Here is a 45901-nt window from a genome sequence, read left to right on the forward strand (position 1 = left end):
TTGGAAAGATGGCGGGCGGCCGATTCGGAATCGGCTGCCACGACCTGCGACAGTATGCCGAGATTTGCTTGCGGTGGCAAGCCGGACAGATCGACTTTCATTTGCTATCTTTTCGGGCTTGGCGAAGAGATCGTTGTCGCGATTTTCTGGCCAGCAATCTTGATTCCAGATGCGATCGCTCGCATTGGTTTTTGGACGTTTTGTAACGGGCGCTTAGTTTTGTTCTGGGGATGGATGTGAGTCGATTGAATCGCAGGTGCCTGCGTTGGTGCGTTCTGACTTTCGTATTGGTCGCGGCATTCGGATGGAATGCGCCTCGCGTCGTTGCGGCAGGGTCGAGCAAGTACGCTCACAGCGACAGTGACAAACGTTTCTTGCATCACATTGATCTCTACGATCGCAACAATCGCAAGATCTCGCCCGATTCGACGGAACCCTACTCCGTTGAAAAGACCTGCGGACGATGCCACGACTTCGAAACGATCTCGCACGGCTGGCACTTCAATGCTTTCGCCAGTGAAGTCGAACGCCAACGATCGAACGCTGTGGCTCAAGCGGCATCGCAAGCCGAGACCGATGAAACGGCCACTCAACCAGAATCGCCCGAACATTCCGAGGCAGATGCCGAGCACACCGAAGACGAAGACGTTCGATCCGACGGTCGTCCGGGTGAGCCGTGGATTTGGACGGACGCACGCACGGGGACTCAATTGCCACTTGCTTACCGCGATTGGGAAGGACGATTCAGTCCCAGCGAAATCGGAATCACAACTCACGAGATGACGCAGAAATTCGGTGCTCGGATCCCCGGCGGCGGAGCTGCAGCGAATTGGGATCCGAAATCCGCGGAACTCGCCGATGAATCATCCGAGCCGACCCGGTGGCCGCTGACTGGGTCGCTGGAGATTGACTGCATGGCCTGTCATGCAAAGTCGGGAGCCTACGATTTCGAGCGTCGACGAGAAACGATCGAGGATGAAAACTTCGCTTGGGCCCCCACCGCGGCGATTCGAATCGGCGAGGTGTCTGGTTCCGTTTCGCGAATGAAAGCGGGTGTCGATCTGGAGGACGAAAAAGTCCAGGCCAAACTGCCAAAGGTCCAGTATGACGATCGCCGGTTTGGGATCGATGGAACGGTCTTCTTTGACTTGGTACGCGTCCCTGAAAACAATTCGTGCTACCAGTGCCACAGCCAGCGGACGGTGTCCGACTCAGGCATCGATGCTCGCTGGAACCACGACCAAGACGTTCACCTCCGGGCTGGTATGAAGTGCGTCGATTGCCATCGAAACGGCATCGATCATCAAACCGTTCGCGGCTTCGAAGGCGAACAGCATCCAGCTGGTGTTTCGGCGACTACATTGAGCTGCCGCGGATGCCACATGGGTGTATCAGAACTGACCGGTGATGCACACGCCCACGGCCAGGATGATCCACTGTCGTTGACCCAAATCGCGTTTCGGGCGGGCCGTCTCGGATCCCCGTTTCCCAAACACGAAGGATTGCCGCCGGTCCACTTTGAAAAGCTGAGCTGCACGGCGTGTCACAGCGGCCCCATTCCAGGCGAAAAGGCGATTGGAATGATGACGTCGCTGGCCCATGGGTTGGGCGAGAAAGGTCATCGCAGCGGATTGGAACTCCCGTCGATTCAAGGCCCCGTCTTCGCAAAGGCTGACAGCAATGGATTGGTGACGCCGCACCGAGCGATGTGGCCGGCTTACTGGGGCAAATTGGTTGACGGAAAAGTCGTGCCGCTTCCGCCCGAGGAGGTCTACACAAACACCCGTCGTGCTCTTCGAGTTCGCAAAGACTTCATCGAGGAATTGTCAGAAAAGGGCCGGGAGGAGTTCGACGAGAAAGTCGCGGGTGCGTTGGCGGCGATTGAAAAAACGATGGAAGTCGAACAAGCGGTGTACGTTTCGACCGGACTCGTTTTCGCTCGCGGCGACGAGGATGATTCATTGATCGAGGTGGAAGTCGAAAACCGTGACGCGATTGAAATGGTTCGCTGGCCGATGGCACACAACGTTCGACCGGCAGGTTGGGCTCTCGGAGCCACCGGATGTCTGGAATGCCATTCCGACGATGGCTTGGTGTTCACATCGACGGTCACACCCAAAGGCCCCGCACCAGTGACTGCTGAACCAATCAACATGGCCAGCATTCAAGGACTAGATGAGGCCACGCGATTGGAATGGAACCAGTTGTTTGGTGGCCGCAAGATGTTCAAAGTCTTGACCGCGACCTCGTTGATTTTGTTGTTGCTGGCCGTCGCGGGAAGCTGCCTGCCAACAGTTCGATCTCGAATCGAATAGACGGCGCCGAAAGCTTGCTTGAGTTATTGTTTCGTTGTTGTTGATTGGTCTTCGGAGTCGTCTGTCTTGTTGTCTCTTATTCGAAACGTGTCGCTGCTGGTGTTGGTGATTGCCACGGGTGCTCTGGTCGCCACGGCCTTGCCGACTTTGTGGGGCAGCCACTTGGGCGGTGCGACGTTGCGTTTTCACATGATGGCCAGTGGTGCCGTCGTGGTGTTGCTTCCCGTTTATGCCATCGCGAGATTGCTGATGCGGCGTCAGCCAGCCACGGAATCAGCCATGGAGATGGGGGCGTTTCGAACGTTGCTGATCTTTGGAATTGCAACCATCGCGACCATGTTTGTGTGCATGTTGCCGGTTGCTTCGACCGACACCATGCATGAACTGGTGGAGCTGCATGGCTGGGCCGGGTTCGCCATGGCGGCCGCAATCGCGGCAGTCGTTTACACCTCGTTCACGCGTGAGAAAACGGCTTAGCGTTTAATTCTTCGACCAACGCAGTGCCAGGCGGTGAGTCGCTGCGGCATCGCGAATCAATTTACACGCACGAGCACGCTCGCGAGCGGGACTAACGTTGCTTGGCCTTGCCGAGCGGATGCCACTTTTCGACCGGTTTTGTATTGTCACCCTCGTATTCTTTTCCAGCGTGACTGGCTTTTGCTGACTCCAAGAATCCCAGCAATTCTCTTCTCATGGATGCGGTCAACTCGGGCTTTTGATCCGCAAGGTTGTTTGTTTCGGAGACGTCGTTGCTGAGATCAAACAATCGGTCCTTGGAGTCATCGGTTGGTGACTCGATGATTAGCTTGTGCTGGCCTCGTACCAAGCAAGCGAATTGTCCGTATCGAAACGGAATCGCCTTTTCTCGTTGCGTCTGGTCACCCTTCCAAATCGGCAGAACGTTTTCACCATCCAGCAAACGATTCGGCATCGGTTCCGTTCCCGTGATCGCGGCCACGGTGGGAAGCAAGTCCATCACCGACAACGGAGTGCCAAGACGAACGCCCGCCGGGATTTGCCCGGGCCAATGAACAAACGCGGGAACTCGTACGCCGCCATCCAACACGCTGCGTTTGCGTCCGGAAAACTCGCCAGCACTTCCGGCCCGACGCGTCTTCGACCGGTCATTGGGCTCGCCTCCCTCCGGACCATTGTCGCTGCAGAAAAATAGCAACGTGTTGTCGGCCACGCCCAGCGAAGCGAGCTTTTTGCGTAGACGTCCGACTTGGTCGTCCACCGCAGTGATGCATCCATAGTAGTGAGCGGCCTCGCCGTGCCCTTCATACTTCGCCAAGTATTCCGGTCCGGCTTGGATGTCTTCGTGCGGAGCATGAAACCAAATTACACTGAGAAAGGGCTGTTCGCGTTTCGCGGCGGCCTCGATGAATGGCAACGCTCGATCCATCAGGACTCGCGAATCACAGCCCAAAACGTTCTCGTCTGTCGCAACGCCATTCTCGTAGTACGGGTTGTTGCGAGACCGTTTGCCAATGCCGGGATCCCACGTGCACACGGCGGACTCCGTCACAAACGACGCGTCGTAGTCTCGTTCCCACGGCGGGGCGTAGTGCAGATCCGGTCGTCGCCCCTTTCCCTTTGCCGAAACAGTTCGGCTGAGTGTGCCGAGGTGCCACTTCCCAAAGTGCCCGGTCGCATAGCCCTCCGCTTTCAGCATCCGAGCCAGAGTGAATTCCTGGGAGGGTAAGTGTCCTTTGTTGGCCGACCAAACTCCCATTCGAAAGTAGTGCCGCCCGGTCAAAAACGAAGCTCGGGTTGGCGAGCAAACGGGACCGACCGAGTAGAAGTGATCAAACACCGTTCCTTCGTTTGCCAACGCATCCAGTTCGGGCGTTTGGATAATCGTGTTGCCATTGAAACCCGTGTCGCCCCACCCCAAATCATCGCACATCATCAAGACGATGTTTGGACGATCGCTAGCCGAAGCGAACTGACCAACAAACAAAACTGCGACAACTGCGATCACACAAAAGCGGATCGGAAACGGGGTGGATGATGGCATAGCAAGATCACGATCGAGGGGATATTCACAGACGACGGGCAAGCGTTCGGAATGCAGCCGAGCTCACGCGTCGAAAAGTTCCTCAATGATACCTGTCGAGTCGCCGAAGGTGGCCGCTTGAATGCCGGCACCGCGCAAGGTGCTGAGCCACAAATTGCACAAAGGCGTTTTCGGATCGTCCATCACCAAGTGACGACCATGGCGGAACCCTGCACCGCCACCCGCAATCAAAGTGGGGCAGTTCTTGAGAGTGTGCACCGAACTGAGGTTCGTCCCCAGTGTGATCGCGACATTGTCAAAGAGACTGGAACCATCCGGCTCCGTGCTCGCTTTCAGTTTATCCATGAACTCCGACAACAACCGAGCATGAGTCGTGTCACGATTCTGCGAGACGGTGCGGCGTTCGCCCTCGGAGTAGTGGCTCATGCTATGGGCACTCATCGTCGCACCGAGACTGGTGATCATCGAATTAACCGGCATGCGGTAGGTGAAGACTCGCGTGGCATCGACCTGCATCGCCGCGACCATGATGTCGTACATCATGCGAATTTCTTCGACGCCTTCGAGCGATTCACCTGGTTCACGAATCGCGTCCTGAGGCCGTTTCTTTTCAACGCCCAACCATTTTTCCTCCTTGGACAAACGCACCTCGATTTCGCGAATCGATTGGAAGTATTCGTCCAACTTGGCGTTGTCCGAAGCGTTGAGTTTCCGATTGATTGACCTGGCATCCGACAGCACCGTGTCGAGAACGCTGCGTTGTTCCGTCAAACGTTGCTTCTGAACTTCGAGCGGCGTTTTGTCGACGGAAAACAACCGATGGAACGCGGCCACCGGTGTATCCAATCCAGCGATTGGTTTTCCCGAGCGGTTCCAGGCGAGCGATCCGCCAGGACCGTGACCATCGTTGGCGGCACCTTGAGCGGCGAGCTGAATCGAAGTGAAACGCGTTTGTTGTCCGAGAACTTCGGCGGCGACCTGATCAACCGAAACCGTGTTGTGAAAACTCTGGCCGGGAATCGCATAGCGGTTGGCCCCGGTCAACCAAAACGTGCTGCCGGAGTGACCGTCCGCGGAGTATTGGTGCATCAGGTTTTGAACGATCGTGATGTCCTTCTGGTGCTTAGCCAGCGGTCGAAGGATCTTGGGCAGCTCATAGTTTTCGCCCACGGTGTTGGTGTCAGGGTACCAGCGGTCGGCGGTGACGCCAAATCCCATCCCCAAGAACACCATGCGTTTTGGTGGAGCGGCAACCGTCGCCGCACTTGCAAATCGCTTGAACCCAAACGACTCCAACAGAGGCAACGCGACCAAGGCACTGCTGCTGCGAAGAAAGCCACGACGGGATGGACGAATGGATCTCATGAGTGGTGCTTTGTTGGGGAACGAAAAGCGGGAACGGCATCTTGTCTGCGCGTGAGACGCTAAGCGGTTGACTTTGCTCAACGTGTTTGAAACTTCGAGGACTGAACGAGAGCGTGAATGAACTGGCGGATCGAATGGTCGTGCAGTTTCGCTTGAGAGCAAATTTGGTTCGCGAGTTCCTGATCGGTGAATCCATACGGACGACCGAGAGCGTATGCGATCAAGGCTTCCGTGAACCCGCGAGCAAACTCGTCACCGTGTTCCGCAACCGCGTCTCGCAATTCGAAAAAGTTTGAAAATAGTTCTCCGCTAGGGAGCATTCCGGACGGTTCAATGTCGAAGCGGACTTCGTCATCCCAACGGCCATAGCGACGTTTTCCCAATCCAATGACCTCTTGATCTCGCCACCGTCCGGCAGCGTCAAAATTCTCCAGCCCAAACCCGATCGGGTCGATTTTCTGATGGCAATTGGCACACTGAGGTTGTTCCTGGTGGGCACGAGCGAGTTCACGGGCAGGCAATATTTTTCCGGCCAGCCGGCTGAGCTGAGGAACGTTCGGTGGGGCTGGCGGAGGCGGATCGTTGAGCAAGTGACGCAGCACCCAAGCACCGCGTTCAACCGGTGATGATCGCTGACCATCCGATCCCATCGCCAACACGGCCGCCGTACCGAGCAGGCCGCCACGGAGTGAGTTCTGCGGAACCGACACTTTGCGAAACTCGTGTCCCGCAACACCTTCGATCTCGTAGTATCCCGCCAATAAATCGTTGATGACAACAAAGTCCGACTTCAACAGTTTGTCGAGCGGCAATTCATTCTTGAGCAAGTACGCAAAGGTTTGGAAAAGCTCCTGCCTCGCATTTTCGCGAACCGCGTTGTCAAAGTTTGGAAAGTCGACGCCGTTGAATTGGAACATGTCCAATCGTTCCATTTGCAACCATTGATGAACGAAACCTTCGATGAAGGCACTGGACCGTGGGTCCTGAAGAAGCCGTTCGGTTTGAGAAGCCAAAATCGCGGGATCTGAAAGGCGGCCAGATTCCGCCAACCGCAACAGCTCCTCATCCGGAGGTGCTGACCACAAGAAATACGACAGCCTCACCGCCAATTCGTCGGGTGACAGATCGCGGCCATTCTCTGAATTCGATTGTTCGACCTGATACAGAAAACTCGGCGAGGCCATCACGATCGACAGCGGCGAGACCAATGCTTCGGTCAGTGATTGGCCTTGATCCCGAGCCGTTTGAAAGTGCCGGCCCAAACGTTTTAAGTATTCGTCACTTGGCTGCGATCCGCGAAACGCTCGGTTTGCAAAACGCCGGATGATTTCGCGAACGTATTCCGATTCATCCATGTCGCTTGATTGCTCAAACAGGATGGAATCGCGAGCAGTCTGGATGGCCATGGTTTGATCGGAAGGCAATGGACCATTCAGTTCCACCCAATCAATCCAAATCCCGGGAGGTGTGCCGATTCCATTGTCCCACATGTCCAATGTCGCCAGGTTCTTGTCTCCGCGATCTTGATGAGATCGTTGATGAATCCAAACCTGTTGCTTCGCACCTGGTTCATGCGTGAACTCAAACTCGATCGTTTGGGGATCTTCCATCGGCGCGGTTACCTTTCGCCACCCCAGCAGTTTCCTTCCGGTCCCAAATCCCGAACTGAATTCTAAGTAGTGGTGCCGCTCGTCAGCATCCGGATACATCGCCGCTCGAACCTTCACGCGATACTTGCCGTCTGCATCGGGATGCTGGGTCGGCATTTTGACTTTCGTGTACCCGCCTTGCTTGATCGTCATGATCAACGTGATCCCGGTTTGCGTCTCCGGCCGCGACAAGTAGTCCTCCATCAACGGCAGCCACTTTTGAACCTTCTGTTTCTTGGCCTGGTATTCGTCCAACAACCCGAACTCCGAGGCAGGCTTTTCTGATTGCGACAAAAAGGCGTTCGCACGTTTGCCAATGTCTCGCATTTGTTCCGCCGCGTCGGCGTAGTGCGGCGTGTAGTACTCCTCGGGTTCGATACGAACGGTCTTGGCCGCGGGACGCTTTCGAGGCAACAAAATCAGCTTCAAATTATCAATCGCCGTCGCGTGATACTGTTCGATTTGGTCGCTAGACAAAAACAGCGACGCTCCTGCCGTGTCGAACCCCGATGTGGCTTGATCGTCCGGCAATGTGGTGACGTCCGGCCGAACGCCCAACAACGCCTCCACTGTATTGGCATACTCCCGTCGATTCAGACGCCGCATCACAATGTCACCGCCCGAGTCGCTCAAGATTTGCCTCGCGGTGACCATCTTTTGCGACAAGTCTTCCAAGAACGCCAATTTGTCCGCGTCGAGAAGAGGTTCCGAATCTTCCGGGGGCATCTCGCCGGAGTTCAACGCTCCCAAAACCTTCGACCACAACTCCGCAGTCGCCATGTCTTCGGCCACGTTCATCGACAGGCTTTCCAAGTCAATGTTGGCTTCCTTCGTCGTGCTGTCGTGACAATCGAAGCAATGATTTTCGAGAAGCTCAGCGTGACGAACGGGCATCTCGGTGCTGGGACGCTCTTCCGCAGCCGCGGTGCAACTAAAGACCGCGAAGAGCACAGCGATTGAGGTTCGTTGGATGAGCATGGAGATGTCAGTCAGGCGGGTAGGGTGGTGGGAATACCAGCGAAGCGGCGTAGACACGGCGAAGTCAACTCAAGCGGTCAGTCCAATGTGAACTCCAACAGCGGTCCGGAAACTTCGGGGTGTGCATCATTGGCAAACGCGTGGACCAAGCCGCGGTCGGTACCTTCGATCAGCCCTGATTCGCGAATCAGAACAAACGTCACGCGTCCATCCGCGTCGCTTCGTAGGAATTCCAACAACGCAACGGATTGAATGCCAAACGTTCCTGTTTGTTGACTGCGAGGAACATCAAACTTGCCCAGCAAGATTCCGTCGGTGATGTCGGGAGCGTCTTCCCAGGTCGGGTCGACTTCCCAAACTTCTTTCGATGGGTTGGTCACACCATAAATCGCGAATGTGTTGAGTTTCGGCAATCGCGAGGCGAAGCCTTTACCGCTGGGAACCTGGTTCAACCGCAAGCGTGCGGTGCTGACCGAGTCCAGATCGACGCCGTTGATGTCCATCGAAAAGAACGCACGCATGTCCCACTTGCGACTGTCTGCTCGTTTCACCATCAGCATCTCGGGATGAATCCACTTGCCTCGGCGATTGTTCCGAATGACATAATCGGTTCGTCCGTCGGTACCAACGCGAATCAACCGTGGGGCAGCCGCATTGGATTGTTCGTATTCCTGCTCGGACGACAGTTCAAGATGTGTCGATAAAACATCGTCGGAAAGAGAAGCAAACTCTTCGTCAAACAATCGGACTTCCTTGCCACTGGCCGGATGGTGAACTGAAATCTCACCTTGCAGCACTTCGAAATCAGATGTTTGCGTCGACTCTTTGACCGAGACCGCGAATTGGGTTCCGTGATCGACCGCGTATCCACCGGGTGTTTCCACCACGAAGCCCTGAGCAGATTCGGGAACGTCAATAACTGCCGCACCGTCGACCATGCGAACCCGCATCGCATCGACCAACTCAAACTGGGCCGGTGCTTCGAAAGTCATCCTGGCCCCCGATCCAAATTCCACGGTTGCGATCCCGGTCATCAACTTCATTCCGCCGGCGACCAATTTGGATCCAACCGTCGTTGGCAGAACGCTTTCCCACGCCGCGTTTTCGCTGGTACTGAGTGTCGCGATTGGTTTTGGTTCATTCGTACCCACCGTGAAAACAATCGCGAGAAACAACGACGCTGCCATCGCACTCCAACCCATCAACCATATGTTTCGATTGGTTGTGGACGCAGCAACGACCGGAGGTTCCATTGAGTTTTGAATGGCCAATTCTCGCAACCCGGCGTCGGTGGCTGCCGCGATCGCGAATTGTTTCCTGAGGTTCGCATCGCTTGCGAGTTGGCTTTCCAGGTCGATGACTTCGGATCCGGAAAGCATTCCCAACAGGTATCGCTGAATCAATTCAGATGGTTCCATCTCAAGACGCCTCCATTTGCAAACGTTGCTGAACGCACGCGGTGAGTTTCGTGCGAAGTCGCCCAAGCAGTTTGTAAAACGCGTTGACGGACTTTCCGCAACCATCGGCAAGCTTGGTGATTTGCACGTCGGCTTGGTACGGTGCCATCAACAATTCCTGATGTGGCTGAGTGAACTGGTTCATGCAATCTTGCAGAGCGGAACGAATCTCAGCGACACGTTCCGCCTCGATCGCTTCCGCTTCATCTGCGATTTGTTTCAGCACTTCGTCGCTGAGTAGCCGCCCATCGCGTCTCAATCCAGTGACCGCGTTCAAACACTTGAACCGCAGAATGACTTTGGCCCACGGAAGGAAGCCGTCTTCGCCATCTAACTGCGAAAACTTTTGCCACATCGTCACACTGGCTTCTTGGATCGCGTCATCAACCGCATTCCAGTTGGGCAGAATCGACCTCGCGAACGCACGAAGTGCGGTTTCATGCTTGACGAAGAGACGCATGAAATCGCTCTCGTTCAACGTTCGCTGCGGTTCATTGGGCGACGGGGCTTGGAATGGGGACATGACTACCTATTTGAGTCCCCAAGACAACCTGCCGCAATTTCCAGCGACATTTCGCGAAAAAGAGCTTCGCGGAAGAGATCGGTCCGAGATACACACCGCAGTCGCATCAACCGGGTGGATGAAAACGGACAATCAATCCGTTCGCATACCCTTGCAATCTCGCACCACAATCGGAGATTCGCCGCCGCGAGTGATGTTGTTTTGAATCAGGCAGTCCGAACACTCCACCGCAAGAATTGCTGGCACGGTGTCGTCTGAAAACAATCCGCCATGGACCAGGATGCCGTGACATCGGGTCATTTCCAGCACCGCGGGACGGTCGCCGACACCTCGAATCACGTTGGCGGATAAAACGCAATCGCGGCAGTCGATCAGTTGAACGCCGTGTTTGGCGACCGAGTTACGCCCCAAGTGATAGCGAGGATTCCGGTCCATCGCGTTGGATGCAAGCGTCACCGCTTCGCAGTGTTCCATCACGATGTTGCTGTGGAAACCTTGCCAAAGGGTATTGCCCGTGACGGTTGCGCTTCGCAGATGTCGCAGGTGGATATTCACCTGCGCGTCGGACAGGATGTTGCCACTGATCGTGACATTGCCGTGCCGACGTTCTTCCGTGCCTTTGACTGGCTCGCTATGCAAATCAATTCGGATGTTGGCAGAGTCTTTGCCCTGGTGAGTGTGCTGGATCGTGCAACCAGTGATGGCAATTTCGCCGATCGATCCCGATCCGCTGACCAGCCAAACATTCGCGGAAGATGCGGCATCGGCGGTCCCCATGTTGCCTTCGATGTCGCAGCCCGTGATGTGCAAGTTGCGAACGTTGCCATCACGCGAAACGATGCCGCCTTCTGCGTTGTAACTGATGTGGCTTCCCGTGACGTTGATCTGGTGCAGGTTGACAGCGTCCAAAAACAGTCCGGCGCCGGAATTCTCATAGAGATGGCAATCACTGACGATCACGTTGCGATTGCGATCGACCAAATGAATCGCGTGTCTTGACTTTCGGATGGTCAGGTTGTGAAGCGTGGGCTGCATCGTTCCCGATAGTTCAATTCCATCGGCATCAGGATGTTCGCCGACAATTTCCAAGTCGGAAACGATCAAAGCATTCTGCCGATTCCAGACTTCGTCGGTTACCGTCTTTGGGTCGGCAGTTCCAGCGTGCGTGCCCACGACTTGAATTGCAGGACCGGCTCCGGCCATCACGATTCGAACTCGCCCCATTCCTTTGAACGCGATCGAACCGGTGCTCTTCAGGTCAACTCGAAGCGGACGAGTGATGCGGTAGGTTCCCGCGGGAAGATTCACATCTTGCTCGTCATCAATCCATTGCTGAATCGCGGTCGTGTCGTCGGCAATACCATCGCCGACCGGATCAGCCGCATAGGAGACCGGCAGAATCGCAAACGAGCAAACAGAAAACGCGGCGAGCGACGTGAGGAAGAGGGTGCGGGAGACGCGGCGGGCAGGGAGACGATTCATGGTGGTCCGTTCTTGGTCGTGGGAGGTAGGACCGGCCAGTCTAGCATTCCCCGAAAGCTGATTGCCGCCGGTCGGCTCTGTCCCAGGGCGAACCTCAGTGATACGGGGATTGAGCCGATCATCGCTTGCCACCATCTAGACGACGTCCGCCTGAATCATTCCAGCGACAGGGGGTCTTTCACAGCTAAAAGATGAGGGTTGATCGTAGTGGACGACGCCAGGAGTCCTTGGATTTGACGCCAAATCAGGACTCGTGGCCTCGTCCACTACCCTAGAAATAAGTCGTGACAGCCGAACTAGGCCGACAGGTTGGTACCAACATCGGTTCGATAGGCGGATGCGGCGGGAACGATTCCGGCCAGCAAACTCAATCCGATCACCAACGGCAGCAGATAAAGCTCATAGGTACTCATCGAAAAGAACCCAACCTGCACGCCAGTCCGAGCCTCAATCAAAGGACTGGCGGCGAGGATTCCGAGGTGAGCCAGCACCCAACCAGCGATGCCGCCAACCAAGGCGATGATCAAACTTTCGAACAAGATGATCCAGGTCACACTGCCACGCCGAGCTCCCAAGGCACGCATCACTGCGATGTCTCGCTTTCGATCGTTCATCGAGTTGTAAATTGCGACCAAAACACCGACCGCGGCAACCACGCAAGTGATCAGCGTGATGGCCAACAAGGCTTGCATGAGCGGGCCAACGATCATCGTCATCAGTTTGTTGATCTCACCGATTGGCGTAGCCGCTTCCGCACGCACGCTCTCTTTGATTCGATTCTGAAGCAAGGGCGCCATCATCAAATTCCCGTTGCGAACCAAAATCGACGTGACTTCGCGTTCGGGAATCGTCAGCAACAATGGTTCGTCTGGACCAGCCGTTTCCGCGGACTCAGGCAGCACGATCACCGCGTCATCTGGAATCGGTTTCGCGTGCCCCTCCAGCAGATAAAAACCTTCTAGGTTCACAAACGCGGCGCGGTCGTTGGGCGTTCCGGTGGGATCCAAAACGCCGACAATCTGGAATCCTTGCCCGTGGCCCTTGCCTTCCGGATCGCCGTGGGTTGGGTTCATCACATCGCCCACACGCATTCCCATTTGAGCGGCGACGCGAGAACCAAGCACACATTCGAAGTAGCTGTTCTCTTCGTTGTTAAACTCAAAGTTCCGGCCTTCTTCAAACGTGAACGGCTGGTCGGCATCGGGACCGTGCTTGAGCAATTCGAAAAAGTCCGGTGTCGTACCAACCACACGGAACTCACCGAAATAGTCGCCCAGCGCGAGCGGGATCGCATAGCCATCGGTCATGAATCCCGCGTAAACACCATCGCGTTCACCAAGCGCGGGATCGCCTCCGAAAGTGCGTACCATCTCGGCCCGCTTTTCCTTCGGATAGAACTCCATGTATTCCGTGTAAGGAAGGTTCTCGATCGGTTGGCTGAGGTAGTAGACCGCGTTGAGAGTCAACTGCAGCGTGCTGCCTTTGGGACCGACGACCAAGTTGTATCCCACCGATGCGTTTCGCACGAATGCTTCGCTGATGATGCCATAAACCGACATCACCAAAACCACCAACCCGACGCCCAATGTCAGCGACAATGTGGTTAAGAAACTCGACAATGCTCGGTAGCGAAAGTTTCGCCATGCAATGAATAACAGGCTCATGTTCCGGCCCCCAGTGGCGAGAAGGCTCGGTTGATGTCTTCCAGTTTGTCGCAACGTTGGAATCGTTGAGCGACATCCATGCTGTGCGTGACCATCAACAACGAAATGTTCTCATCGCGACACGAATCAATGATCAGGTTCAGCACCGTGTCGGCACTGGCTGGATCCACATTGGCGGTGGGCTCGTCGGCGAGCAAAAGTTTCGGGCGTCCCGCGAGTGCTCTCGCGATGGCCACGCGTTGCTGTTGTCCGACCGACAATTGATTCGGGCGGTAGTGGGCTCGATCGGACAACCCAACTCGATCGAGCAGATCCGACGCCCGGGCCGCATCGACACTGCCGCTTCCAAACGACATGCCGAGTTTGACGTTCTCGAGTGCCGAGAACGCAGGCAACAAATTGAACGTTTGGAAGACGTAACCAATCGTTCCGGCACGAAAACGATCGCGGCCTTGTTCACTCAGCCGAGTGAGTTCCAAATTGTTGATGCGAATCGAACCGGATGTCGCCGTTAGCATCCCAGCAATCAGATGCAACAAAGTCGTCTTGCCGCCGCCGCTTTGTCCGATCAAGGCAACTTGCTCGCCCTCCGCGATGTCGAACTGTGGTACATCCAGCACCGTCAGCTCGCCTCCACCCGGTTGATCGAATCGTTTGATCAGGTTTTCAATCGCTAGCATGTCGCTGTTAACTTTCGCCGCATGGCCGTTCATTACTTCCGCCGCATGGCTCGTTGCAGCCCGCGGTCGGATTCGCGTTTCTTGATCGTCTCACGTTTGTCGTGCAGTTTTTTACCTTTGACCAAACCCATCACGCATTTGGCGAGACCTCGTTCACTGAAGTACACCCGCAGCGGGATCAGTGTCAGCCCCCGCTCGAAAGCGCGACCTGCGAATTTGTCAAACTCTTTGGCGTGCACCAGCAATTTGCGAGGCCGGCGTGGATCATGGTTCCACATTCCCGCGTTGTTGTAGTGAGCGATATCGGAACCGACCAACCACAACTCGCCGTTGGTCACCCGAATGTGAGCCTCATCGAGGGAAAGTTTGCCTTCTCGCATCGATTTGACTTCGCTGCCCATCAGCATCATGCCGCACTCGACGCTGTCGAGAATTTCGTAGCGGAACTTGGCTTTGCGGTTTTCAGCGACCGGCGTGATGTTCGGTTGATTCTTTTTCGCGTTTTTGCCTTTGCCCTTCCCAGACTTCTTACCGGCCGCTTTTTTCGCGCCAGCCTCAGTCAAGGTGGGCTGCTTTTTATTTTTGTTCTTTGACATGGTCGTGATTGTATCGGGAACCCACAAAAGCAGGATGGGGCGACCATTTTCGTTTTCCGCCCGGACCACTACAATGAATGGTCATTACACTGACCAGAGTCGGCTTGGGTTACGGACAGTTCCTCGGAACGGTTCGGTTCACTGCCGATCATTGATTTTTGATTTTTTGCCTTTCATCCGGACAGACGCCGATGGCTTTTCGATTGCCAGTTGTCGCCGAACCAGAAATGCCCGCGGGCACCGACGTCAGCTCGACGGGACGGTTGCCACGTTGGCTCAAGCGGCCCATCCCCAAATCCAACTCGAATCATTTGACCGATTCGTTGATGGAAGAGTACGGGTTGGAAACCGTTTGCGACAACGCCAAGTGCCCCAACCGGATGGAGTGCTACAGCCAGCAAACGGCGACCTTCATGGTTTTGGGCAACGTTTGCACCCGCCCATGTGGTTTCTGTGCCGTCAGCCGTGGCCGTCCACCGGCTGCTCCCGCGGTTGATGAGCCAGATCGCATCGCGAAAGCGGCTGAGCGGTTGGGCCTGAAACACGTTGTCATCACCAGCGTTACGCGAGATGACTTGCCCGACGGTGGTGCCGACCACTTCCACAACTGCGTCATCGCGGTTCGGGAACGCACCGGGGCAACAACGGAAGTCCTGACGCCTGACTTTGTGCATTGCAAAGAAGCGTTGGCTCGGGTCATCGAAGCCAAACCGACCGTGTTCAATCACAACATGGAAACCGTGCCACGTCTTTACCGCCGAGTTCGCGGGCCCAAGAGTGACTACGCCTGGACGTTGGAAATGATGCGTCAAGTCAAACGCTACGACGCCGAAGTCAAAACCAAAAGCGGTTTGATGCTGGGATTGGGCGAAGAACGAGGCGAATTGCTCGACGCTCTGTCCGATCTTCGCGAACACGATGTCGATTTCCTGACGTTGGGCCAGTACCTGCAACCGGGCGAGAAATACTTGCCTGTCGTCCGCTATGTTCCGCCAGAAGAATTCGATGAATTGGCCGACATCGCCAAATCAATGGGATTCAAAAAGGTCGCCAGCGGCCCGTTCGTGCGAAGTAGCTATCACGCACGAGACATGGCCGAGACTGAGTGAGACCAGCTTCGAACTTTTTGGTTGCTCCGCCAACGCCGCGACGGAGCAACCACGCGGCGATGAGCCTGCCGATCTACTGACGCAATCGCACCAGCCGATCGGATCAACCGATCAGCTCGACCAACCAAGGTGCGGCAACGGTGATCAAGACCAGTGCAACCGGATAGGCCGCGACGTAGCTGGTTGCCGGTTGGCTGGAATCGGTCGCTCCCGTCAGAACCGCCAATCCCGGCGTGGACGTCATCCCGCCGCAGGTCGCACCGAGCGATTGCCACAACGTTCGGCCACCGAGATACCTTGATCCGGCAAAGCCGACCAATAGTGGAATGATTGCGATTGCCGCGGCAGCTACGCACAGCATCACGCCTCTTTCCATCAGAACTTCGACAACATTGGCACCCGCGTTCAATCCCGCATCAGCGAGGAACAACGCCAAGCCGCCTTCTGTCATCAGAAGCATCGCCGCGGGTGGATACGATCCTCGAATGGGACCGAGTCGACGAAAGTGCCCCAGGATGAGTCCCACCATCAACGGGCCACCAGCGATCCCCAATGACATTGAGAACTCGCCAATTTGCAGCGACAAGTTGCCGACGAAAATGCCGAGCACAATGCCCGCGACAAGAGACAACAAATCGGTTTCATTGACTGTTCGAGGGCGATGCCCAACGGCATTTGCAATCTTTGCAAGTGCATCCGGTTCACCGACGGCAACCAAACCATCACCAAACTCGATGCGTGTGCGAGCCGACGGGACAAACTCCACGTCGTGACGCTGGACTCGGACAATCGTCACTCCATAGTTCGATCGCAAACGCAATTCTTTGAGCGTCCGGCCGTAGATCTCCGGCGATGTCACGACGACATACCGGCGTTCGCGATCCGCATCGACGACTGGTTCCGCCGTGTCTTGCAACTCACCCAAGGTTTCCGACACTCGGCGAATCTCAGACGCTCCGCCAACCAACATCACATCGTCACCGATCTCGAATTGGTAATCCGGAGGTGTGGGACGCCAGCGACCTTCTCGTTGAACTCGCGACATTTGGCATGGCGAATCCGCAAAGGCGACGATCTCGCTTGGACGCTTGCCCGAGACAACTGGATTGGCGATGCGAACGACACGTCTTCCAATGCTGTCGGACTCAGCGATTTCGGCACTCGATTGGCCCGAGGTTTCCGATGCCGAATCGGTGCCATCGCTATCGCCGGATTTGGCAAACAACTTGATCGCGATTTGAACGAACAAAACCACTGCGATGATTCCGATCGGGTAGGCCACGCCAAAGCCAACCGCGACGGCGGCGGGATCGCTGGATGATTGGGTGATCGCACCAAGTGCGGGCGTGCTGGTCATCGCCCCGGCCATCAACCCACCGGCCAATTCCGCAGGCAGCCCCAACAGCCGTGCGCATGTCCATGTCACCGCGACGCCGGTCAGGACGATGACGGATCCGGTGATCGCCATGGCTCGGCCATGTGACGCGAGCCCGCGAAAGAAAGTGGGCCCCGCCGAGATTCCGACGCAGTAGACAAACAACGCCAAACCAAGGGTTCCGAACCCCGTCGGAATGGTCCATCCGTAGTGTCCGGCAAGCAAAGCGACAAACAGGATCGCCGATGTGCCCAGCGAGATGCCGCGAAAAGAAACGCGGCCAACCAGCAGGCCCAAGGCAATCACACACAGGAGAACGAGAATTGGGTTCATGGTCTCCGAAGCCCCAAGGAAAGAAACTGGCCGGACAATACGAGCCCTGGACCAAAATCACAACCTGTCGTTCGACATCGTTTTCGTCCCGTCGGGGCTAGGTCCTCTTCACGGACGCTAGCATCAACACGCGGGCGTTCAGACCGTGACTGCGGAAGGCTCTTCTCCGCGGGGTGTTCGCAACAATCGCTGATGAAGCGTCGGAACCAGGACCAATGCCAACAAAGTTGCCCCGGCGACGCCTCCGGCAATCGAAACAGCCATAGGCGGCCAGAAGCCTCCGCCGTCCAAAATCAACGGAGTGAACCCCGCCATGGTGGTCAAGGTCGTCGCAACCACATGGCGAGACGTGTGCATGGTTTCCGCAACGGTCGCTTCGATGTCGCCAGCCGACGCTTTCGGATTGGCTCGGATGCCCGCCAACACCACGATCGAGTCGTTGATGGCGACCCCGATCAATCCCATGGTGCCGATGATCGCCATGAATCCAAATGAATAGCCGCTGATTGCGAGGGCAGCCATCGCCAATCCGATCGACAAAACGGCCACCACGGAAATGATGCCGGCCATCCGAAACGAGCTGAAAGACAACACGAGAGTTGCCAACATCAAAACAGCCAACACACCGACCGTCGAAAACAGATTGCCGACCGCGTCATCGCGTTTGGATGCTTCGCCGCCGAATTCCATCGAGTACCCGGCGGGCAAATCCAACGGATCCGATTCCAAGTCCGCTTCCAGTCGACGCTGGACAGAACTGGGAAGCACACCCGCATCCAAAAAGGCAGCGACTTCGTTCATGCGGCGTCGATTGAGCCGAGGAATGGCAGCCGATTCCGGCTGCAACTTGGTCGTCGCGAAGGCGGACACTGGAGTCAACTGAGCGGGCGAAGGGTCGCCGTCAGATGAGACCTTCGACGCGAGTACCAAGTCCATGCTTTCAAGACTGGCCAAATCACCCCGGTCATCGGCCTGAACACGAACGATGATCGGCAGTTCTTCGTTGCCTTGCAGAACACTGCCGCCACGTTGGCCTTCCAGCGCAGTCGAAAGTTGACGAGACACCTCGCTCGGCGTCACTCCGGCACGAGCACTCGCGGCATCGTTGATATCCAGTGTCAATTGAGGCAACACTTCCGCAAGATCGGTTCGAACCGCAACCACGTGATCCATGCGAGTCAAACGAGCACGCACGTCTTCGCCGATCTGACGCAGCACGTTCAAGTCCGGTCCAAACAGTCGGACTTCGATCGGGGCCGCGAACGGAGGACCTTGTTCGAGCTGACGCACCAACACGCGAGAGGAAAGAATGCGATGGTCCAGTCGCTTCTGCAATTCGCGTATGACGGGAGTGGGCGTTTGACCTTCCGGCATTCGCACCAGAGCCTGAGCGAAGTTCGCGGTGCCGCGTCGATTCGCAATCACGTTGTAGTAAAACTGCGGAGCACTTTCGCCGTAGAACCAGTCGATCCGCTCCGCGCCCATCTCGCGAGCCAACGCGTCGACAATTCCCGCCGTCTTTCGCGTTGTCGCTAAAGAAGATGTCGCGTCGCCTTCGACGGTGATGTGAAATTGATCGCGTGAGCTGGGCGGAAAGAACTGTTCTTCCAACGTTTGAGCCAAACCAAAACCCAACACCGGCAACGCGAAAGCGATGGCCAGACCAATCGCGGGACGCCGGACCGACAAGCGAACGACTGACTCAAACACTCGAGTCACACGCGGCAATCGAATCCCATTGGTCCACCATCGAAGACGAGATGAAGAAGCCGAGGTTCCGCTATCCGCCGCGTTGTAAGAGCTGGCAAGGACTCGCGATGCGATCGTTGGAATGACGGTCAATGCCAAGAACAACGATGAAGTGATCGCCATGATCACGCTGATCGCAATGGACCCCACAAACTCACCCGCCGGCCCTGGCATCAACGCGATCGGTGCGAACGCCAGTGCGGTCGTGAGCGTTGACCCGAGCAATGGAACCGCCAAGTGCGAAACGCTGCTCGTCATTGCTTCGGAAGGCGACATGCCGCTTCGCAAACGAGCCTGAACCTCATCGACCACAACGATTGCATTGTCGATCAACAACCCCAATGCAATGATCAGACCAGTGATCGACATCTGATGAATCGGGATGCCGACAACACGCAACCCGAACAAGACCATCAGGCTGGCGAGCGGCAGCGTCAGCGTCACGATCAATGCAGATCGCCATCCCATCAACAACCAAATCACGCAAGCGACAGCGATGGCCCCCATCAACAGATTGCCGGTCAACGATTGTAGACGAGCATCCACGTAATCGCCTTGCCGCAATATCGTGTCGAGACGAACACCATCGGGTAACGTCTCAGCGACTTCCGCCAAAACGGCTTCCGCATCTTTGGTCCAAGTGTCAATTCGACAGGAGGGTCGAACCATCATGCCCAACACCACCGCTTCGTGCCCCTCGATCAACGAAGCCGTCGAAGGCGGATCCGGCACGGCCAGCTGAATTTGTGCGAGTTCGCCCAGCCGAATGTCGTTTCCATCACCAGAACGAATGGGAATCGAGGCAATGTGTTCGGTCGCATCAAATTGGTTGCCGACTTCGATCAGCATTTGCATCGGAGCGTTCCGCAACTGACCGGCGGTTCCTTTTGCATCGTAGGCCGCCAACCGCGACGCCACGTCCGACGGAGTCAATCCAATCGCCGCGAGTCTTCGAGGATCCAACCGTACGTCAATTTCTTCACCGGGATCGCCAAACCGATCGATTGAATCGGTGCCATTCACATTCTGCATTCGGTCTTGCAGATTGATTGCCAAACGCCGCAGCAACCTGGTATCAGCGGGACCGTCGCCGTGCCACGTCAGCCCAACGATCAACGCATACGCGCGAACTTCCAGCTCATCAAATTCGGGCCGCGAGGCACCGGGCGGAAGAGTGGGGAGCGAGTCTTCGATTCGGCTTCGAACACGCGACCAAACCGTGTCCGTCTCGGTGACTTCATCGCGAAGTTCAATCGAAACGGTGCTGATCCCGACGCGGCTCACCGAGCGAAGCTCTTTGATCTCTTCAATGTCACGCAGCCGGTCTTCGATCTTTTCGGTGATCAACGCTTCAACGCGTTCGGCGCCCGCACCGGGCAATCGAGTGTTGACCAAAGCGACGCGACGGGCCAGAACCGGATCTTCCATTCGCGGCAGGATCGCCAGACTGCTAAGCCCTGCGACCAAGATCAAAGCAAGGATCAGAACAAGCAAACGCCGGTCATTAAAAAACCGTTCCGCAACACGTTCCAACCATGTCGGGTCGGATACCATGTTGTCTTTCACCGGAGAGACAGCGTTGCTCATCGTGCCGCCGTCTACTGCGATGACAACGAAGATGCTGGCGTGTCCCAAACCGCGACCGCACTGACTCCCGGACCAACCCGCTGAGTCCCCTCCACCACGATCGCTTCCGTTCCAGCGATCGAACCAGAAACCAATGACATTTGGCCAGCGGTTCGAATGACTTTGACATCCCGGCGACTGATCGTGACGACGTTTGTGTCGTTTCCACCCAATGCCGTGTCCGTGGATTTAGCGTTCGAATCTGAATGCAACTCGGGTTCCGCAACATAAACCGACCACAATCCTCGCACGCCGCGAACCAGGACGGATGTCGGAACCCAAATTGGAGTCCGATTGGCTCCATCGCTTTGTGCGATCCAGCCATCTTGCTGGGTTTGAGTCTGCGACCATGGCACCCAAAGAGTCGCTGTCTTGCCGATCCAGCTGATCGACTCGGTCGCGGTGTCTGAGTCGTCGGTTTCCAGCTCGACTTCGATGACGCGAGTCCGTGTGACGGGATTGATCTGTGGCTGCATTCGAATAACGCGAGCCGGCTGAGAGTTGTCAGGCCCATCTTCGCCGACCGACACTCGCAAACGATCGTTCAGCTTCAGAAAGTCGGACACATCGGCGGGAACGCCAAACGTCGCGTGAACAGGTGGCGATTCCAAGATTCGCAGCACCGGTTGATTGGGTCCGATGATCGATCCCTCATCGAACAACCGCGCTGCGATCACACCGTCAAACGGTGCCACGATTTGGCTGTCTGACAAATCCACTTCGACGCGTTGGCGAGCCGCCTTCGCCAATTGCAAGCGAGCCCTGGCGGCAGCGATTTGTTCCTGCCGTGTTCCTTCCTTCAGTTCATCGAGCTCCGCTTTCGCGGACATCTGATTCGCGGCGAGTGCGTCGCTGGCAAACTTGGCATCGTCATATTCTTGTTGCGTTCCCGCTCCGCGACTGCGAAGGGATCGCTGTCGTTCAAATCGATTTTTCGCAGCGGCCCATTGGGCTTCCAGTTGTTGAACTCTGGCTTCCGCGGCTCGAATGGTTTGGTACCGAGGTCCCGCGGTTGCCTCTTCCAATGCTGCCTCTGCCGCAGCGATCTCAGCGTCCGCAGAGGCCGCAGCCGCATTTAGATCGGAGACGTCAATCCGTGCCAAAACATCGCCGCGTTTGACCAGATCACCTTCGTGAACGGCGACTTCTTGCAATCGTCCGCCACGACGCATCGCGAGCGAACTGTCGCGACGAGCAATGACTTCACCGCGGTATCGATGGAACAGCTCAGGACCTTTGATCGATTGGGCTTGAGCCACACGGACATGCAAACGTGGTGTTTCAACTGCCGTCGATCCGTCGCCCGCCGGAGCAGGGTCCAACCCGACGACGCCCGGTCCCAACGCAGCCGATAGAACGATTCCGATCACTGCAACGAAGGCGATTGCGCCGTTGGTCCGAGCCTTCCAAAACCAGCGTCGCTTGATGGGGTGCGATGATGCGTTCATGATGCGGCCTCGGAGGCGTAGGCAAAATCTTGTTCACTGTTGAACGGCAATTGCCGAATCTTCTTTGCGTTCTCGATCAACACCGGACGCAAGCGTTTCGCCCACGCGTTGTAACGACGGGCGTTGAAGAGCGGTTGCCAACCGACGGCATCCAGCAAAAGGTTTCCGTTGCGACGGATGGTCATTCGCGCGTCGTCGATGCCGGCTGCTTTCAACGAAGGACTGGTTGCTTCCAAAACCAATCCTCCATAGCTAAGCGACCACAGACCAAATATCAGTTGCTGAGTCAGCTCCGACGCCGTTTGGCCGCGTCCCGGTTTCAAGTCACCCGCAGCAATGGCCGCTTGAACAACTTGGCCGAGCGAACCGATGCACAGTTGCTCGCAATCCGACAACACATCCCGTCTTCCTTCGGATGTCTTTTGCCACACGACGTCGTGCCGAATGATTTGTTCGATCGCGAACTCATCGGGCATGTAGTCGGCATAGACTTCGACCGCGATTCCAACCGCCGCACACCGGTCGCGAGATTCGGCTTGGCTCGCCATCGCGGACTGGAACAAAGCGATCCGGCGGCGAACAGATCGCGTCGCGAGCGCCAGCAAAATCTCTTCTTTGTTGGCGAAGTGGTTGTAGATCGTGCCGCGCGTGCACCCCATCTCTTTCGCAATGGCGTTCATGTTGATCGCCCCCACTCCGCCGCTTCGCAGCATCGGAAAGGCTTTGTCGAGAATGCGTGATTCTCGCTGCTGAATTTCGAGTTGCTTCGGCGTCATGCCCGCCGTCGCTTTTTCTATGGTCGCTTGGTTCATACCCCCATAATCGTCCGATCACTCTTTTTGACAAGATGTCATTTTTGACAATGTGTCAAAAAGACCCCGATCCATCCGCGACTACGCTTAAGAATTTGTGCGGTGCGATACAAGAATTCAGCTGTTTTCCGGTATACGGGCTGTTCTGGTGCTCGCCGTTGCTGCACCACAAATCACAGACTCCCGGGGCCAAACCCAAACATTCCAATCAACTCGAATGGTGTCAGCGCACGAAAAAAGCCGGCCTCGTGAGAGGTCAGCTTTTCGTGTTTTGGCTTCGATTCGCGGTGGATCGGACCGAGTCGGATCCAACGCCCGAGCACTAAGCTGCGACGGATTGCTTTGCGTCGCGAGCTTTCTTTTCAGCAACGGTGCGGTAGTCGACCACGTCCCAAACCAGCCCAACAGCTCGGAGCAGCTTGATGGCTTGCCAAGTGATGTCGAATTCCCACCATTTGTGACCGTGCTTGGCCATACGTGGGTACGCGTGGTGGTTGTTGTGCCAGCCTTCACCGTAAGCCACGATGGCGACCAACCAGTTGTTGCGGCTGTCGTCGGTGGTCTCGTAGTTCTGGTAGCCCCACATGTGCGATGCACTGTTGACCATCCAAGTCGCGTGCAACACGGCGACCAAGCGGACGAACATGCCCCAAACCAACATCGAGATACCGAGTTCCCAGCCACCAAAGGCGTAGCCGATTCCGAGCAAGGCAAACGATGCGACGATGTGAATCGGCAGGAACAACAGGTCAAAAGCCCGCATCGCTGGGTCTTTGTACAGGTCAGGAACCCAGCGAGTCAGGTAAGCGTCACGGTCGCCGTTGTGAGTGTGGAATGCGAGCCAGAAAATGTGACTCCAGATACCACCATCGTGAGGCGAGTGCGGGTCACCTTCGAGGTCACTGTGAGCGTGGTGTTTGCGGTGGTCAGCGACCCAATCAAGCGGCGAGCCTTCGCCAGCGAAACAGCCAATCGCGGCGAACGTGTATCGGACCCAGTTGTAGGTTTTCATGCCGGTGTGTGTCAGCAAACGGTGGTAGCCGAGGCAAATCCCAAGGCTGCCAGCGACCCAGTGCAACACCACGGCGGTGATCAAAGCGGTCCAGGTGAACGTGAACGGTGCGGCCAAGCAAACGATGTGAGCCATCGCCAACCATCCGACGGCCCACCAACTGATGTTGGACGCTCGGACTCGGTCAGCTTTGGTGGGTTTGGCCAAATCGCGTTTCTTGGCGGCCTTTTGAGCGACCAGCGACGAAAAACCGTCGGCGTCTTCGGCTTGAGGTTGATCCAAACGCAGCTTTTCGCCGGTTTGAGGCAAGTCCAACGTCGTGGATTCAGCTACGTGGGTGTTGGGTTGGTCAGCGTTGCCCTTGCTCTTGCTTGGGCCACGGTTTTTGGTGGGTTCAACAACGGTCGACATCAGAGAACGATCCTGGTCTCGTGGTGCGTTAAATAAGTCGTGGGACGCAGCCAAAAACTGACCGACGTCTCGTTTCCGCCGGAAGAATAGCAACGCGAGACGATTTCGACGTCACGTGTCGTGTAAAAGCGTGTAACGGTTATGTAATTGTTCTTTGGATGCCCATATTCTTGGGGTCTGAACCACAATTGACCGGGTGGAGAACGCTCGCATTGAGCATATCCTTGGCCGTCAGTCCGCCACTTTTGTCGCATCCCCGCCCCTGCTCGCCAGTCGTCCATGCCCGATCCACCCGCGTTCTCATCTGAAACCGATGCCGATTCGGCCCTCGAGGTGACCGCTGCCAAAGTTTTGGATGGCGATCAAACCACCGCGGACGAGATGAACGCGTCGTCCAAACCGAATTTGGCGGTTCGGCTGAAACAGCGAGCCGAAATGCTGCGCGAAGTTCGGCGATTCTTTGACGACCGAGGATTCATCGAGGTCCAACCGCCTTGCCTCAGCCGCGACTGCGTTGTCGACGCCTTTCTGGATCCAATCGAAGTCGAAGCGTCTCAGGTGGGGCTGGTCAGCGAGCCTGATTCGCCAGCAAAGTTCTATTTGCAGACGTCTCCCGAATCCGCCATGAAGCGTTTGCTCGCCGAGGGGGCTCCCTCGATCTATGCCATCACCCCGGTGTTTCGAAAAGGCGAAACCGGGACTCGGCATAACGTCGAATTTTCGATGCTGGAATGGTACGAGGTCGGCGGCGATGCAGCGTCCGCAATCAAGCTGCTGGGCGACTTGGCCGTCGAAGTGCTCCAGTCGCCTCCGTACAAAACAGTGACCTACCGCGAAGCGTTTGAGAAACATCTCGGCTTCGATCCGATTGAAACACCCATCGTTGACCTGCATGCCCTGGTCGATGAACTGGACACATCGCTCGCTGAGTCGATCGGCCTTGATCGCAACGCTCTGTTGGACGTTTTGCTGAGCGAGCGGATCGAACCGGTTTTCGCAAACGACGCCCCCACCATCCTGACTCGATACCCGCTGACCCAAGCCGCGCTTGCCAAACCTTGCCAAGATGATCCGCAGTGCGCCGAACGTTTCGAGTTGTTCTATCGTGGGGTTGAACTCGCCAACGGCTACGACGAATTGCTGGACGCAGACGAGCTAAAAAAACGCTACGAGCACAACAATCAAATTCGATTGGCCCACGGCCGCCCGGCTTTGGCCGTGGAGACAACCTTGTTGCGTGCAATGCGGCAAGGGTTGCCTGCGTGCAGCGGCGTGGCACTCGGCATCGATCGATTGCTGATGTTGCGCGTCGACGCCCATTCCATCGAAGAAGTTGTTCCCTTTCCGACCACCCGAGCTTGATTCCACACGATGCAACTCTCTTTGACTCGACGATGCGTTTGCGAAGTCATTGGCACCTATTGCTTGGTGCTGATCGGTTGCGGTGCGATGGTTGTCGACAACCAAACTGGCCTTCTGACTCACGTCGGTGTGGCAACGGTTTGGGGCCTGATCGTGATGACGATGATTTATTCCATCGGCGATCTATCGGGGGCGCACATGAACCCCGCCGTATCGATCGCATTTGCCAGCGTCGGCCGTTTTCCGATCGTTGACGCCGCTGCGTACGTCGTCGCACAGTGCGTGGGCGCGTTGCTCGCTGCCGGTTCGCTAGGAATCGTGTTCGGAGTGGATGACGTCAAGCTGGGTGCCACGATGGCATCGTTGCCAACGGGATCGGCTTGGGCGGTGGAATTCATGATGACGACGATCTTGATGTGGGTCGTGCTTGGCGTCTCCACCGGCGCAAAGGAAAAATCGATCACCGCAGGCTTGGCGGTCGGTGCCACGATCGCGATGGAAGCGTTCGTTGCCGGGCCGCTCACCAAAGCGTCCATGAATCCGGCTCGCAGCCTGGGTCCCGCCGTGATGTCGAGCCACTACAATCTGCTCTGGTTGTATTTGACCGCGCCCATTGTGGGTGCGATCGCGGGTGGATGCTTGTATCGATTCGTGCGAGGCAAAGACGAATTGGACACAGAGGAAGGTGCCATGACTAAAAAGATTTCGGCGGTCGTTTTATTCGCGTTTCTTATCGGAGCGTGTGGCAGCACTTCGATGGCCGGAGAAGGCAACTCGCTGCTTCGCCCTAACGACCGTGTGGCAATCATCGGTGGCACTTTCGTCGAACGCATGCAACCTCGCGACGAATTGGAAGCTGCCCTACAAACACAACGTCCTGATTGGAAATTGTCGATCCGAAATTTAGGTTGGTCCGGGGACACGGTATCGGCCATCGCTCGCAAACGTTTCGACAACGTCGAAGCCGGAAGAGCCCGGCGTTTAGCTGACATTGACGCAGCCAATCCTACCGTTGCTCTCATCTGGTACGGACAATCCGAAGCTGGTCAGTTCTCTGAAAACTCCGAACGAATCCAAGCCGACCTGATGGGCTTGGTGGATGACCTGAAGCAGCGACAAACACGAGTCATCTTGCTCACTCCCGTTGCAATGCCCGGTGACCGACGCCCGAATTACAAGGCCGGACTGGAAGCGTTCGAGCAAATGCTTCGAGACGTTGCACGAGCCCAATCATTGGCACTGGTCGAATTGCAATGGCAACCTTCCGATGAGCAATTGACGGAAGATCGCATGCTGCCCAACGAAGTCGGCTACCGCCAATTGGCAACACTTCTGGCGAATGCTCTGCTCGAAGAACCAACGCAAGAAGACACGACTGGACAATCGAATCAAACGACAGCGAACCATTCGACCGATAGCCCCGAACGGGAACGATTGTTAGAAGCGATCGCTCGCAAAAACGAGTTTTTCTTCCATCGCTATCGACCTCAAAACGAGACCTACTTGTTCTTGTTTCGCAAACACGAACAAGGCAACAATGCGGTCGAGATTGAGCAGTTCGAACCGATCATTCAGAAAGCAGACCAAGCGATCTGGGACGCTGCCGCGAATCAATAACGGGTGACGTTTTGGCATCCGCCCCAGCCTGCCTACTGCATTTCTGCCGATCATCGCGCGGGCTCGCATGGATCCGCAACAATTTCGCGTTGGTGCCAGCGAAGTTCGCCCCGCAATTCGACTACAATGGCGGCCTCCCCCACATCCCCGCCCCAAAGAATTGTTGAACATGCGAACTGCACTTTCACAAGTCCGCCCATTTCTCGCCGCGTTGCTATGCGTGGCCTTCAGTGGATCCGTTGGACAAGCTGCCGACGAGCTTCCTCCAACGCCCAAGCGTGATGGAATCTCGCCACGCAACGTGGTCTTCATTTTGACAGATGACCATCGTTTCGACGCGATGGGTTGCGCTGGCCACCCTTTCTTGGAAACCCCGCACCTGGATTCGATCGCGGCCAACGGCACGCACATCAAGAACGCTTTTGTCACGACCAGCCTGTGCTCGCCTAGCCGCGCGTCCATCTTGACCGGCCTGTACACGCACAAGCACCGAGTGATCGATAACAACCGCTTGGTACCCGACGGCACTTTGTTCTTCCCGCAGTATTTGCAACGAGCCGGATACGACACGGCCTTTGTCGGAAAATGGCACATGGGCGGGCATCACGATGACCCACGACCGGGCTTTGACCACTGGGTCAGTTTCCGCGGTCAAGGCAATTACTTGCCGCCCGGCCCCAAATACACGCTCAACGTCAATGGCGAACGAGTCAAGCAAAAGGGCTACATCACTGACGAGCTAACCGACTACGCAGTGGACTGGTTGAAGGAACGCGACGACGACAAGCCATTCTTCCTCTACCTGTCTCACAAAGCCGTCCACTCCAACTTCACTCCCGCCGAACGACACCAAGGTCGTTATGCGGATGAAGACCTCAGCTTTTTGCCAACCGGCAAAGAACTGTCCGCAGACAAGAACACACCTCGCTGGGTCCGCGATCAAAAGAACAGCTGGCACGGGATCGATTTCTCGTACCACAGCGACAAGGGCCTGGACTATCTGTACCGTCGTTATTGCGAATCGGTGCTGGCCGTTGACGACAGCGTTGGTCGCGTGCTGCAACAACTCAAAGACATGGGCATCCACGATGACACGCTTATCATCTACATGGGCGACAACGGATTCATGTGGGGCGAGCACGGATTGATCGACAAACGTGTTTCTTACGAAGCCTCGATTCGCGTTCCGATGCTGATGCAGTGCCCCAACCTATTCGACGGTGGCAAACCGATCGAGAACGTGGTTGGAAACATCGACGTCGGCCCAACGATCTTGCACGCTGCCGGTTTGCAAGCACCGGAATACATGGACGGCCAAAGCTTCCTCGACTTGCCCAACGATCGCGACGCCGACTGGCGCAAGTACTTCTTGTACGTGTACTACTGGGAAAAGAACTTCCCACAAACTCCGACCCAGTTTGCCTTGCGTGGTGACCGATTCAAATACATCACCTACTACGGGCTTTGGGACACCGACGAACTTTATGACTTGCAGACTGATCCTGACGAGCTGAACAATTTAATTCACGACCCGGACTACAAATCGGTTGCCAAAGAGATGGAAAACCAGCTCTACGCGATGCTCGGTGACGAGGGAGGAATGGACATCCCCATGAATCAACCTCGCGGCGGATCCAACAACAAACGTTGGTCAGAACAAGGTGGTTCCGATGCCGCCGACTTCCCAAAGGCCTTCGTCGTTGAAGAGCCAATCAACCGCAACGCGAACTAAAGCAAAGCGTTTGATTCATCAAGCAAAGTGAACACTCTAAGCGGCGGCTCTACCCAAGAGCCCGCCGCTTTTTCGTTGAAGCTGAGACCACAGTTTTCTTTTCACACTGTGTCACCCACCAAGCGATTCTCAGTGTTCGTCTCCAAACCGCCGCAATCACCCGCCAGCAAACATGTAGCCGATGGAGGCTCTCCGTCGGCTCGAGCGCAAACAATCCCAACAAGCGGTCGGACTCACCATCAAACACGAGCCCATGAATTGACTCAGTAATCTCCTGCATTGCAAAAATGGTTTTGCCGACGGAGGGCCTCCATCGGCTACGTCGTTGCACTCCCGATCCGTGCGTGGCAACCCGCAGACAGTTCACGCGAACCGAAGCACTTGAGTCCAAAAGGACATCCTCCATCAACGACTCGGATTCCCTGTTGCACCAGCAACGCATCAAACCCATTCCCGGCCCACCACGGTCACTTGCCAGCAAACATGTAGCCGATGGAGGCTCTCCGTCGGCTCGAGCGCAATCAATCCTAACAAGCGGTCGGACTCACCAACAAATACGAGCCCACAAACTAACTCAGTTTTCTGCTGCATTGCAGAAATGGTTTTGCCGACGGAGGGCCTCCGTCGGCTACGGGGTTGCCATCCAATGGATGGTGGCATGCTACAGTCAGAAGGCTTTGTGGCCGTATACGCACACGGGACGCGCGTCATTGCACACCGGATCCGGCGATGAAGGCACGATGAATGATCGATGCGAAATCATTTGCATTGGATGCCATTAACCGATTCGGGTTGAGCTTGCAGCTCAATTGCAAGCAATCCCAATGTGAAAGCGGCGAACTCTGGGCAACGGCAATGGACTTGCTTGCCAACCGGGAGCGGACAACGGCTCAGATTCGCACATTCGTTCGATTCCCATAGCGTCAGGCACGCAAACTGCGAACCAATTCATCGTGGGAAGGCGGCGATGAACATGCACACCCGCAATGACAGAACAGATCGCTATCGCCCGCTTTTCGAATTGCCCGATGGTATTCACGACACCGACAAAGCGGACCAGTTCCGATCCAGAAGGCACCTTGCAGCGCACCCAGCCACAACATCGCTCAACAGCTTGGATATCAATCATGCGAAACCTCATTGTCTTCGCGTCTCACGAAGGGCAAACGGAGCAGATCGCTGAGCGAATACAGCGACGCCTGCGGGAGCACTCGATCCCAAGCGATGTCTTGGATGTCGTTCAACACCCGGCGACTGAAATTCACGTCGAGTCATACGACGCGGTGCTGATTGGTTCGCCGATGCACTATGGTCGCCATGATCCACGCATTCGCTTTTTCATCGAACACAATCTCGCGTCTCTACACGGGATACCAACCGCATTCTTCTCGGTGAGCTTGGCGTCCGCGAGCAAGAAACGCAAAGACCGCGTCGTAGCGAAGAGGCTTGCCAATGAGTTCTTGCAATCAACCCATTGGGCACCGTCCATGATGGACTGCTTTGCGGGGGCACTCAAGTATTCCAAGTACGGTTGGTTGAAACGACAGGTCATGCACCGAATTGCGCTGAAGGCTGGAGCAGAAACGAGTTTCGCCGAAGACTACGATTACACCGATTGGCAACGCGTCAATGAGTTTGCCGATCGATTCGCAACGCTTATCCGAACACGCCGACGATCACCCGAGCGTCGAGCTCGTTTCAGCGAATTGCGTACACCTGTTCGCGATCATTCGCTTCGTCGCAGCCGACCCAAACGGCGCACCACCAATCTGTACCACGTCGTCGCTAAAGGTGACCGCCAACGAGGCAGGGTGTCACACACCGCCCTGTTCCGAAGCACGAACTCCCCACAGATCGCCCTGATTTGTGCGAAACGCCCAAAGTTGAAACGAGGGCTCGCACACGTATCTCGCAATCGACTTCGAAGTGGAGTCGCGGTCGTTCATCAGGCTGCAAGGTAAGCTGTCGCCACCAAGTGAAGCCATTCCGCAACAATACAAAATCGCAACGTGGACTGGGAGGAACGCTGAACACACGCGTGAAGGAGCGCCCCGACACCAACTCCCAGCGTTATCATCAATACCGCACCAATCACCGGCTAGCAAACATGTAGCCGACGGAGGCTCTTCGTCGGCTCGAGCGCAATCAATCGCAGCAAGCTGCGGGACTCATCAGAAAGCACGAGTGCGTGGACTGTCTCGGGTGCTTGCTGAGTTGCAGATTTGTTTTTGCCGACGGAGAGGCCTCCATCGGCTACGGAGTTGGCCGATCGCTTGGCCAATTCAAAGACGTCAAAAGTCAGTCAAAGACTTTGGTGCCCAAGCAACTCGCAGCGCGTTCAGCACCGCCACCACGTCGATCGCTTCTTGCGTAATCGCGCCCGCAACAGGCGGCAAATAGCCGGCGAAGGCGATCAACATACCAATGACGCTAAGCGTCATGCCGCCGACGGCACTCTGAAGAGCGATTCGTCGCATCCGTCGGCTGATGTGCATCAACTCATCGACACGTGCGAGGGACGAATCCAAAATCACCACGCCGGCTGCTTCGGTTGTCACGTCACTGTTTTGCCCAAACGCGATTCCGACCGTTGCCGCCATCAATGCGGGAGCATCATTGATTCCATCACCGACGAAGACGGTTTTGGAAGTCTTAGTTTGCTCGGTAACAAAACGCAGTTTGTCTTCGGGACTTTGATCGCCCATGCACTCGGTGATGCCGACTTGCTTGCCAAGATATTCGACTTCCGAGGTGCGATCCCCCGACAGCAAGACAACTCGATTGACACCATGGCGATCATCCAAGTGATCGACAAACGAATGGCCTTCCTTTCTCGGTGAATCTCGCAGCCGATAGGTGGCCGCGTACTTCCCGTCGATCAGAATGACGCATTCCAAACCGCCGGATTGTTCGGGCAAACGTTCCGCCCACTCATCGCCTTTGGCAAGCAACTTCTTGCGACTGGTGATCTGCATCTCGTGACCATCGACGATGCCGCGCAGTCCAGCGCCGGGAGGTTCGCTGATTTCGGATACGCTGAGCAAAGCACCAGAAGACGAACTTCCGTCTTGGGTTGCTGCAGAAACGATTGCTTCCGCCAACGGATGCTTCGAGTAGCGTTCGAGGCTGGCTACCAAAGTCAACACGCGGGACGCGTCCTGATCGGGATCGACCAATTGCTCGACCAATTTGGGACGCCCGTATGTCAGCGTTCCCGTTTTGTCGAAGATCATCGTTTTGCATCGATCTACCTGTTCCAAAACGGATGGATCACGAATGATGATCGAGCGTCGAGCCGACAAAGAGATGGCACCGAGAATCGCAACGGGGATCGCAATCAACAAAGGGCACGGCGTGGCCACCACCATCACAGAAAGGAATCGCACCGGGTCGCCGCTGACCACCCACGCCGCCACGCCAATCAATACCGCAAGTGGTGTGTAGAAGGCACCGAGTTGATCCCCGAGCCGACGAATTTTAGGACGGTTCTGCTGCGACGCCTCCATCACTTCCATGATCTTGGCGTAACGCGAATCCACCGCGCGCTTGTCCGCGCGGACCGTCAGTGCCGAGTCGCCATTGATTGCGCCGGAGAGCACCAGCGAACCCGGCGTCTTGGACATCCGATACGGTTCACCAGTCAGATACGACTCGTCCATGGCACCGTGACCAGACACCACCGTTGCATCCACCGGACAAACCTTGTGTGGCAAAATCAACACGATGTCGCCGATAGCGATCTCATCCAAAGAAATTTCTTCTGTCGTGTCCCCAACCTGTCGAATCGCGATGGATGGCATTCGATTGGCCAACGCACGAAGCACCGACGATGCACTGCGAACGGCATAGGACTCCAATGCCTCCCCACCGGAAAGCATCAAGACAACGATCGTGGCTGCCAAATATTCGCCGAGCAACACACCAGTCACAATCGAGATGCCGGCCAACAAATCCGATCCAAACTCGGCTCGAAATAGCTTGACCAACAATTCCCAAACCAACGGAACGCCGCCAAAAATGAGAGCGAGCACCAACGGCCAGTCACGCATCGCAACGCCGGCGACATGCCCGTCCAACGCCAACCCAAAACGCAGCCACAGGTGAACGGCGATTGCAAAAACAGCAAGCCCGGCGATTCCCAGTTGCAAACGGTTGTTCATAATTTTTGCCCGGCGGTTGTTGTGCGTCGTCCGATGCAGGTGAACCTTCGTGACGCCACGATAGATCCTCCCGGCGTAATGCTGTCCAAAATGACTGACTCGAGAGACGAGCACCTAGCGGTACTGCTAATTTAGCGAGCCGTACCGCGTTAGCGGCGGTCAATCAGACTTCAACCGGGGCTGACGCCAATCGCGAATTGTTGTCATTCGGTATACAACTAAATCAACAGCCCGTCAGGGGACTCTATCAAAAAGCAGGCAAGCGAGAGCGAGGCATGTAAAAGTTTAACGTTCAACCAAAACACAAACGGATCGAGCGGGTGAATTCCATGTGGGAGTAACAACGCATTGGCTCTCGGGCCTGCTGGCAAGCTCACTGAGTGACGCGCACGACGTGTCGACAGCCAACCGCCACTTTTCAAACGCCCACTCTTGGATCCCGAATTCGGTCGACTCGGATCCCGCATTGATCATGACATAGATATCCTTGTCGCTTTGCGATTCGCCATGCAAACAGTATGCAAGTTGTCTTGATTCGGAGGACATATCGACCAAGTGCCCCGTTCCGTACCATCGCACATCACCTCGCCAAAAACGCGAACGGCTGATCGACGGATGGGACTTTCGAAAGGCAATCATTTCGCGGACGAATTCGAAGATATCCGCATGCTCAACACGTCGATCCCAGTCCAACCAACTCGTCGCGTTGTCTTGGTTGTACGGGTTGTTGTTCCCACGTTGGGTTTGAAGAAACTCGTCCCCCATCCGGAACATCGGAGTTCCATTGGACAGCATCAGCAAACAGAAAAAGTTGCGGACTTGTTGTTTGCGAATCTGCAAGATCTCGGATGGCGTTTCTTCGTCTCCTTCCCAACCACAATCCCAACTGTATTCCTTCGCTCCGTCGGTATTGTTGTGCCCGTTGGCCCAGTTACGTTTTTCGTTGTAGGCCGTCAAGTCGTACATTGTGCTGCCGTCGTGTGATGTGATGTAGTTGATGCTCAACGAGGGCTGCAACGCATGACGCAGATCATCGGGAAACAAATCGCAACTGCCGTACAAACGCGTCATCAAGTCGGGAACCATGCCACGATCACCGCGGACAAGACGCTGCATGGTGTCTCGGTAGTGAGCATTCCACTGCATCCATCGCTGCCCGGGAAATTTCTTCCCCAGTTGAAACTGGCCATCAGCGTCCCAGGGTTCAGCAATCAACCGATCATCACAAAGGTCTGAATCGGTGCCAATTTCACTGACGATGGGTGGATCATCCAAGTTGATGGAACCATCACTGTTTCGGGTAAAGACGGATGCCAAATCAAAACGAAATCCGTCGACATGCATGTGCGAATCCCAGAATCGCAAGCTGTCGACGATCATCCGACGAATCGCTCGGTTGGCCGTGTGCATCGTGTTCCCCGTACCACTGTGATTGGCGTACGGAGTGTTCGCATTGCCCGTCATCATGTACGCGGTGCTGCTGTCGATCCCTTTCCAGCTGTACGTTGGCCCGCGGTGATCGCCTTCGCAAGTGTGGTTGTAGACGACATCCAAGATGACCTCGATGCCCACCGCATGCAGCTCCTTCACCATCATTCGAAACTCGTCTCTTTGATTGCAAGCCGATGGATTCGTTGAATATGCGTGGTGCGGCGAGAAGAAATTCAGAGGCATGTACCCCCAGTAGTTTCCATCGTCTGGATCGAACTGAAACACCGGCATCAACTCGACCGCGGTCACGCCCAATTCCACGAGGTAGGGAATTTTGTCGACGACACCGACAAATGTGCCCTGATGCGTTTCGGGCACTCCAGAGTTTGGGTTCTTGGTGAATCCCCGCACATGCATCTCGTAGATTACAAGATCGCTTCCATGACGCGAAATCCGATCGTCCTGCCAGTCAAATTCGCAGAATTGATTGGGGAGTATCCCAAGCGGGGCTTGACCTTCGTTGGAACCAGGCCGCCGGGCAGCTTCTCGAGAGAATGACTCCGGAAAAAAGACTTTTTTTGCAAAGGGGTCCAAAAGAACTTTTTGAAAGTCAAAATCATGGAAGTCGTAACCTCCCTGCGGCGCCGGCCCGTCAACTCGATAGGCATAGTAAGCCCAGTCATCGGATGATTCACAATGAATGCGGCAATGCCAAATGGGTCCCGACTTATTGAATAGGTAGTTCAGCTTCACTTCACGAGCTGGATGAACTAAATCACCCTTCCGGTACAGCAACAAATGCACCGTGGTGGCATGTCGCGAATAGAGCGAGAAATTAAAGGAAGACTCCTCCGCAATCCAACTTGCACCGAGCGGGAACGGCGAACCTTCGGCTCTTTGCCAGGCATTCATCTTGGAATCCAAGTTTGGGAACGTGCCATCGACATGCTTAGAATCCGGTTGGAGAAACAGAGTGAAAGCCTGGAGTCCAAAACGCAAACCAGGGACCAACCCCGAACGATCGGTTTCTTGAGGGATGGTTGACATGATTGAGCGTCGACACTGTCACAACTTGTGCGCCATCGCACATCCACTGTCCGTATACGCTCAGTCGCCATCGCAAACTTGATGACTCAAAAGCCACATTTGAGTCATCGGCGCATGATTCGACGAATGGCTCAAGCTTTGCGTATCAGCCGAGAATCTGCACTTCAATTGCGAGGTATCCAATGAACAATCCATTTATTCAGTCCGAATGGCGGTCCCTTTGCAAACGTGTTCACGGTTGTGCGTGCACGCTCGCCAATGACAAATCCGAGGAAAAGATTTTTGAATCGCAGGCTCACGCTTTTGCGTCCAGCGAACCACCTCATCGATATTCTGAGCTGCTCACGAAAGTAGCGGAGGCGGCTCACTTGGCCGTGAAGTGGCAATCGGATGTGGTCCATGACATCGAAGACCATTGGATCGACGAGGCAAGCGACGAGAGCTTTCCCGCCAGTGATCCACCTGCGTTCACATCCACGCACGCTTGAATTAGCAACTTGCGTGAACACAAAGTCTGCTTGCCTCCTAAAGCCTTATCTGCCATTCGATTGGCGGGTCGAGGGTTTCGTCGCCGATGATGCAGACAAGTTCCCCTCGTCGGTCAGACGATGGCGAAAGTGTCTGCCGTTGCCGAATCTTGCATGGCGATTTGGGACAATCAGCGTGCGTCATCAACAGGGAGCACATTCGCGAAAGCACGCAATCAGTTTGACGCGTGTCTGCTCGCGTTCAGGTGATCCAACTCATCGCGTTCAGCCTCGGCAAAGAACAGTGGCAGGAAAGGCGTGTTGATCAGCAGGGCTAGAAAGAACAATCCGGAGGCGATGATCCCGACGGATTGCCATTCAAAGTATGCGGCGGCGATGATGAATGCCGCGACAGCGAGAACACCGAGCACCTTCAAAATCAAAATCACTCCAGCGGTTTCGACGTCCGTTTCGATCTCTTCTTTGCCTAGTCGATGCGTCGCATGCCCTCGCAACGAGGTTGCCCGAGATCGCACTTCCAAGTAGTTCGTCAGCGCCAACACCGCATACAGGAAGGGGATTGGAATCGCAGCGAGGTAGGCAACTTCGCGAAAGAAAAGCAAAGACAAGCACGTTCCGATCAAACTGGACGCTAGGAGAACGCGAACTCCGGTTCGAAAGTGGCGAGAGAGAACGTGGGCGTCGGGTTCTGCGGGCAGTCGTTGGCTGGTGGCTGGAGTACTCATTTCATTTTCCGTGTGAGTGAATGGCCAAATCTGAAAAAGTGGCCGTCGGATAGCGGCAACTCACAAGCGATTCACGTGCCCTGCCGTTTTGTCGAAGTCTGACGACATGAGAGTGCTCCAGCACGCACATTCTCTGTGCGTCGAATGACATCCTGGCACAGTATGGTTTGAGATCAGATCTCTCCTCGTGCCATCCGGTGGCTGTGGCGTCGAAAACAAGACGTTTTCTCCAAGCAGACCAATTCACGACGACAGTGGTACAGAGATTGCCAATCGTTCATGACATCGCCCATCCAACCGTGAAAGCCAATGCCGTGATTGAAACACTCGAATCCACTCATGTTGCTGCCGAGACACTGCAGAAGATCGACGCCTATTGGCGGGCCGCGAATTATTTATCCGTTGGGCAGATCTATCTTTATGACAATCCGCTGCTGAAACGCCCGCTTCGGATTGAGGACGTCAAGAAGATGCTGCTTGGGCACTGGGGAACGACGCCAGGCCAAAACTTCATCTACGCCCATTTGAACCGAGTCATCCAACAATACGATCTCGACATGATCTATGTCTCGGGTCCGGGACATGGCGGTCCCGCGGTTGTCGCCAACACGTATTTGGAAGGTTCTTACAGCGAGATCTACCCGCATATCAGCCAAAACGAAGCCGGAATGAGGAAGCTATTCATTCAGTTTTCGTTTCCCGGAGGGATTCCCAGTCACGCGTCGCCGGAGTGTCCTGGATCAATCCACGAAGGCGGTGAACTTGGGTATTCACTGAGTCATTCCTTCGGTGCAGTGTTTGACAATCCCGATTTGATTGTCGCTTGTGTGGTGGGTGATGGCGAAGCAGAAACCGGTCCACTGGCGACCGCGTGGCACTCGAACAAATTCCTGAATCCAGCGACTGACGGCGCAGTGCTTCCAATTTTGCATCTGAACGGATTCAAAATCGCGAACCCCGCCATCCTCGCTCGCATCGACCATGCGGAACTGGATCAGCTGATGCGAGGATACGGTTGGACGCCCATCTTCGTGGAAGGCGATGATCCGATGAAAATGCATGCAGCGATGGCGGAAGCCCTCGACGTCGCCATCGAACAAATTCGATCAGCTCAACAAAAAGCTCGCGAAAGTGGCGACACCACTCGCCCTCGCTGGCCCATGATCGTGCTGAGGTCACCCAAGGGATGGACGGGACCCAAAGCCGTTGATGGTGTCCGCAACGAAGGAACCTTTCATTCGCATCAAGTGCCATTGTCAGATCCCGCCAAATGCCCCGAACACTTGCAACAAATCGAGGATTGGCTCCGCAGCTATCGCCCGGAAGAATTGTTTGATGAAGACGGGCGGTTGCGGCCCGAGATAGCCGATCTCGCACCCAGGGGTGATCGTCGGATGGGAGCGAACCCGCATGCCAACGGCGGACGTTTGCTACGGCCATTGAAGATGCCCGACTTCCAAGACTATGCCGTCTCAATCACCCAACGAGGTTGCCGTGGAATCGGTGACACGCACGTCATGGGCAAATTCATTCGCGATATCGTTCAATTGAACGACGAACACAAGAACTTTCGAATCTTCGGTCCCGACGAAACCATTTCGAACGGCTTGGAAGCTGTCTTCGATGTCACTCAGCGGCAGTGGAACGCGGCGACGGTCGAGGACGATGAATCACTTGCACCAACCGGCCGTGTCCTAGAGATGCTCAGCGAGCATCAATGCGAAGGCTGGCTGGAAGGATATTTGCTGACAGGTCGGCACGGGCTTTTCAATTGCTACGAAGCGTTTGTGCACATCGTCGATTCGATGTTCAACCAACATGCAAAGTGGTTGAAGGTCACGTCGGAGTTGCCCTGGCGTCACAAAATCGCATCGTTGAACTATTTGCTCGCTTCGCACGTTTGGAGGCAAGATCACAACGGATTCACCCATCAAGACCCGGGCTTCATCGATGTGGTTGCCAACAAGAAAGCCGAAATCGTTCGCGTCTACTTACCGCCGGACGCCAACTGCTTACTCTCCGTGATGGATCACTGTTTGCGAAGCAAGCACTATGTCAACGTCATCGTCGCGGGCAAGCATCCTTCGCCACAGTGGCTGACGATGGACGAAGCGGTGGAGCACTGCGCAAAAGGAATTGGAATTTGGGAGTGGGCAGGCAACGAGTCATCAGATTCTCCTGACTTTGTGATGGCTTGTTGTGGCGACGTCCCGACCTTGGAAACGTTGGCAGCGGTGTCGATTTTACGCGAGCATTTGCCCGAGCTGAAAATCCGAGTCGTCAACGTGGTCGATCTGATGCGATTGCAACCCAATTCAGAACACCCTCATGGTCTCAGCGACCCTGAGTTTGATGCCCTGTTCACAGAGAACAAGCATGTGGTTTTTGCCTTTCACGCGTACCCATGGTTGGTCCATCGGTTGACATACCGTCGTACCAACCACGCGAATATTCACGTCCGTGGATACAAGGAAGAAGGCACGATCACCACACCATTCGACATGACGGTGCTGAACGATCTCGACCGGTTCCATTTGGTGATGGACGTGATTGATCGTTTGCCCGAAACCGGTGAACCAGGCCAACACTTAAAAACTTTGATGCAACAAAAGTTGATCGAGCATCGACGCTACATCAATCGGAACGGACAAGACATGCCCGAAGTCCGGAATTGGCAATGGAGTGCCGGGTCATGAGCGATCAATTCCCTCAAATTTATCTTGGTCGACACGGCGAAACGCCATGGACAATCACGGGGCAGCACACCGGTTCGACTGATATGCCACTGACGCCCAAGGGCGAACAAAATGCGGCTCAACTTCAGAGTCGACTGGAAGGACTTCGGTTTGCGGAAGTCTGGACCAGCCCTTTGCAGCGAGCGAAGCGAACCTGCCAACTAGCCGGCTACGGCGAACGAGCAAACACAGTTGCGGAACTGACGGAGTGGGATTGCGGCGACTACGAAGGGCTCACACGAAGCGAAATCCAAGAGAAGAATCCCGGTTGGAATCTCTTCCAAGATGGTTGCCCCAATGGCGAATCATTGACGGATGTGGCGACGCGTGTCACTCGCGTTGTCGAGCGTATTCGCCAGCTGGACGATGCCTGCTTATTGTTTGCCCACAAGCACTTCCTGCAAGTCTTTGCCGCCTGTTGGCTAGGCTTGCCTCCGGATACCGGTCGCCATTTTTTTCTCGGCACGGCTGCGTTGAGCATTGTCGGCTATCACCATTCTCGACGAGACCCAGTCATCCGGTTGTGGAACGATCGCAGCTACCTCACCGACTAAATGAAAAAACGGACTGAATGGAACGCAATCCGGCAAGGCTGACCCGCGTTCCTTTGCCCTGCGTTCTTTCGCGGCACAGCGAATGCATCTTAGCGATTTGTTCGTGAGAGCACTCCAACGATGTACCCAATATGCACACCCCGCCATCGCCTCCATCGCCTGATTTCACAGTAAAAGCCGGAACCGATTCGATGGAGAACGCTCCGCCCTCTCCGAAGGATTCCGCGAGAGGACACGTCGTTGCCGTTCGCGGCAGCGTGATTGACGTTTACTTCCCGGGTGAACCACCGTCCATGAATTATGAACTGCGGATTGGCGATTGTGGTGAAGTGGTGGCAGAAGTCGCCAGCCAACTCGACCCGCATACCGTGCGAGCCATCGCGATCACATCGCCACGAGGATTGTCGCGGGGCACCGCTGTGCAGAGTCTTGAACGACCGATGCAGGTTCCCGTTGGCAAACCTCTGTTGGGCAGAGTGCTCGATGTGTTTGGCAACACGCTTGACGATGGTGAAAGCTTGAGCTCCGTCGAGCATCGAAGCATTCACCAGGCGCCGCCCACGATCAACCGTCGCATCGCGAAATCGGAAGTGTTCACGACCGGCATCAAGGCCATCGATTTGTTGTCGCCGCTCGAACGCGGCGGTAAAGCAGGCCTATTCGGTGGCGCAGGCGTTGGCAAAACCGTTTTGATCACTGAGTTGATCCACAACATCGTCGGCGGTCACGATGGAATCAGCTTGTTCTGCGGAATCGGTGAGCGATGCCGAGAAGCCGAAGAACTGTACCGCGAGATGGGAACCGCCGGTGTTCGTGACAACACCGTCATGGTCTTCGGACAAATGAATGAACCACCAGGTGCCCGATTCCGTGTCGGCCACGCCGCGATGACGATGGCAGAGTCCTTTCGCGACGATGCGAAACAAGACGTGCTGCTGTTGATTGACAACATCTTTCGGTTTGTGCAGGCCGGGATGGAAGTCTCAGGTCTACTCGGCCAACTGCCATCCCGTGTGGGATACCAGCCTTCGCTTGCGAGCGACTTGGCAGAGTTGGAAGAACGCATTTGCACCACCTCGGATGCCGCGATCACGTCGGTGCAAGCCGTCTACGTCCCTGCCGATGATTTCACCGACCCGTCGGCGGTGCACACCTTTGCACACCTATCCGCAACCGTCGTTTTGTCGCGAAAACGAGCCAGCGAAGGGTTGTATCCCGCGATCGATCCATTGAAGTCAACTTCGGAAATGATGTTGCCCGGTGTGGTCGGTGATCGGCACTACCAAACGGCCAGCGAAGTACGTCAAACGCTGGCCGGATACGAAGAATTGAAAGACATCATCGCGATGCTGGGCATGGAAGAACTGTCTCGTCAGGATCGCTTGACGGTGAACCGGGCCAGACGTTTGGAGCGATTCTTGACTCAACCATTCTTCACGACGCAGCAATTCACCGGTCACGAAGGACACATGGTCAGCATCAACGACACGTTGGACGGATGCGAACGCATCTTGAATGACGAGTATCAGAATCGGCCGGAGCGAGACTTGTACATGGTCGGTAAACTTCCGAGCTCCCCATCATGCATCTGAAGTTGAACACACCCAACGAGATCGTGTTGGATCTGACAGTCAACAAAGTGGTTGCCGAAGGCACGCATGGAAGTTTTTGTTTGCTGCCGCGACATGTCGATTTCTTGGCCGCTTTGGTTCCCGGTTTGCTGAGTTGGGTCGATGAGGCGGGGAAAGAATCCTTTGCGGCCGTCGGCACCGGAATTCTCATCAAACGAGCGGATGATGTTTACGTCTCCGCCGAAGCCGCGTCCCATGGAACTGAATTGGAGACATTGCGACGTTTGGTTCTCGAGGAGTTTTCGCAGATGGACGAACAGCAACATGCTGCTCATTCGGCAATCGCAAAACTGGAAGCGGACTTCCTTCGCCGAACAATGGCACTGACTGAAGACCATGTGGTGTAAGGAGCGATTCCATCCATGAACGAGCGTCAAACGCTACAGAAAAACGTCGATGCGAAGCAATCTCGCAAACTCGATGCACGTCAGCAAGGCGATCGATCGGCATGGTTTGGACTCGGCATGTTCGGTTTGGTTGGTTGGTCGATCGCAATTCCAACACTACTCGGAATCGCCTTGGGAATCTGGATTGATGAACGTTGGCCGAGTCGGTTTTCGTGGACGTTGATGTTATTGATCGGCGGTGTCGGAATCGGATGTCTGAACGCTTGGTGGTGGATCAACCGGGAGAATGAAGATGAATGAATGGATGGCGATGACGAGCGGGTTTCTCGCGGGAGCCGCAGCTGCCGTGTTCTTCGTGGCGTCGTTGTGGTGGACCACGGTTCGCTTGCCCGCGTCTCGTCAGCCGTGGTTGCTGCTTGGAGGCGGTGCATTGCTACGGATGACGGTGGTACTGGGCATTCTGGCCGCACTGGCACGAAGTGGGGATTGGCGGATCCTGGTCGCAGCGGCCGCGGGCTTCGCGCTTATACGCACAGTCGGTGTGTGCACTATCGCCCAGCGTGACAAAAGCTTCCAACTCGTACCAGCACAAAATCCGCCAGCGAAAACTTTGCGTCCCGGGAGCGAACCATGAATGGTGTGCAAATCTCACCGGACGAATCGATCCTGTGGCAATCCGAAGCTTGGCCAGTTTTGAAGATCAACGCCACGCTTGCGTTCACTTGGTTGGTGATGGCGTTGTTGGTCATCGGTTCGTGGTGGATCACGCGACGATTGACTAGCGACACAAAGATTCCGCGTTGGCAGAATCTGTTGGAAGTGCTTGTCACCGGCATTCGAGACCAAATTCGAGATATCAGCCGGCACGACCCGGGACCATACCTGCCATTTGTCGGAACTCTATTCCTTTTCATCGCAGTAGCGAATTTACTCAGCATCGTGCCTGGTTACGTCGCACCGACGGGATCATTGTCAACAACAGCCGCTCTGGCGACTTGCGTGTTCGTAGCGGTCCCCGTGTTTGGGATCGCCTCACGCGGGGTAGGGGAGTACTTGAAGCGATACCTGCAACCAACGCCTTTGATGCTGCCTTTCAATTTGATTGGCGAACTTTCAAGGACTTTGGCACTGGCTGTGCGTTTGTACGGGAACATGATGAGCGGCGCCGTGATCGCCGCGATTCTGATCAGTTTCGTCCCACTCTTCATTCCAATTGTGATGCAAGTGATGGGGCTGCTGACAGGAATGATCCAGGCTTACATCTTTGCCGTTTTGGCGATGGTCTACATCGCGTCGGCAACCAAAGTCGCGAAGTGATTGTGCGGTGAACACTTTTCGTGATCCTTCTCGTTCGTCCGCCGAACAGTGAATTCACATTTCAATCCAAAAGGAAGACATCATGGATAGCACCACTTCGATCGCCGTCGCCAGCATCATCATGGCGGGACTGACCACCGCCATTGGTTCCATCGGGCCAGCGTTTGCCGAAGGGCGTGCCGTGGCCCAAGCTCTCAGTTCCATCGCACAGCAACCGGATTCATCCAACACGATTACTCGTACCCTGTTCGTGGGTTTGGCCATGATCGAGTCGACGGCCATTTACTGCTTTGTCGTTTCAATGATCCTATTGTTCGCGAATCCCTTCTGGAACCAGCTGACGCAATAGGAAGGGAGACGAAACGATGAGCATTGATTGGTTCACCTTCACCGCACAAGTCATCAACTTCCTGGTCCTGGTTGGGTTGTTGCGACATTTCCTTTACGGCCCCGTCGTCCGCGCGATGCAGGCAAGGGAACAAAAGGTGACGCAGCGTCTAACCGATGCCGAAGCCGCGAAAGCCGAAGCGAACCAGCAGCGTTTGGAACTGGAAAAACAATCGCAACTGCTGCAAGAACAACGAGATGACCTGTTCACGAAGGCCAAAGCAGAAGCAGACAGCGAACGTCAGCGATTGATCGCTGAGGCGAGGAAAGAAGCGGACACGCGACGAGCACACTGGACGTCCACCTTTGAACGAGACCAAAAGGAACTCGCCAACCAAACTCGTCGTGACATTCAACGAATGGGGTTCCAGGCCGCAAGAGAAACGCTTCAGCAACTGGCGGACGAGGACTTGCAGAAACGGGTTTGCCAAACGTTTGTGAAGCAGCTGCAGATGCTGGACGAACTCCAGCGTGCCTCGATCGCCACGCAACTGGAGGATTCGGGAAACCCGGTCTTGGTTCGATCTGCCGATGAACTGGATGACACCGACCGAAGTCTGATTCGTCAAGCCATTCATCAAGTGTTTCAAAACAAGGCGGAAGTTCGATTTGAATCAGAGCCCGCGTTGATCGCGGGAATCGAAATGGACGCGGGTGGTTACAGTCTGCCTTGGAATGCGGAACGTGCTCTGAAAAAGATGGAGGCCAACGTGGCGTAAACATCGTTGCGAACGATAAATGAGGTGGTTGGTCTTTAAACCTGGCCCAAATCCCTCTATCAAGCCTCGCCACTGTGAAAAGTCACTCTCGATCATGACCACTTACTTGGACACGCTCGAATCCGCTGCTCACCAATTTGGCCAAGCGGTGAAGTCTCAGGCCGGGCAATTGACGGTCACCGAAATCGGTACCGTCGAAGAAGTCCAACGCGGGATCGCACGCGTGCACGGTTTGCCACACGTCCAAGTCGACGAAGTGCTTCGGTTCGCTGGTGGTCATCTTGGCTACGCGTTCAACTTGGATCCCGACCAAGTCGGTTGTGTGTTGTTGGATTCCAGCGATCGAATCACCGCAGGATCGCGGGTGGAGCGAATGCACACCGTGTTGGACACCCCCGTCGGCGATCAACTTCTTGGCCGGGTGGTGGATCCCGTTGGTCGGCCATTGGATGGTGGTCGGTCGCTTGACGATCTGCCACGCGAACCTTGCGAACGCGATGCGCCGCCAATCATGCAACGTGCTCCGGTGACGGTCCCGCTGCAATCCGGCCTGAAAGTCATTGACGCCATGATCCCGATCGGCCGTGGTCAACGGCAGTTGTTGCTGGGCGATCGTCAAACAGGCAAGACTGCGATTGCGATCGACACAATCATCAACCAAGGCGGCCGCGATGTGATTTGCATCTATTGCAGTATCGGCCAACGCAGCACCGGCGTGGCTCGTGTGATCGAAAACTTACGTCGTCACGACGCCTTGGACCACACCATTGTTGTGATCGGCGCCGATGACGCCCCGCCGGGATTGCAGTTCCTTGCACCCTACGCGGCAACGACGATGGGCGAACACTTCATGCGGCAGGGCCGCGACGTCCTGATCGTCTACGATGATTTGACCTCTCATGCGAGAGCGTACCGCCACCTCTCTTTGTTGCTGCGCCGACCGCCAGGTCGAGAGGCGTTTCCAGGCGACATCTTTTATGTCCACTCACGTTTGCTGGAACGTTCCACGCATTTGAGCAAGAGCGCCGGAGGAGGCTCATTGACG

34 protein-coding genes and 1 pseudogene are annotated in these 45901 nt (G+C 55.7%); 18 read left to right on the top strand and 17 right to left on the bottom strand.

Annotation, left to right across the window (positions count from 1 at the left end):
- Positions 1-230: 230 nt before the first annotated feature.
- Positions 231-2315: a hypothetical protein gene (locus B2R17_RS23145; protein WP_286765877.1), complete on the top strand. Its 2085-nt coding sequence runs from the start codon at positions 231-233 to the stop codon at positions 2313-2315.
- 66 nt (positions 2316-2381) lie between these two features.
- Positions 2382-2792: a hypothetical protein gene (locus B2R17_RS23150; RefSeq protein WP_286765878.1), complete on the top strand. Its 411-nt coding sequence runs from the start codon at positions 2382-2384 to the stop codon at positions 2790-2792.
- Between the two features lie 91 nt (positions 2793-2883).
- Here the strand turns inward: B2R17_RS23150 and B2R17_RS23155 are convergent, their stop codons facing one another.
- The 9 genes from B2R17_RS23155 to smpB all read right to left on the bottom strand — a co-directional run bounded on the left by B2R17_RS23155 (position 2884) and on the right by smpB (position 14798).
- Positions 2884-4335 (bottom strand): sulfatase family protein, encoded by a 1452-nt coding sequence (locus B2R17_RS23155; protein ID WP_286765879.1) that lies wholly within the window; start codon positions 4333-4335, stop codon positions 2884-2886.
- A gap of 63 nt (positions 4336-4398) precedes the next feature.
- Entirely contained in the window at positions 4399-5700 is a 1302-nt protein-coding gene (locus tag B2R17_RS23160) for a DUF1552 domain-containing protein (RefSeq protein WP_008665027.1), read from the bottom strand.
- A gap of 77 nt (positions 5701-5777) precedes the next feature.
- Positions 5778-8327 (bottom strand): DUF1592 domain-containing protein, encoded by a 2550-nt coding sequence (locus tag B2R17_RS23165; RefSeq protein WP_286765880.1) that lies wholly within the window; start codon positions 8325-8327, stop codon positions 5778-5780.
- Positions 8328-8404: 77 nt separating this feature from the next.
- Complete coding sequence (locus B2R17_RS23170; protein ID WP_286765881.1) at positions 8405-9745, bottom strand: FecR domain-containing protein; 1341 nt, start codon at positions 9743-9745, stop codon at positions 8405-8407.
- 1 nt (position 9746) lies between these two features.
- Entirely contained in the window at positions 9747-10307 is a 561-nt protein-coding gene (locus B2R17_RS23175; protein ID WP_286765882.1) for a sigma-70 family RNA polymerase sigma factor, read from the bottom strand.
- A gap of 132 nt (positions 10308-10439) precedes the next feature.
- Positions 10440-11789 (bottom strand): right-handed parallel beta-helix repeat-containing protein, encoded by a 1350-nt coding sequence (locus B2R17_RS23180; protein ID WP_286765883.1) that lies wholly within the window; start codon positions 11787-11789, stop codon positions 10440-10442.
- Positions 11790-12085: 296 nt separating this feature from the next.
- Positions 12086-13453, bottom strand: a complete 1368-nt coding sequence (locus B2R17_RS23185) for an ABC transporter permease (protein ID WP_008665018.1) — start codon at positions 13451-13453, stop codon at positions 12086-12088.
- Positions 13450-14166 carry an ABC transporter ATP-binding protein gene (locus B2R17_RS23190; protein WP_286765884.1) on the bottom strand — a complete coding sequence of 239 codons (717 nt, stop codon included), beginning with the start codon at positions 14164-14166 and terminating at the stop codon, positions 13450-13452. The genes B2R17_RS23185 and B2R17_RS23190 overlap by 4 nt, the downstream gene beginning before the upstream one ends.
- A complete protein-coding gene (gene smpB / locus B2R17_RS23195; protein ID WP_008665014.1) occupies positions 14166-14798 on the bottom strand; it encodes an SsrA-binding protein SmpB in 633 nt (210 codons plus the stop codon). The genes B2R17_RS23190 and smpB overlap by 1 nt, the downstream gene beginning before the upstream one ends.
- A gap of 89 nt (positions 14799-14887) precedes the next feature.
- Between smpB and lipA the strand changes: the two genes are divergently transcribed.
- A complete protein-coding gene (gene lipA, locus B2R17_RS23200; RefSeq protein WP_008665013.1) occupies positions 14888-15838 on the top strand; it encodes a lipoyl synthase in 951 nt (316 codons plus the stop codon).
- Between the two features lie 103 nt (positions 15839-15941).
- On the opposite strand, the gene B2R17_RS23205 is transcribed toward lipA, so the two are convergent.
- The 5 genes from B2R17_RS23205 to B2R17_RS23225 form a co-directional block, all read right to left on the bottom strand.
- Entirely contained in the window at positions 15942-17546 is a 1605-nt protein-coding gene (locus B2R17_RS23205) for an aspartate:alanine exchanger family transporter (protein ID WP_286765885.1), read from the bottom strand.
- A 138-nt stretch (positions 17547-17684) separates the two neighbouring features.
- Positions 17685-20882: an efflux RND transporter permease subunit gene (locus B2R17_RS23210; protein ID WP_286765886.1), complete on the bottom strand. Its 3198-nt coding sequence runs from the start codon at positions 20880-20882 to the stop codon at positions 17685-17687.
- 11 nt (positions 20883-20893) lie between these two features.
- Positions 20894-22369, bottom strand: coding sequence for an efflux RND transporter periplasmic adaptor subunit (locus tag B2R17_RS23215; RefSeq protein WP_286765887.1), 1476 nt, complete (start codon positions 22367-22369; stop codon positions 20894-20896).
- Positions 22366-23181 (bottom strand): TetR/AcrR family transcriptional regulator, encoded by an 816-nt coding sequence (locus B2R17_RS23220; RefSeq protein ID WP_286765888.1) that lies wholly within the window; start codon positions 23179-23181, stop codon positions 22366-22368. Before B2R17_RS23220 ends, B2R17_RS23215 begins: the two co-directional genes overlap by 4 nt.
- Positions 23182-23503: 322 nt before the next feature.
- Complete coding sequence (locus B2R17_RS23225) at positions 23504-24604, bottom strand: acyl-CoA desaturase (protein ID WP_008665003.1); 1101 nt, start codon at positions 24602-24604, stop codon at positions 23504-23506.
- A 279-nt stretch (positions 24605-24883) separates the two neighbouring features.
- Here B2R17_RS23225 and epmA point away from each other — a divergent pair, with 279 nt between their 5' ends.
- The 4 genes from epmA to hemG all read left to right on the top strand — a co-directional run bounded on the left by epmA (position 24884) and on the right by hemG (position 31276).
- Positions 24884-25966 carry an EF-P lysine aminoacylase EpmA gene (gene epmA / locus B2R17_RS23230; protein WP_286765889.1) on the top strand — a complete coding sequence of 361 codons (1083 nt, stop codon included), beginning with the start codon at positions 24884-24886 and terminating at the stop codon, positions 25964-25966.
- Positions 25967-25975: 9 nt separating this feature from the next.
- A complete protein-coding gene (locus B2R17_RS23235) occupies positions 25976-27583 on the top strand; it encodes an aquaporin (RefSeq protein ID WP_286765890.1) in 1608 nt (535 codons plus the stop codon).
- A 169-nt stretch (positions 27584-27752) separates the two neighbouring features.
- Entirely contained in the window at positions 27753-29315 is a 1563-nt protein-coding gene (locus B2R17_RS23240) for a sulfatase family protein (protein ID WP_286765891.1), read from the top strand.
- A gap of 1127 nt (positions 29316-30442) precedes the next feature.
- Positions 30443-31276, top strand: a complete 834-nt coding sequence (gene hemG / locus B2R17_RS23245; RefSeq protein ID WP_286765892.1) for a menaquinone-dependent protoporphyrinogen IX dehydrogenase — start codon at positions 30443-30445, stop codon at positions 31274-31276.
- Positions 31277-31606: 330 nt separating this feature from the next.
- Here the strand turns inward: hemG and B2R17_RS23250 are convergent, their stop codons facing one another.
- Both B2R17_RS23250 and B2R17_RS23255 read right to left on the bottom strand, forming a co-directional pair.
- Entirely contained in the window at positions 31607-33475 is a 1869-nt protein-coding gene (locus B2R17_RS23250) for a heavy metal translocating P-type ATPase (protein ID WP_286765893.1), read from the bottom strand.
- A 285-nt stretch (positions 33476-33760) separates the two neighbouring features.
- Positions 33761-35818 carry a glycogen debranching protein gene (locus tag B2R17_RS23255; protein WP_286765947.1) on the bottom strand — a complete coding sequence of 686 codons (2058 nt, stop codon included), beginning with the start codon at positions 35816-35818 and terminating at the stop codon, positions 33761-33763.
- A gap of 317 nt (positions 35819-36135) precedes the next feature.
- On the opposite strand from B2R17_RS23255, the gene B2R17_RS23260 reads away from it, so the two are divergent.
- Complete coding sequence (locus B2R17_RS23260; protein WP_286765894.1) at positions 36136-36441, top strand: hypothetical protein; 306 nt, start codon at positions 36136-36138, stop codon at positions 36439-36441.
- 215 nt (positions 36442-36656) lie between these two features.
- On the opposite strand, the gene B2R17_RS23265 is transcribed toward B2R17_RS23260, so the two are convergent.
- Entirely contained in the window at positions 36657-37166 is a 510-nt protein-coding gene (locus B2R17_RS23265; protein ID WP_286765895.1) for a hypothetical protein, read from the bottom strand.
- A gap of 314 nt (positions 37167-37480) precedes the next feature.
- Here B2R17_RS23265 and B2R17_RS23270 point away from each other — a divergent pair, with 314 nt between their 5' ends.
- The 10 genes and pseudogenes from B2R17_RS23270 to B2R17_RS23315 all read left to right on the top strand — a co-directional run.
- Positions 37481-39862, top strand: a complete 2382-nt coding sequence (locus B2R17_RS23270; RefSeq protein ID WP_286765948.1) for a phosphoketolase family protein — start codon at positions 37481-37483, stop codon at positions 39860-39862.
- Positions 39859-40455: a histidine phosphatase family protein gene (locus tag B2R17_RS23275; protein ID WP_037250302.1), complete on the top strand. Its 597-nt coding sequence runs from the start codon at positions 39859-39861 to the stop codon at positions 40453-40455. The genes B2R17_RS23270 and B2R17_RS23275 overlap by 4 nt, the downstream gene beginning before the upstream one ends.
- A gap of 191 nt (positions 40456-40646) precedes the next feature.
- Positions 40647-42047, top strand: a complete 1401-nt coding sequence (gene atpD, locus B2R17_RS23280; RefSeq protein ID WP_349677005.1) for a F0F1 ATP synthase subunit beta — start codon at positions 40647-40649, stop codon at positions 42045-42047.
- Complete coding sequence (locus tag B2R17_RS23285) at positions 42038-42433, top strand: F0F1 ATP synthase subunit epsilon (RefSeq protein ID WP_008664983.1); 396 nt, start codon at positions 42038-42040, stop codon at positions 42431-42433. The genes atpD and B2R17_RS23285 overlap by 10 nt, the downstream gene beginning before the upstream one ends.
- A gap of 15 nt (positions 42434-42448) precedes the next feature.
- A complete protein-coding gene (locus B2R17_RS23290; protein WP_008654315.1) occupies positions 42449-42733 on the top strand; it encodes an AtpZ/AtpI family protein in 285 nt (94 codons plus the stop codon).
- Complete coding sequence (locus B2R17_RS23295; RefSeq protein ID WP_286765897.1) at positions 42720-43067, top strand: ATP synthase subunit I; 348 nt, start codon at positions 42720-42722, stop codon at positions 43065-43067. Before B2R17_RS23290 ends, B2R17_RS23295 begins: the two co-directional genes overlap by 14 nt.
- Positions 43064-43750 carry a F0F1 ATP synthase subunit A gene (locus B2R17_RS23300; protein WP_286765898.1) on the top strand — a complete coding sequence of 229 codons (687 nt, stop codon included), beginning with the start codon at positions 43064-43066 and terminating at the stop codon, positions 43748-43750. The genes B2R17_RS23295 and B2R17_RS23300 overlap by 4 nt, the downstream gene beginning before the upstream one ends.
- Before the next feature lie 82 nt (positions 43751-43832).
- The gene (locus tag B2R17_RS23305) at positions 43833-44099 is read left to right on the top strand and encodes a F0F1 ATP synthase subunit C (RefSeq protein WP_008654312.1); all 267 of its coding nucleotides are present in this window, start codon (positions 43833-43835) and stop codon (positions 44097-44099) included.
- Positions 44100-44115: 16 nt separating this feature from the next.
- Positions 44116-44856: a F0F1 ATP synthase subunit B gene (locus tag B2R17_RS23310; RefSeq protein ID WP_286765899.1), complete on the top strand. Its 741-nt coding sequence runs from the start codon at positions 44116-44118 to the stop codon at positions 44854-44856.
- 94 nt (positions 44857-44950) lie between these two features.
- Positions 44951-45901 (top strand): annotated as a pseudogene (locus B2R17_RS23315) (F0F1 ATP synthase subunit alpha); the annotation flags it as partial.

This window comes from Rhodopirellula sp. UBA1907, assembly GCF_002337565.1.
In the GTDB taxonomy this organism is placed as follows: Bacteria; Planctomycetota; Planctomycetia; order Pirellulales; family Pirellulaceae; genus Rhodopirellula; species Rhodopirellula europaea.

Coding starts and splice junctions, on each gene's coding strand:
- B2R17_RS23160 (WP_008665027.1), bottom strand. CDS start 5,700: ATGAGATCCATTCGTCCATCCCGTCGTGGCTTTCTTCGCAGCAGCAGT.
- B2R17_RS23255 (WP_286765947.1), bottom strand. CDS start 35,818: ATGAATGCCTGGCAAAGAGCCGAAGGTTCGCCGTTCCCGCTCGGTGCA.
- B2R17_RS23190 (WP_286765884.1), bottom strand. CDS start 14,166: ATGAACGGCCATGCGGCGAAAGTTAACAGCGACATGCTAGCGATTGAA.
- B2R17_RS23295 (WP_286765897.1), top strand. CDS start 42,720: ATGAAGATGAATGAATGGATGGCGATGACGAGCGGGTTTCTCGCGGGA.
- B2R17_RS23215 (WP_286765887.1), bottom strand. CDS start 22,369: ATGAACGCATCATCGCACCCCATCAAGCGACGCTGGTTTTGGAAGGCT.
- B2R17_RS23300 (WP_286765898.1), top strand. CDS start 43,064: ATGAATGGTGTGCAAATCTCACCGGACGAATCGATCCTGTGGCAATCC.
- B2R17_RS23275 (WP_037250302.1), top strand. CDS start 39,859: ATGAGCGATCAATTCCCTCAAATTTATCTTGGTCGACACGGCGAAACG.
- B2R17_RS23265 (WP_286765895.1), bottom strand. CDS start 37,166: ATGAGTACTCCAGCCACCAGCCAACGACTGCCCGCAGAACCCGACGCC.
- B2R17_RS23205 (WP_286765885.1), bottom strand. CDS start 17,546: ATGAACCCAATTCTCGTTCTCCTGTGTGTGATTGCCTTGGGCCTGCTG.
- B2R17_RS23225 (WP_008665003.1), bottom strand. CDS start 24,604: ATGTCGACCGTTGTTGAACCCACCAAAAACCGTGGCCCAAGCAAGAGC.
- B2R17_RS23155 (WP_286765879.1), bottom strand. CDS start 4,335: ATGCCATCATCCACCCCGTTTCCGATCCGCTTTTGTGTGATCGCAGTT.
- epmA (WP_286765889.1), top strand. CDS start 24,884: ATGCCCGATCCACCCGCGTTCTCATCTGAAACCGATGCCGATTCGGCC.
- B2R17_RS23305 (WP_008654312.1), top strand. CDS start 43,833: ATGGATAGCACCACTTCGATCGCCGTCGCCAGCATCATCATGGCGGGA.
- B2R17_RS23180 (WP_286765883.1), bottom strand. CDS start 11,789: ATGAATCGTCTCCCTGCCCGCCGCGTCTCCCGCACCCTCTTCCTCACG.
- B2R17_RS23290 (WP_008654315.1), top strand. CDS start 42,449: ATGAACGAGCGTCAAACGCTACAGAAAAACGTCGATGCGAAGCAATCT.
- B2R17_RS23235 (WP_286765890.1), top strand. CDS start 25,976: ATGCAACTCTCTTTGACTCGACGATGCGTTTGCGAAGTCATTGGCACC.
- B2R17_RS23310 (WP_286765899.1), top strand. CDS start 44,116: ATGAGCATTGATTGGTTCACCTTCACCGCACAAGTCATCAACTTCCTG.
- B2R17_RS23145 (WP_286765877.1), top strand. CDS start 231: ATGGATGTGAGTCGATTGAATCGCAGGTGCCTGCGTTGGTGCGTTCTG.
- B2R17_RS23170 (WP_286765881.1), bottom strand. CDS start 9,745: ATGGAACCATCTGAATTGATTCAGCGATACCTGTTGGGAATGCTTTCC.
- B2R17_RS23220 (WP_286765888.1), bottom strand. CDS start 23,181: ATGAACCAAGCGACCATAGAAAAAGCGACGGCGGGCATGACGCCGAAG.
- B2R17_RS23250 (WP_286765893.1), bottom strand. CDS start 33,475: ATGAACAACCGTTTGCAACTGGGAATCGCCGGGCTTGCTGTTTTTGCA.
- B2R17_RS23260 (WP_286765894.1), top strand. CDS start 36,136: ATGAACAATCCATTTATTCAGTCCGAATGGCGGTCCCTTTGCAAACGT.
- hemG (WP_286765892.1), top strand. CDS start 30,443: ATGCGAAACCTCATTGTCTTCGCGTCTCACGAAGGGCAAACGGAGCAG.
- atpD (WP_349677005.1), top strand. CDS start 40,647: ATGGAGAACGCTCCGCCCTCTCCGAAGGATTCCGCGAGAGGACACGTC.
- B2R17_RS23175 (WP_286765882.1), bottom strand. CDS start 10,307: ATGTCCCCATTCCAAGCCCCGTCGCCCAATGAACCGCAGCGAACGTTG.
- B2R17_RS23210 (WP_286765886.1), bottom strand. CDS start 20,882: ATGAGCAACGCTGTCTCTCCGGTGAAAGACAACATGGTATCCGACCCG.
- B2R17_RS23285 (WP_008664983.1), top strand. CDS start 42,038: ATGCATCTGAAGTTGAACACACCCAACGAGATCGTGTTGGATCTGACA.
- B2R17_RS23240 (WP_286765891.1), top strand. CDS start 27,753: ATGCGAACTGCACTTTCACAAGTCCGCCCATTTCTCGCCGCGTTGCTA.
- B2R17_RS23185 (WP_008665018.1), bottom strand. CDS start 13,453: ATGAGCCTGTTATTCATTGCATGGCGAAACTTTCGCTACCGAGCATTG.
- B2R17_RS23165 (WP_286765880.1), bottom strand. CDS start 8,327: ATGCTCATCCAACGAACCTCAATCGCTGTGCTCTTCGCGGTCTTTAGT.